Annotated in this window: 52 protein-coding genes (2 of these 52 only partly in view); 30 read left to right on the top strand and 22 right to left on the bottom strand. The window is 70.0% G+C overall.

Going from position 1 to position 56,301, the window contains the following annotated elements:
• Window positions 1–629, bottom strand: partial view of a sigma-54-dependent Fis family transcriptional regulator gene (locus ACZ562_RS20020; protein WP_471180651.1) — the 5' portion only. It extends 1,042 nt beyond the left edge of the window; only the first 629 of its 1,671 coding nucleotides appear in the window; its start codon is at window positions 627–629; its stop codon lies beyond the left edge, outside the window.
• A 294-nt stretch (window positions 630–923) separates the two neighbouring features.
• On the opposite strand from ACZ562_RS20020, the gene ACZ562_RS20015 reads away from it, so the two are divergent.
• The 11 genes from ACZ562_RS20015 (at window position 924) to ACZ562_RS19965 (ending at window position 15,021) form a co-directional block, all read left to right on the top strand.
• Window positions 924–1,949 carry an NAD(P)-dependent alcohol dehydrogenase gene (locus tag ACZ562_RS20015; RefSeq protein ID WP_471180648.1) on the top strand — a complete coding sequence of 342 codons (1,026 nt, stop codon included), beginning with the start codon at window positions 924–926 and terminating at the stop codon, window positions 1,947–1,949.
• Between the two features lie 20 nt (window positions 1,950–1,969).
• On the top strand, window positions 1,970–3,571 hold the full coding sequence (locus ACZ562_RS20010) for an extracellular solute-binding protein (protein ID WP_471180646.1): 1,602 nt from the start codon (window positions 1,970–1,972) through the stop codon (window positions 3,569–3,571).
• 82 nt (window positions 3,572–3,653) lie between these two features.
• On the top strand, window positions 3,654–4,532 hold the full coding sequence (locus ACZ562_RS20005; RefSeq protein ID WP_471180644.1) for a carbohydrate ABC transporter permease: 879 nt from the start codon (window positions 3,654–3,656) through the stop codon (window positions 4,530–4,532).
• Window positions 4,529–5,374 carry a carbohydrate ABC transporter permease gene (locus ACZ562_RS20000; RefSeq protein WP_471180641.1) on the top strand — a complete coding sequence of 282 codons (846 nt, stop codon included), beginning with the start codon at window positions 4,529–4,531 and terminating at the stop codon, window positions 5,372–5,374. The genes ACZ562_RS20005 and ACZ562_RS20000 overlap by 4 nt, the downstream gene beginning before the upstream one ends.
• A complete protein-coding gene (locus tag ACZ562_RS19995) occupies window positions 5,371–6,459 on the top strand; it encodes an ABC transporter ATP-binding protein (protein ID WP_471180639.1) in 1,089 nt (362 codons plus the stop codon). The genes ACZ562_RS20000 and ACZ562_RS19995 overlap by 4 nt, the downstream gene beginning before the upstream one ends.
• Window position 6,460: 1 nt before the next feature.
• Window positions 6,461–7,540: an ABC transporter ATP-binding protein gene (locus ACZ562_RS19990; RefSeq protein ID WP_471180636.1), complete on the top strand. Its 1,080-nt coding sequence runs from the start codon at window positions 6,461–6,463 to the stop codon at window positions 7,538–7,540.
• An 86-nt stretch (window positions 7,541–7,626) separates the two neighbouring features.
• Window positions 7,627–7,959 carry a putative quinol monooxygenase gene (locus ACZ562_RS19985; protein WP_471180633.1) on the top strand — a complete coding sequence of 111 codons (333 nt, stop codon included), beginning with the start codon at window positions 7,627–7,629 and terminating at the stop codon, window positions 7,957–7,959.
• 156 nt (window positions 7,960–8,115) lie between these two features.
• Window positions 8,116–11,346 carry a fused isobutyryl-CoA mutase/GTPase IcmF gene (gene icmF / locus ACZ562_RS19980; protein WP_471180630.1) on the top strand — a complete coding sequence of 1,077 codons (3,231 nt, stop codon included), beginning with the start codon at window positions 8,116–8,118 and terminating at the stop codon, window positions 11,344–11,346.
• A 187-nt stretch (window positions 11,347–11,533) separates the two neighbouring features.
• Window positions 11,534–12,373, top strand: a complete 840-nt coding sequence (locus ACZ562_RS19975; protein ID WP_471180627.1) for an SDR family oxidoreductase — start codon at window positions 11,534–11,536, stop codon at window positions 12,371–12,373.
• Between the two features lie 123 nt (window positions 12,374–12,496).
• Entirely contained in the window at window positions 12,497–13,981 is a 1,485-nt protein-coding gene (locus ACZ562_RS19970; RefSeq protein WP_471180624.1) for a cytochrome ubiquinol oxidase subunit I, read from the top strand.
• Window positions 13,981–15,021: a cytochrome d ubiquinol oxidase subunit II gene (locus tag ACZ562_RS19965; RefSeq protein WP_471180621.1), complete on the top strand. Its 1,041-nt coding sequence runs from the start codon at window positions 13,981–13,983 to the stop codon at window positions 15,019–15,021. Before ACZ562_RS19970 ends, ACZ562_RS19965 begins: the two co-directional genes overlap by 1 nt.
• 64 nt (window positions 15,022–15,085) lie before the next feature.
• On the opposite strand, the gene ACZ562_RS19960 is transcribed toward ACZ562_RS19965, so the two are convergent.
• Window positions 15,086–16,666 carry a GMC oxidoreductase gene (locus ACZ562_RS19960; protein WP_471180619.1) on the bottom strand — a complete coding sequence of 527 codons (1,581 nt, stop codon included), beginning with the start codon at window positions 16,664–16,666 and terminating at the stop codon, window positions 15,086–15,088.
• Between the two features lie 13 nt (window positions 16,667–16,679).
• Window positions 16,680–17,174 carry a gluconokinase gene (locus ACZ562_RS19955; RefSeq protein WP_471180992.1) on the bottom strand — a complete coding sequence of 165 codons (495 nt, stop codon included), beginning with the start codon at window positions 17,172–17,174 and terminating at the stop codon, window positions 16,680–16,682.
• Window positions 17,175–17,318: 144 nt separating this feature from the next.
• Between ACZ562_RS19955 and ACZ562_RS19950 the strand changes: the two genes are divergently transcribed.
• Complete coding sequence (locus tag ACZ562_RS19950; RefSeq protein WP_471180616.1) at window positions 17,319–18,290, top strand: 2-hydroxyacid dehydrogenase; 972 nt, start codon at window positions 17,319–17,321, stop codon at window positions 18,288–18,290.
• 51 nt (window positions 18,291–18,341) lie between these two features.
• Here the strand turns inward: ACZ562_RS19950 and ACZ562_RS19945 are convergent, their stop codons facing one another.
• A complete protein-coding gene (locus ACZ562_RS19945) occupies window positions 18,342–19,286 on the bottom strand; it encodes a cyclase family protein (RefSeq protein WP_471180614.1) in 945 nt (314 codons plus the stop codon).
• An 8-nt stretch (window positions 19,287–19,294) separates the two neighbouring features.
• Complete coding sequence (locus ACZ562_RS19940) at window positions 19,295–21,109, bottom strand: glycoside hydrolase family 15 protein (RefSeq protein WP_471180611.1); 1,815 nt, start codon at window positions 21,107–21,109, stop codon at window positions 19,295–19,297.
• Between the two features lie 268 nt (window positions 21,110–21,377).
• Here ACZ562_RS19940 and ACZ562_RS19935 point away from each other — a divergent pair, with 268 nt between their 5' ends.
• Window positions 21,378–22,331: a DUF389 domain-containing protein gene (locus ACZ562_RS19935; protein WP_471180608.1), complete on the top strand. Its 954-nt coding sequence runs from the start codon at window positions 21,378–21,380 to the stop codon at window positions 22,329–22,331.
• Window positions 22,332–22,651: 320 nt separating this feature from the next.
• On the opposite strand, the gene ACZ562_RS19930 is transcribed toward ACZ562_RS19935, so the two are convergent.
• Window positions 22,652–23,419 carry a YhjD/YihY/BrkB family envelope integrity protein gene (locus ACZ562_RS19930; RefSeq protein ID WP_471180990.1) on the bottom strand — a complete coding sequence of 256 codons (768 nt, stop codon included), beginning with the start codon at window positions 23,417–23,419 and terminating at the stop codon, window positions 22,652–22,654.
• 435 nt (window positions 23,420–23,854) lie between these two features.
• Here ACZ562_RS19930 and ACZ562_RS19925 point away from each other — a divergent pair, with 435 nt between their 5' ends.
• From ACZ562_RS19925 to ACZ562_RS19915, 3 genes are all read left to right on the top strand, one after another.
• Window positions 23,855–24,586, top strand: a complete 732-nt coding sequence (locus ACZ562_RS19925; protein ID WP_471180987.1) for a GAP family protein — start codon at window positions 23,855–23,857, stop codon at window positions 24,584–24,586.
• Window positions 24,587–24,775: 189 nt separating this feature from the next.
• The gene (locus ACZ562_RS19920) at window positions 24,776–25,066 is read left to right on the top strand and encodes a zinc-ribbon domain-containing protein (RefSeq protein WP_471180605.1); all 291 of its coding nucleotides are present in this window, start codon (window positions 24,776–24,778) and stop codon (window positions 25,064–25,066) included.
• Window positions 25,067–25,640: 574 nt separating this feature from the next.
• A complete protein-coding gene (locus ACZ562_RS19915) occupies window positions 25,641–25,895 on the top strand; it encodes an EF-hand domain-containing protein (RefSeq protein WP_471180602.1) in 255 nt (84 codons plus the stop codon).
• A 91-nt stretch (window positions 25,896–25,986) separates the two neighbouring features.
• On the opposite strand, the gene ACZ562_RS19910 is transcribed toward ACZ562_RS19915, so the two are convergent.
• The 7 genes from ACZ562_RS19910 to ACZ562_RS19880 all read right to left on the bottom strand — a co-directional run bounded on the left by ACZ562_RS19910 (window position 25,987) and on the right by ACZ562_RS19880 (window position 33,043).
• Window positions 25,987–26,586 (bottom strand): DUF998 domain-containing protein, encoded by a 600-nt coding sequence (locus ACZ562_RS19910; protein ID WP_471180599.1) that lies wholly within the window; start codon window positions 26,584–26,586, stop codon window positions 25,987–25,989.
• A 269-nt stretch (window positions 26,587–26,855) separates the two neighbouring features.
• Window positions 26,856–27,737: an STM4011 family radical SAM protein gene (locus tag ACZ562_RS19905; RefSeq protein WP_471180596.1), complete on the bottom strand. Its 882-nt coding sequence runs from the start codon at window positions 27,735–27,737 to the stop codon at window positions 26,856–26,858.
• Window positions 27,738–27,747: 10 nt separating this feature from the next.
• Complete coding sequence (locus tag ACZ562_RS19900) at window positions 27,748–29,097, bottom strand: STM4012 family radical SAM protein (RefSeq protein ID WP_471180593.1); 1,350 nt, start codon at window positions 29,095–29,097, stop codon at window positions 27,748–27,750.
• Entirely contained in the window at window positions 29,094–29,921 is an 828-nt protein-coding gene (locus ACZ562_RS19895; protein ID WP_471180984.1) for an STM4013/SEN3800 family hydrolase, read from the bottom strand. The genes ACZ562_RS19900 and ACZ562_RS19895 overlap by 4 nt, the downstream gene beginning before the upstream one ends.
• Before the next feature lie 58 nt (window positions 29,922–29,979).
• Window positions 29,980–31,146: an STM4014 family protein gene (locus ACZ562_RS19890; RefSeq protein ID WP_471180590.1), complete on the bottom strand. Its 1,167-nt coding sequence runs from the start codon at window positions 31,144–31,146 to the stop codon at window positions 29,980–29,982.
• Complete coding sequence (locus tag ACZ562_RS19885) at window positions 31,127–32,077, bottom strand: STM4015 family protein (RefSeq protein ID WP_471180587.1); 951 nt, start codon at window positions 32,075–32,077, stop codon at window positions 31,127–31,129. Before ACZ562_RS19885 ends, ACZ562_RS19890 begins: the two co-directional genes overlap by 20 nt.
• A gap of 9 nt (window positions 32,078–32,086) precedes the next feature.
• On the bottom strand, window positions 32,087–33,043 hold the full coding sequence (locus ACZ562_RS19880) for an STM4015 family protein (RefSeq protein WP_471180585.1): 957 nt from the start codon (window positions 33,041–33,043) through the stop codon (window positions 32,087–32,089).
• A 183-nt stretch (window positions 33,044–33,226) separates the two neighbouring features.
• On the opposite strand from ACZ562_RS19880, the gene ACZ562_RS19875 reads away from it, so the two are divergent.
• The 3 genes from ACZ562_RS19875 (at window position 33,227) to ACZ562_RS19865 (ending at window position 36,866) form a co-directional block, all read left to right on the top strand.
• Window positions 33,227–33,553 (top strand): hypothetical protein, encoded by a 327-nt coding sequence (locus ACZ562_RS19875; RefSeq protein ID WP_471180582.1) that lies wholly within the window; start codon window positions 33,227–33,229, stop codon window positions 33,551–33,553.
• A gap of 73 nt (window positions 33,554–33,626) precedes the next feature.
• On the top strand, window positions 33,627–34,637 hold the full coding sequence (locus ACZ562_RS19870; protein ID WP_471180579.1) for a DUF6745 domain-containing protein: 1,011 nt from the start codon (window positions 33,627–33,629) through the stop codon (window positions 34,635–34,637).
• A gap of 426 nt (window positions 34,638–35,063) precedes the next feature.
• Window positions 35,064–36,866, top strand: a complete 1,803-nt coding sequence (locus ACZ562_RS19865) for a GNAT family N-acetyltransferase (RefSeq protein ID WP_471180576.1) — start codon at window positions 35,064–35,066, stop codon at window positions 36,864–36,866.
• Here ACZ562_RS19865 and ACZ562_RS19860 read toward each other — a convergent pair.
• On the bottom strand, window positions 36,856–38,745 hold the full coding sequence (locus ACZ562_RS19860) for an AMP-binding protein (RefSeq protein ID WP_471180574.1): 1,890 nt from the start codon (window positions 38,743–38,745) through the stop codon (window positions 36,856–36,858). The two genes, ACZ562_RS19865 and ACZ562_RS19860, sit on opposite strands and share 11 nt — an antisense overlap.
• Before the next feature lie 299 nt (window positions 38,746–39,044).
• Here ACZ562_RS19860 and ACZ562_RS19855 point away from each other — a divergent pair, with 299 nt between their 5' ends.
• The 5 genes from ACZ562_RS19855 to ACZ562_RS19835 all read left to right on the top strand — a co-directional run bounded on the left by ACZ562_RS19855 (window position 39,045) and on the right by ACZ562_RS19835 (window position 44,504).
• Complete coding sequence (locus tag ACZ562_RS19855; protein ID WP_471180571.1) at window positions 39,045–39,824, top strand: SDR family NAD(P)-dependent oxidoreductase; 780 nt, start codon at window positions 39,045–39,047, stop codon at window positions 39,822–39,824.
• Between the two features lie 376 nt (window positions 39,825–40,200).
• Window positions 40,201–41,133 (top strand): hypothetical protein, encoded by a 933-nt coding sequence (locus ACZ562_RS19850; RefSeq protein WP_471180568.1) that lies wholly within the window; start codon window positions 40,201–40,203, stop codon window positions 41,131–41,133.
• A gap of 316 nt (window positions 41,134–41,449) precedes the next feature.
• Window positions 41,450–42,007 (top strand): MTB12 C-terminal domain-containing protein, encoded by a 558-nt coding sequence (locus tag ACZ562_RS19845; protein WP_471180565.1) that lies wholly within the window; start codon window positions 41,450–41,452, stop codon window positions 42,005–42,007.
• A gap of 542 nt (window positions 42,008–42,549) precedes the next feature.
• A complete protein-coding gene (locus ACZ562_RS19840) occupies window positions 42,550–43,008 on the top strand; it encodes an SRPBCC family protein (protein WP_471180562.1) in 459 nt (152 codons plus the stop codon).
• A gap of 305 nt (window positions 43,009–43,313) precedes the next feature.
• A complete protein-coding gene (locus ACZ562_RS19835; protein ID WP_471180560.1) occupies window positions 43,314–44,504 on the top strand; it encodes an amidohydrolase in 1,191 nt (396 codons plus the stop codon).
• Between the two features lie 341 nt (window positions 44,505–44,845).
• On the opposite strand, the gene ACZ562_RS19830 is transcribed toward ACZ562_RS19835, so the two are convergent.
• The 4 genes from ACZ562_RS19830 to ACZ562_RS19815 all read right to left on the bottom strand — a co-directional run bounded on the left by ACZ562_RS19830 (window position 44,846) and on the right by ACZ562_RS19815 (window position 47,487).
• The gene (locus tag ACZ562_RS19830; RefSeq protein WP_471180557.1) at window positions 44,846–45,307 is read right to left on the bottom strand and encodes a DUF3618 domain-containing protein; all 462 of its coding nucleotides are present in this window, start codon (window positions 45,305–45,307) and stop codon (window positions 44,846–44,848) included.
• Window positions 45,304–45,732, bottom strand: coding sequence for a phage holin family protein (locus tag ACZ562_RS19825; protein ID WP_471180555.1), 429 nt, complete (start codon window positions 45,730–45,732; stop codon window positions 45,304–45,306). Before ACZ562_RS19825 ends, ACZ562_RS19830 begins: the two co-directional genes overlap by 4 nt.
• A gap of 107 nt (window positions 45,733–45,839) precedes the next feature.
• Window positions 45,840–46,304 (bottom strand): phosphatase PAP2 family protein, encoded by a 465-nt coding sequence (locus ACZ562_RS19820; RefSeq protein ID WP_471180553.1) that lies wholly within the window; start codon window positions 46,302–46,304, stop codon window positions 45,840–45,842.
• Between the two features lie 142 nt (window positions 46,305–46,446).
• Complete coding sequence (locus tag ACZ562_RS19815) at window positions 46,447–47,487, bottom strand: YihY/virulence factor BrkB family protein (protein ID WP_471180550.1); 1,041 nt, start codon at window positions 47,485–47,487, stop codon at window positions 46,447–46,449.
• Between the two features lie 251 nt (window positions 47,488–47,738).
• Between ACZ562_RS19815 and ACZ562_RS19810 the strand changes: the two genes are divergently transcribed.
• Window positions 47,739–48,122, top strand: a complete 384-nt coding sequence (locus tag ACZ562_RS19810) for a hypothetical protein (protein ID WP_471180547.1) — start codon at window positions 47,739–47,741, stop codon at window positions 48,120–48,122.
• The gene (locus tag ACZ562_RS19805; protein WP_471180545.1) at window positions 48,119–48,685 is read left to right on the top strand and encodes a hypothetical protein; all 567 of its coding nucleotides are present in this window, start codon (window positions 48,119–48,121) and stop codon (window positions 48,683–48,685) included. The genes ACZ562_RS19810 and ACZ562_RS19805 overlap by 4 nt, the downstream gene beginning before the upstream one ends.
• A 15-nt stretch (window positions 48,686–48,700) precedes the next feature.
• On the opposite strand, the gene ACZ562_RS19800 is transcribed toward ACZ562_RS19805, so the two are convergent.
• From ACZ562_RS19800 to ACZ562_RS19790, 3 genes are all read right to left on the bottom strand, one after another.
• Entirely contained in the window at window positions 48,701–49,345 is a 645-nt protein-coding gene (locus ACZ562_RS19800; protein ID WP_471180543.1) for a hypothetical protein, read from the bottom strand.
• Window positions 49,342–50,055, bottom strand: a complete 714-nt coding sequence (locus ACZ562_RS19795) for a YqjF family protein (RefSeq protein ID WP_471180981.1) — start codon at window positions 50,053–50,055, stop codon at window positions 49,342–49,344. Before ACZ562_RS19795 ends, ACZ562_RS19800 begins: the two co-directional genes overlap by 4 nt.
• A 243-nt stretch (window positions 50,056–50,298) precedes the next feature.
• A complete protein-coding gene (locus tag ACZ562_RS19790; RefSeq protein ID WP_471180541.1) occupies window positions 50,299–51,549 on the bottom strand; it encodes a carboxylate-amine ligase in 1,251 nt (416 codons plus the stop codon).
• Window positions 51,550–51,860: 311 nt separating this feature from the next.
• Between ACZ562_RS19790 and ACZ562_RS19785 the strand changes: the two genes are divergently transcribed.
• Window positions 51,861–52,517, top strand: coding sequence for a TetR/AcrR family transcriptional regulator (locus tag ACZ562_RS19785; protein ID WP_471180538.1), 657 nt, complete (start codon window positions 51,861–51,863; stop codon window positions 52,515–52,517).
• 46 nt (window positions 52,518–52,563) lie between these two features.
• Window positions 52,564–53,235: an enoyl-CoA hydratase-related protein gene (locus ACZ562_RS19780; protein ID WP_471180536.1), complete on the top strand. Its 672-nt coding sequence runs from the start codon at window positions 52,564–52,566 to the stop codon at window positions 53,233–53,235.
• A 252-nt stretch (window positions 53,236–53,487) separates the two neighbouring features.
• Here ACZ562_RS19780 and ACZ562_RS19775 read toward each other — a convergent pair whose 3' ends face one another.
• Window positions 53,488–54,390 (bottom strand): NAD(P)-dependent oxidoreductase, encoded by a 903-nt coding sequence (locus tag ACZ562_RS19775; RefSeq protein WP_471180533.1) that lies wholly within the window; start codon window positions 54,388–54,390, stop codon window positions 53,488–53,490.
• A 136-nt stretch (window positions 54,391–54,526) separates the two neighbouring features.
• Here ACZ562_RS19775 and ACZ562_RS19770 point away from each other — a divergent pair, with 136 nt between their 5' ends.
• Both ACZ562_RS19770 and argG read left to right on the top strand, forming a co-directional pair.
• Entirely contained in the window at window positions 54,527–55,174 is a 648-nt protein-coding gene (locus ACZ562_RS19770) for a TetR/AcrR family transcriptional regulator (RefSeq protein WP_471180531.1), read from the top strand.
• Between the two features lie 327 nt (window positions 55,175–55,501).
• Window positions 55,502–56,301, top strand: partial view of an argininosuccinate synthase gene (gene argG / locus ACZ562_RS19765; RefSeq protein ID WP_471180529.1) — the 5' portion only. It continues 655 nt past the right edge of the window; 800 of the gene's 1,455 nt are visible here — the first part of the coding sequence; it begins with the start codon at window positions 55,502–55,504; its stop codon lies beyond the right edge, outside the window.

The raw sequence follows: 56,301 nt of genomic DNA, 5'->3' as shown, positions 1-56,301 counted from the left end.
GACCCCGTCACGGCCGCCCTGAACTGCTCGTTCATCATGACGACATCGCGGTTGAGGGCCAGCACGGGCCCTGGGCGCACCGAGGCGCACGCCTCCATGTAGTCCTGGAACAGGGCCCGCTCGCGCCGCGAGGTGATCGCCGCGATCTCGGCCTCGATCTGGGCGGCCACCGATCGGGCGAAGGCCATCAGCATGCCGTCCGAGCCAGGCTGGATGGTGGTGAGGTTGAAGGCTCCCAGCAGAGTGCGCCGGGTGGGATGCAGGATCGGTACGGCCGCGCAGCGGAAGTCCCGCAGTGCCTCGACGTAGTGCTCCCTGCCGGCGATCATGACGGTGCGGCCGCTGGCCAGGGCGGTCCCGATGCCGTTGGTGCCCACGTAGCGCTCGGCGAACACATGGCCCGGCGCCAGATGCACACGGTTGAGGTTCGTCGTCAGACCGTCGTGGGACACCTTCCGGGACAGCACCACACCGCTGCGGTCCGTGATCATCGTGGACACCGGGTCGTCGGCGAGCTGCTCGTGCAGTCTTTCCAGGATCGGCAGCGCCGCCCTGGCGAGGGGAGTGTCCAGATTGGGGTTGTCCAGGTAGGGAGCGTCAAGGCTGCCCGCCTTCACCCGGTATTCCATCGAGCGGTGCCACGAGGCCACCACGAGCGGCCGGGCGCTTGGATCCTTGGTGACTTCAAGGTAGAGCTCTCTGGCTGCTCTCAGTGAGCTCCCAGATGGATGTCGGGGCATTTAACACTCCCGTACGGCGCGCTTCACAGTCCCTCGGTGCAGTGATTGGACCAGCTCCACGGCGCCGCGCCTACGGCCTGTATCACATTGAGACATACGCGGACGGTTTCTGAGACATCGCCCTGCGAGCGGCGGCCGGTGTAATCGGCGCACCACCCACCCGCCGACTCGCAGGGAGCCGCGATGAAAGCCGTGCAGGTCATCGAGTACGACGAGCCACCCGTGCTCGTGGAAGTTCCGGACCCGAAGATCACCGGTCCGCTGGATGTGATCGTGAAGATCGGTGGCGCCGGAGTCTGCCGGACCGATCTGCACATCCTCGAAGGACAGTGGAAGGACAAGAGCGGGGTCGCTCTGCCGTACACGATCGGCCACGAGAACGCCGGCTGGGTCGTGGAGGTCGGGCAGGCCGTCACCCACGTCAAGGTCGGCGACCCGGTGATCCTGCACCCGCTGGCGACCTGCGGTCTGTGCCGCGCCTGCCGGGCCGGCGACGACGTGCACTGCATGAACTCGGCCTTCCCCGGCATCGACGCCGACGGGGGCTACGCCGAGTACCTGAAGACCACGGCCCGCTCGGTCGTGCCCCTCGACCCGTCCCTGGAGCCGGCCTCGGTGGCCGCCCTGGCCGACGCCGGGCTCACCGCGTACCACGCCGTGGCCAAGGCGGCCCGGGCGCTGCGGCCCGGCGACAAGGCCGTGGTCATCGGTGCCGGCGGACTCGGGCACATCGGCGTTCAGGTGCTGCGGGCCCTGTCGCCGGTGGAGATGATCGTCATCGACCGCAGCCCGGAGGCGCTCGCCCTGGCGAAGGAACTGGGCGCGGACCACACGCTCGTCGCGGACGGAAGCGAAGCCGAACGCGTACGGGAGCTCACCGCGGGGCACGGGGCGGAGGCCGTCCTCGACTTCGTCGGTGAGGGGGGCGCCGTCGAGACCGGTGTGTCCTGCCTGCGCCGCAACGGCAACTACCACGTCATCGGCTACGGCGGTCACCTGAACGTTCCGACGATCGACGTCATCTCCACGGAGATCAACTTCATCGGCAACCTCGTGGGGTCCTACAACGACCTGTCCGAGCTGATGGTCCTGGCTGCCCGCGGCAAGGTCACCCTGCACACCCAGCGATACCCCCTCACCTCCTTCCAGCAGGCGCTCGACGACCTGCACGCCGGCGCCGTACGCGGCCGAGCGATCTTGATCCCCTGATGCGTCCAAGGAGCAGTTCCATGCGTACGAGACCCTACAAGCGGTTCGCCGCCGTCGCGGCCCTTGCGGCCCTGACCGCTACCGCCTGCACCGCCCCGAACCAGGCACAGGACAAGCCGGACGAGAAGGCTCCGCTCTTCAAGATCGGCTCGGAGATCAGCTACAAGAAGTACGGCAAGGACTACCCGGACACCAAGGTCAAGGATGTCCCGGGGCCGTGCAGCTACAGGGAGATCAGCCGGAAGGACTACTCCGGGCAGACGCTGAAGATCATCAGCCATGCCGTCCCGGTCATCGGTGAGCCGACTCAGCTGCACGCCAAGCAGTTCGAGGAGATCACCGGCGGGAAGGTGGAGGTGGTCAACGTCCCCTTCGGTGAACTGCACCAGAAGATCCTCACGCCTCTGCAGGCGGGCCAGCCCGCCTATGACGTGATGTTCTACCCCTCGCTGTGGATCGGCGACATGGCCCCGTACCTCGCGCCGGTACCGAAGAAGTATCTGGAAACTCCCGCCATGAAGGACGTCACGGGTACCTACATGGACGTGGCGACCTGGGACAGGAAGGTCGTGCAGTACCCCATGGACGGGGACCGCCACTATCTCAAGGTCCGCGCCGACGTGCTGAGCGACCCCAAGCAGCTGGCGGCCTACAAGGCGGCCACGGGCAAGGAGCTGAGAGTTCCGAAGACCTGGGCCGAATACCAGAACGTCGCCAAGTTCTTCAGCGGCAAGGACTTCGATGGCGACGGCAAGCGCAACTACGGCAGTGCCGAGGTGACCAAGCGCGACGACCTGACCTTCTCCGCGTTCATCAGCCGGGCGGCGCCGTACGTGAAGAACCCGGACGTCAAGGGCGGTGTGTTCTTCGATGTCGAGACCATGCAGCCGCTGATCAACACGCCCGGGTTCGTCCGTGCCCTGGACGACATGGTCAGCGCCAAGTCCACCTGGGCACCCGGCGGCGCCAACTTCGGCCTGGGAGACGAGATCTTCTCCTTCGGCGGCGGCCAGACGCTGATGTCCTACTCCTGGGACGACGCCTTCATCCAGGCCCAGCAGCCGGACAGCAGGATCCGTAACAAGGTGCAGGCGGCGCCGTTGCCGGGCTCCTCGGAGGTCTACAACCGCACCACGAAGTCGTGGGACAAGAAGGCGAACCAGGCCCCCTACTTCACCTGGGGCTGGACCTCCGCCGTGGCCAAGGCCTCCAGCCACCAGCAGATGGCCTTCGACTACCTGTGCTTCTTCAGCAACGAGGCCAACGCCGCCCTCGACCTGACCATCGGCCGGTTCGGCGTGAACCCCTACCGCTACTCCCACTTCGACCCGAACTTCTGGGAGACGCTGGGCTGGGACCCCAAGGCCGCCAAGTCTTACGTGAAGACGCTCTCCGGCATGGAGAAGAGCCGTAACCGCGTCTTCGACCTGCGCGTTCCCGGTGTCAACCAGTACATGTCCGCGCTGGCCAACGGCGTCGCCGCGGCCCTGGCGGGCCAGGAGTCCCCGCAGGGCGCGCTGGACGGCGTGGCCGAGGAATGGTCCAAGATCACCGACCAGATCGGCAAGGACAAGGTCCAGAGCGCCTACCGCAACGTGGTCGCGCTCGAGGACAACTCCTGATCCGACCGCAGGACGCCCCCGTGTGGCCGGACCGGGCAAACCGGCCACAGGGGGGCTCCCGCCCCCTTCCGCAAGGAGAACCATGGACGGCCTGCGCCGGCACAAGAGCATGTTCCTGCTGCCGGGACTGCTCACCCTCTTTCTGATCATCATCTTTCCGCTTCTGTTCACCATCCGCGTGAGCTTCTCCGGCTGGAACGTCAGCCACCCTCAGTTGGACTTCATCGGAGGGGCCAACTACACCGCCGCGCTGCACGACAGCCGCTTCTGGGCCTCCATCACCCGGCTGATCCTGCTGGCGGGCGGCACGGTCCTGATCCAGTACGTCATCGGGTTCGGCATGGCCCTGCTGGTCTGGCGCGACGTACGCGGCCGCAGATTCTGGCGGGTGCTGTTCCTCGTCCCCATGATGACCACGCCCGTGGTGATGGCCGCCATCTGGCAGACGATCTTCCATGAGTCACTGGGGCCGGTGAACGATCTGCTGGAGATGCTGGGCCTGACCGGGATTCCCTGGCTCACCGAGTCAGGGCCGGCGCTGGCCGCGCTGATGACCGTCGAGGTCTGGCAGTGGACGCCCTTCATGTTCCTGCTGCTGCTGGCCGGCCTGCTGAGCCTGCCGAAGGAGCCGTTCATGGCGGCGGCGATCGACGGCGCCGGCACCTGGCGCACGTTCTGGAAGGTGACCTTCCCGCTGATGGCGCCGGTGTCGGTCGCGGCGGTCGTCATCCGGCTGATCGAGGCGTCCAAGCTCTCCGACAGCGTCTACGTGCTGACCTCCGGCGGACCGGGCTCCTCCACGGAGACCCCGGGCTACTACCTCTACATCCAGGGGCTCAGGGACCAGCAGACCGGATACAGCGGCGCGATGTCACTGATCTACCTCGTCCTGATGATCGTCACGCTCACGGTCGTCGCCGCCCTGCTCACCAGGGCCTTCAAGCTGAAGGGGGACTCATGAGGTCACGCCTTTACCCCGTATTCAAATACACCGTGATCGCACTGTGGGCCTGCTTCGTCGCGGGACCCTTCTTCTGGGCGATGACGACCAGTTTCAAGGACGCCAACGCGGTCCAGGGCGGCCCCACCTACCTTCCCTGGGCCCAGTACCAGCCCACCCTCACCGGCTGGCGCAACATCTTCGGCGGAGCCGGCGGTATCGATGTCATCGACCCCTTCGTCAACAGCGCGATCATCACCATCGCAGCGTCGGCCATCAGCCTGGCCCTGGGGTCCCTGGCCGCCTACGCACTGTCCCGCTACCGGTTCAGGCTGGGCTTCATCAAGAACAGCGACATCGTCTTCTTCTTCGTCTCCCAACGGATCATGCCGCCGGTCGTCCTGGTGATCCCCTTCTTCTACCTGCTGCAGTGGGGCGGCCTTCTGGACAGCATCCCCGGCCTGGTCATCGTGACGGTCGCCCTGCTGCTGCCGATCGCGGTCTGGGTGATGGTGGACTTCTTCAACGGCATACCGCGGGAGATCGACGAGATGGCGATGCTGGACGGCTGCGGCCCGTTCCAGACCTTCGTGCGGGCGATCCTGCCGAACTCCCTGCCCGGGCTGACCGTGGCCGCGATGTTCTGCGCCGTGTTCGGCTGGAACGACTTCTTCTTCGCCTTCCGGCTGACCTTCACCGAGGTCCAGACCCTGCCCCAGGCGGTGGTCGCCCTCAACTCCTCCATCCCACCGTGGTGGACGCTGTCCGCCGCCGCGCTCTTCGGCGTGGCACCGCTGATCCTGCTCGCCCTCTGGGTGGAGCGCCTACTGTCCAAGGGGAACCTGTCGGGAGCCGTCCGATGAATCTGAGTGCCACCGATCTGTGCCTGACTGTCGACGGGGTCGACCACCTCAGGAACGTGACCGCGAGCTTCCAGCCGGGACGGCTCCATACCGTCATCGGCCGGACGATGGCCGGAAAGACGACGCTGCTGCGGGTCCTGGCCGGACTGCAGAAGGTGGATTCCGGCTCCCTGACCCGGGCGGGAACGGACTTCCTGAAGACGCCGGTGTGGCGGCGCGACACGGCCATGGTCTATCAGCAGTTCATCAACTACCCGCATCTCAGTGTCTTCCACAACGTGGCGTTCCCACTGAAGCGGGCCGGGCTGTCACGGGAGGAGATCGAGCGCCGGGTCAGGCAGAGCCTGGCGAGTGTGGGACTCACGGATTTCGAGAAGCGCAAGCCGTCCCAGCTCTCCGGCGGCCAGCAGCAGCGCGTCGCCATGGCCCGTGCCCTGGCGCGCGGCACCGGCATCCTCCTGCTCGACGAGCCGCTGGCGAACCTGGACTACAAGTTGCGCGAACAACTGCGGGACGAGTTCAAGACCCTCTTCTCGGACCAGGGTGAAACGATCGTCATCTACACGACCACGGAACCCGCCGAGGCGATGATGCTCGGGGATGTGGTGCTCGTCATGCACGAGGGGCGCATCCTGCAGACCGGCACCCCGCAGGACGTCTACGAACGCCCGGCGACCACCACGGTGGCGTCCATCATCAACGACCCGCCCATGAACATCTTCGCGGGCCGGCTCGAAGGCGGCCAGGTCACGGTGGCCGGCTTCCAGGCCACGCACGTCTCCGCGCACCTGGCCGACCTGCCCGACGGCGCCTACCAGTTCGGCCTGCGCGCCACGGACGTCAGCCTGGCCGCCGGCGGGGTCGAAGGGGCGGTCACCTTCGTGGAGATCTCCGGTTCCGAGACCTTCGTCCACGTGGCCGTCGGCGAGAGCCCTTTCGTCGTACAGATCGAGGGTATCCACGACGTCGCCCTCGGCGACCTGGTCAGACTGCGGCTCCGTCCCGACCGGCTGTTCGCATTCGACGAAAAGGGGACGCTCGTGCGGACACCTTCATACGATCTCGCTTCAGTGGAAGGGCGTTGACATGGCGCAGTTGGACATCGTCGACGTCGCGCACGCCTACGGGCCGGGTGCCGAGGAGGAGCGGTGGGCCCTCAAACCGCTGAACCTGACCTTCGAGTCCGGCAAGACCTACGCTCTGGTCGGGCCCTCTGGATGCGGCAAGACAACGCTGCTTAACATCCTGTCCGGCCTGGTGACACCGTCCAGGGGACAGGTGCTGTTCGACGGCGCCGACGTCACCGCCCTGCCCACGAAGGCTCGTAACATCGCCCAGGTCTTCCAGTTCCCCGTCATCTACAAGTCGATGACGGTCTACGACAACCTCGCCTTCCCGCTGCAGTGCCGACGCTGGGACAGGACGAGAATCGACGCCAAGGTCCGGCAGGTCGCCGAGGCCCTGGACCTGCACGACCGGTTGGGACAGCCCGCCCGCGGGCTCACCGCAGACGACAAGCAGCTGATCTCACTCGGCCGCGGCCTGGTCCGTGACGACGTGGCGGCCGTGTTGATGGACGAGCCGCTCACCGTCATCGATCCGCAGCTGAAGCACATGCTGCGGCGCAAGATCCGTGAGATCACCGAGCAGTTCAGGCCGACGGTGATCTACGTGACGCACGACCAGTACGAGGCGATGAGCTTCGCGCAGGAATTGCTCGTGATGAAGGACGGCCGCGCCGTACAGCAAGGCACCCCGGAGCAGCTCTTCGAGGCGCCCTCGTCCACCTACGTCGGCTACTTCATCGGCTCACCGGCGATGAACTTCCTGACCGTGGACCACAACGACGGGCCCTTCGTACTGGGGGGCAGGACGTTGTCCGCCGCCTGGGACATCCCGCACAGCACGGCCGAGGTCCAGGTGGGCGTCCGGCCCGAGTACGTCAAGGTCGTCACGGACCCCGGCCCCAACACCTTCCCCGGCATGCTGCGAGGCGTCAGGGACCACGGGGCGCAGCGCGTACTCGAGGTCGAGGTCGCCGGGCAGCTCGTCAGGGCGAAGGCGCCGCGGGAGGAGGGGGTACCCGCGGGCGAGTCGGTCCTGGTACATCTGCCGCGTGCCAAGGTCCTTCCGTACGCGGACGGGCGGCTGGTACTCCGGTCGTAGGAGACGCTACGCCGACGGGGGCGGCGTTCCCGTTCCGCCGCCCCCACGCGACAGAGACGACGCACAGACATCAGCGAGGGAATCCCATGATCTTCATCACCGCAAAGTTCCGAGTCCGCCCCGAACACGCCGACCGCTGGCCCGAGATCACTGCCGACTTCACCCGGGCGACGCGCGCCGAGCCCGGCTGCCTGTGGTTCGACTGGTCGCGCAGTGTTGCGGACCCGACGCAGTACGTCCTGGTCGAAGCCTTCCGCGACGACGAGGCCGGAGTCACGCATGTGCAGTCCGCGCACTTCAAGGCCGCGCAGCAGACGCTGCCACCCCATCTGGTCGAGACGCCGCGCATCGTGAACGTGACCGTTCCCCAGGACGACTGGGGGCTCCTGGGCGAGATGGCCGTCCCCGGGCAGGAGTGATCCCCCGCTCACAGCAGCGGTCGGTCGGGGATCGGTGGGGTTCGATCGCCGGAGTCGCTGTGCTTCTGGTCACACCCCCATCACTTCCAGTAATTTACTAGGACGTCCTACTATCTTCTCAGTCAGCGTTACCCTGACCTGTCTGGGAAGGCCCCCATGAGCGATCTGCACCGTCCCGTGCACCCCGTCCGTCTGGTCACCGCCTCGGCCCTGTTCGACGGGCACGACGCGTCGATCAACATCATGCGGCGCATCTTCCAGTCCCAGGGCGCCGAGGTGATCCACCTCGGGCACAACCGGTCGGTTCAGGAGGTCGTGGACGCGGCGCTCGAGGAGGACGCGCACGGCGTGGCGGTCTCGTCCTACCAGGGCGGGCACGTGGAGTACTTCGAGTACCTCGTCGAGTCGCTGCGCCGGCAGGGCGCGGAGCACATTCGGGTCGTGGGCGGCGGAGGCGGCGTCATCGTGCCCGAGGAGATTTCCCGGCTGCGCCGCAGCGGAGTCACCATCTTCTCCCCCGAGGACGGCCAGCGGATGGGCCTCGCCGGGATGGTCAACTCGGTGGTGAAGGACTGCGACTTCGACCTCTGGGACAGCAGGCAGGCCGGCGCGGCAGCCGTACTCGCCGGCGACCGGTTCGCCGTCGCCCGCGCCATCACCGGTGCGGAGGCCGGCAAGCTGTCCCCGGAGCTCCTGGAACAGCTGCGTGCCGCCGCGGCCGTACGGCCCAGGCCGGTGCTCGGCATCACCGGCACCGGCGGCTCGGGCAAGTCCTCACTGACCGACGAACTGGTGCGCCGCTTCCGTACCGACCAGCAGGACAAACTGCGGATCGCGGTGATCGCGGTCGACCCGACACGGCGCCGTGGCGGCGGTGCGCTGCTCGGTGACCGGATCCGTATGAACTCCCTTGACGGCAGCCGGGTCTTCTTCCGGAGCCTGGCCACCCGCGGCGGCCATGAACTGCCCGAGCACCTGTCCGACGTGATCGACGTGGTCAAGGCCGCCGGCTTCGACCTGGTCATCGTGGAGACGCCGGGCATCGGCCAGGGCGACGCGGCGATCGTGCCGTTCGTCGACACGTCGATGTACGTGATGACGCCGGAGTTCGGCGCCGCCTCGCAGTTGGAGAAGATCGACATGCTCGACTTCGCCGACGTCGTGGCGATCAACAAGTTCGAGCGGCGCGGCGCCAAGGACGCGCTGCGCGACGTAGGCCGCCAACTGGTCCGCAACCGCGAGGCGTTCGGCATGAAACCCGAGGACATGCCGGTGTTCGGCTCCTCGGCGGCGACGTTCAACGACGACGGTGTCACCGCGCTCTACCAGTACGTGAGGTCTGCCCTTGCCGAGCGGGGACTGCCGCTGTCCGAGGGCACGCTGCCGCCGGTCGACGTACGTCACTCCTCCGGCATCCGGCAGGTGGTTCCGGCGGACAGGGTGCGCTACCTCGCCGAGATCACCGAGATGATCCGCAGGTACCACACCGAGACCGATCAGCTGGCCGAGGCGGCCCGGCGGGTGCAGCGACTGGACATGGTCAGGGGCGAGCTCGCCGCGGCCGGCTCCGACGCCGCGAACGTGGAGTCGCTGCTCGACAGCGCCCGCAGGCAGCTCCCGCGCGACGTGGCGGAGCAGATCGCGGACTGGCCCGCCGTCGTCGCCTCCTACTCCGGCGACGAGCAGGTCGTGAAGGTCCGGGACAGGGAGATCCGCACCAAACTGACCCGTGAGTCCCTGTCCGGCAACAGGATCCCCCGCGTCGCACTGCCCAGGTTCACCGACCACGGGGAGTTGGTGCGGTTCTGGCGTCGGGAGAACCTGCCCGGCTGCTTCCCCTTCACCGCCGGCGTGTTTCCCTTCAAACGCGACGGCGAGGACCCCGCGCGGATGTTCGCCGGCGAGGGCGATCCGTTCCGCACGAACCGCCGCTTCAAGCTGCTGTCCGAGGGCCAGCCGGCCACCCGTCTGTCCACCGCCTTCGACTCGGTCACCCTCTACGGCCGTGACCCGGCCGAGCGACCCGACATCTACGGCAAGGTCGGCACCTCCGGAGTGTCGGTGGCCACGCTCGGGGACATGAAGGCCCTTTACGACGGCTTCGACCTGGTCGCGCCGACGACCTCGGTCTCCATGACGATCAACGGACCCGCGCCGACCATCCTGGCGTTCTTCCTCAACACCGTCATCGACCAGCAGGTCGAAGGGTTCCGCGCCACCGAGGGCCGCGACCCGTCGCCCGAGGAGGCGGCCGAGCTGCGGGCGCAGGCACTGGCGAACGTACGCGGCACGGTGCAGGCCGACATCCTCAAGGAGGACCAGGGCCAGAACACCTGCCTGTTCTCCACCGAGTTCTCCCTGCGGATGATGGCCGACATCCAGGAGTGGTTCATCGCGAACAAGGTCCGCAACTTCTACTCGGTGTCCATCTCCGGCTACCACATCGCCGAAGCCGGGGCCAACCCCATCAGCCAGCTGGCCTTCACCCTGGCCAACGGCTTCACCTACGTCGAGGCCTACCTCGCCCGGGGCATGCGCATCGACGACTTCGCCCCGAACCTGTCGTTCTTCTTCTCCAACGGCATGGACCCCGAGTATTCCGTCCTCGGCCGGGTCGCGCGTCGCATCTGGGCCGTCGCGATGAAGGAGAAGTACGGGGCGGGCGAGCGAAGCCAGAAACTCAAGTACCACGTCCAGACCTCCGGCCGGTCCCTGCACGCCCAGGAGATGGACTTCAACGACATCCGTACGACGCTCCAGGCGCTCATCGCGATCTACGACAACTGCAACAGCCTGCACACCAACGCCTACGACGAAGCGGTCACCACTCCCACCGCGGAATCCGTCCGCCGGGCCCTGGCCATCCAGCTGATCATCAACCGGGAGTGGGGCCTGGCCATGAACGAGAACCCGCTCCAGGGCTCGTTCATCATCGACGAACTCACCGACCTGGTCGAAGAGGCGGTACTCCAGGAGTTCGAGCGGATCAGCGAGCGCGGCGGAGTCCTGGGCGCCATGGAGACCGGCTACCAGCGCGGTCGCATCCAGGACGAGTCGATGCTCTACGAGCAGCGCAAGCACGACGGCACCCTGCCCGTCATCGGCGTCAACACCTTCCGCAACCCCGGCGCGGACACCGCCCAGCCCGGGGTCATCGAGCTGGCGCGCGCCACCGAGGAGGAGAAGGAGTCCCAGCTGGAGCGTGTGCGGGACTTCCACGCCGGCCACCGCGACCAGGCCCACGCCGCCCTCGCCGCTCTCAAGGACGCGGCGGTCAGCGGCCGCAACGTCTTCGCCGTCCTCATGGACGCCGCCCGGGTCTGCTCGCTTCAGCAGATCACCGAGGCCTTCTTCGAGGTCGGCGGCCAGTACCGGCGCAACGTCTGACCCGGCACCGGAAACAGCACGCGTATCCCTCCTGACGACGCGTCACGGGAGACCCTAGCCCGACCGTATGACATGGCCGGACGAAACGGGGCCGCGTGGCGCGTCGGCAAGTCCCGCCACTGCACGGGGTGCTTTCGTCTGTGCCCAGGCTGGCGAGCGCTCCCGCAGAAGGGCAGAAGGAGAGATCGTGGCAACCAATGTCGACACGCGCCGCGGGGCTGGGCCCCTGCAGTTGCTCGGGGGACAGAAGGCGCTTGTGACCGGTGCCAACTCCGGCATCGGCCTGGCGACCGCCGTGGCACTGGGCCGGGCCGGGGCGGACGTGGTGGTGAACTACGTCGTCGGCGCGGACGAGGCGGAGAAGGTGGTGGCACAGATCCAGGACTTCGGGGTCCGGGCCTACGCCCACGAGGCCGACGTGTCCGACGAGGACCAAGTGGTCGACATGGTGGCCCGGATGGTCAAGGAGTTCGGCACCATCGACATCATGGTGGCGAATGCCGGCCTGCAGCGGGACTCGCCCGTGACCGAGATGACGCTCGCCGAGTGGCAGAAGGTCATCGATGTCAATCTGACCGGCCAGTTCCTCTGCGCACGTGAGGCCGTCAAGGAGTTCGTGCGGCGCGGTGTGGTGGAAGAGGTGTCCCGTTCGGCCGGGAAGATCATCTGTATGAGCTCGGTCCATCAGATCATCCCGTGGGCAGGGCATGTGAACTACGCCTCCTCCAAGGGCGGTATCGGCATGCTCATGCAGACGCTTGCCCAGGAGCTGGCGCCCCAGAGAATCAGGGTCAACGCCGTAGCGCCCGGCGCGATCCGCACGCCGATCAACCGCGACGCCTGGTCCACCCCGGAGGCGGAGGCCGACCTCCTGCAGCTGATCCCGTACGGCCGTGTGGGCGACCCGGAGGACATCGCCAACGCCGTCGTCGCCATGGCCTCCGACCTCCTCGACTACGTCGTGGGTACCACGCTCTACGTCGACGGTGGAATGACGCTCTTCCCCGGCTTTGCCACCGGGGGCTGAGCCCCTGGGACAACGCGCCGCGCAGCATGCCGGGCTCGTCCGTTCGCGTCGCCCCGCGGGCGGACGCCCGCGTCACGTCCTCCCTCAGCCCCGCCGTCCGCAGGGCAGACCCATGAGGTCCACATGCTCAGTACCGTGAACCACCTGGCGGACGTGCCGCCCCAACTCCTGCCGGCCCGTGAGCTGATGGCCTTCACTCTGGGCTCGCACATTCTGCTGGTTCCCTTCGGGGTGGCGCTCCCGTTCATCACGCTGTTGATGCACTACCGGGGGCTGCGCCGCAACGACGCCGTCGCCCTCAAGCTGGCCCGGCGCTGGTCTGCGGTGATGGCTGTCCAGTTCGCCATCGGCGTCGTCACCGGCACGGTGCTGTCGTTCGAGCTGGGACTGTTGTGGCCCGGCATGATGGGGCGCTGGGGTGACGTCTTCGGACTCGGTTTCGGCGTCGAGGCGTGGGCGTTCTTCCTGGAAGCCGTCCTGATCGCGATTTACCTCTACGGTTGGCGCCGTTTGAAGCCGTGGACCCATTTCTGGCTGGGTGCCCCGCTGCCGCTGGCGGCGCTGATGGGGGCGTTCGGCATCATCGCGGCCAACGCGTGGATGAACACCCCGCAGGGCTTCCGCCTTGACGCGCAGGGCGAGCCCGGTGATGTCGACGTGCGGCAGGCGATCTTCACGCCCATGTTCGGCCCGGAGTACTGGCACTTCGCGGTCGCGATGTTCATGACCGCCGGGTACGTGGTCGCCGGGGTGTATGCCGTGGGATGGCTGCGCGGGCGCCGCGACCGATACCACCGGCTCGGGTTCACGCTTCCGTTCACGGTGGCCGCGATCCTCACTCCGGTCCAGTTCATGATCGGCGACTCCACTGCCCGTGCCGTCTTCCACAAGCAGCCGGTCAAGTTCGCCGCCACGGAGCTCGTCTGGAAGACCGACACCCACGTTCCGGAGTATCTGTTCGGGCGGTTGAACAGTGACGGGACCATTGCCGGTGGAATCAAGATCCCTCAGCTGGACTCGATCCTCGCCGGCTTCAAGCCGAGTACCAAGGTGACCGGACTGACCTCGGTGCCCGCATCCGACCGGCCCACCGCCGTCCAGGCCACCATCGCCCACTGGGCCTTCGACATCATGGTCTGCGTCGGCAGTCTGCTGATCCTGCTCGCTCTGTGGTACGGCTGGTGCCGGCTGAGGCGCCGGGACCTGCCTCGCAGCCGCTGGTTCTTCCGCTGTGCCGCCGTCGCGGGGGCCGCCTGTCTGCTGACGGTCGAATGCGGCTGGATCACCACGGAGGTGGGGCGCCAGCCGTGGATCGTCTACAACCAGATGAGGGTCTCCGACGCCGTGACCGACACCCGCGCCGGGCCGCTGTGGGCGATGCTCGGTCTCGTCATGGCCGTGTACGTGCTGGTGTTCGGTGCGTTCATCGCGATCGTCCTCAAGATGCGCACCCGGTGGCGCATCGCCGACGAGAGCCCGGCCGCCGTGGGTGGCACAGGGGACCCGGAGGCGGACACCCCCTATGGCCCGAGAGGTGGCCACCGGCCGGCGGCCCCCGCTGCCCCTTCCGCCGGTGACTCCGACCGGCACGGGGGTGGTGCACCGTGATGGCGGATTTCATCGCCTGGGTGCTGGTCGTCGTCATCGCCGCATATGCCTGTGGTGGGGGCACCGACTACGGCGCGGGTTTCTGGGACCTTCTGGCAGGCGGTGCCGAGCGCGGCAAGCGGCCCCGCTGGCTGATCGATCACGCGATGGCGCCGGTCTGGGAGGTCAACAACGTCTGGTTGATCTTCGTCTTCGTCATCATGTGGACCGGGTTCCCGAGGATGTTCCAGGCCGTTTTCGAGGCCATGTGGCTGCCGCTCGCGCTCGCGGCCGTCGGTCTGGTGCTGCGGGGGGCAGGATTCGCGCTGCGCAAGCCGTCCCGCCGACTGGCCCAACGTCGGCTCTACGGTGCGGCGTTCGCCATCTCGTCGCTCGTGACGCCCTTCTTCCTCGGGTCGGTGCTCGGCGGCATCGCCTCGGGGCGGGTCGCCGTAGGGACCACCGCCTCCGCGCACGCCTGGGCCAACTCGACCTCGGTCATCACCGGACTGCTCGTCATCGCTGCCAGCGCGTTCCTCGGGGCGGTGTATCTGTGTTCGGACGCCCGGAGGTTCGGCGAGGACCTCCTCGTCGGCTACTTCCGCCGCAGGGCTCTGCTCGCGTTCGCGGCCGTCGTCGTCCTCGCGCTCATCGCTCTGCCCGTCACTCATGACGACGCCCGCTACGTCTGGGACGGCCTCACCCGGGGCCTGGGACTGCTCCTGGTCCTCCTGGCCGCGGTCTGCGGGCTGGCCACGGTACTGCTTCTGTGGCGCCGGTCATTCGGCTGGACCCGCTACACCTCGGCGGCGAGCGTGGCCCTGACCGTCTGCGCCTGGGGCTTCGCACAGCGGCCCTACCTGCTGCCCACCTCGCTGACGGTGGCCGACGCTGCGGGCGCCTCCCACACGCTGCGCTGGCTGGCGATCGTCACGGCCGTCGCAGTCGTACTGGTCGGCCCCGCCCTGGTGGTGCTCTACCGGCTCGACACGCTGGGCCGGCTGGAGCCGCTCACGGACGCCGACACCCAGGCGGCAGGGCCGTCCGAGGCAGACGCGTAGGGGCGTTGTCCGGTTCGGCCGGACGGAGCCGGCGGCAGAGGGCCACCCGCCGCCGGGTGCCTCGTCAGCTCATCCGCTGGATGAGGTGATCGCCCACCCTGAGGGCGTTGGCGATGGCCGTGAGCGACGGGTTCACCGCGCCGATGCTGGGGAAGAAGCTCGTGTCCACCACGTAGAGGTTGTCGAGGTCGTGGGCCTTGCAGTCGACGTCCAGGGCGGAGCTGCGGGGATCGGTGCCGAAGCGGACCGTCCCGGCCTGGTGTGCGGTGGCCCCGATGGGCATCCCCTTGTGAAGGTAGATGCTGTGCGGCAGCAGATGGTGTTCGTGCATGCCCAGGTGCCCGAGCATCCCTTTGAGCTTGTGCTGGAGGCGCTTGAGCCCCGCGATGTTGTTCTTCTCGTCGAGGGCGAGGTGGATGTCCCCGTTCTGGTCGAGGGTGACGCGGCTTTCGGGCAGCGGGAGGTCCTCCCCGCACAGCCAGAAGTCGACGGCGTGGTGGGCGAGCATCTCGAACGGCATGTCCGGTGCGACCGCGCCGGCCCAGCGCGGTGCCTCGCCGTGGATCTGCTCGGCGTCCGACTTGCCGAGCATCTGGATGCCGCCGAGCGGGAAGTCCCAGTCGTCCGCCCCCAGGTACCAGTCGTTCAGGGCCAGTGTCTTCTGGAACCTGGTGGGGTTCGGTTCCTTCGACACGGCCATCAACGCCAGGTTGTTGTGCCGCATGTAGTGGCGCCCCACCACGTCCGAGCTGTTGGCCAGGCCGTTCGGGTGCTTGTCGCTCGCCGAACGCAGCAGCAGCGCGGCCGAGTTGACCGCGCCGCAGGCGACGACGACGATGTCGGCGCTGAATCCCTCCGTGGCACCGCCGGCCAGTTCGGCCACGACTCGGGTGACCGTGCGTCCCGTCGGGTCGGTCTCCAGACGCCGGACATTGGCGCCCGTCACCATCGTGACGTTGTCGTGCTCCAGCGCCGGATCGACGCAGATCACCTGGGAGTCGGACTTCGCACCGAGCAGGCAGGGGAAGCCGTCCACCCGGTCGCAGCGGATGCACACGCTGTCATGGGTCGCCCTGCCGTTCTCGTCCTGGGTCAGGTTCACCCCCATGGGCAGGTGGAAGGGGTGGAGCCCCTGCTTCTCCAGGTCGTCGCTGAGCTGCTGGATACGCGGCTCGTGTTCCACCGGGGGGTGAGGGTACTCGCCGCCCGCGAAGCCCTCCGTGGGATCCTCGCCGTGCCGACCGTGGACGAGGTAGAGCTGCTCCGCCTGCGTGTAGTACGGCTCCAGGGCTTCGTAGCCGATCGGCCATGCGGGCGACAGGCCGTCGTGGTGGCGCAGTTCGCCGAAGTCCTCGGGGCGGAGGCGGAAGAGCGCGGCGCCGTAGAACTTGGTGTTGCCTCCGACGTAGTAGTTGACTTCCGGCGGAAACGCGTTGCCGTCCTTGTCGTACCAGAACTCGGGGGCCCGGTACCTGCCCTTGACGAATACGGCGGTGGAGTCCCAGTTGTCCCGCTCCCGGGGCAGGTAGTCGCCGCGCTCCAGGATGAGGATCTGCTTGCCTGCGGGAGCCAGCCGGTGGGCGAGTGTGCCGCCGCCCGCTCCCGTACCGATGATGATGACGTCGTAGTGCTGATCGTCGGCCATGCGGGATCCCGTTCTAGGAGTCGTTGGCTGCATTCGCACACGCGCTCGACGCCTCGTCGACAATGCTCTGAGGATCGGCCGTGGCATCCACGCTCACGCCAGGCTCGTCCTGTCGCAGCGGTTCGAGGGCGGCGTACTGGGACTCCACCAGCCGGGCGGGCATGAAGTGCCCGCCGCGTCCTTCGACACGTCGCCGGGCGGAGGTGCGATCGAGCGACAGCTGCAGGAACAGCACACCGGGGCCGGCGCGGCGGAACTTGTCCCGGTACTCGCGTTTGAGGGCCGAGCACGCGATCACGCCGCCCCGGCCGGAGGCGGTCGCCTGCCGGATCCAGTCGGCGACCGACAGCAGCCACGGCTCGCGATCCTCATCGCCGAGCGGTCGGCCGGCGGCCATCTTGGCGCGGTTCGCGGCCGAATGGAGGTCGTCCGACTCCACGAAGGGAACCGCGAGCCGCTCCGCGAGCAGCCGTCCCACCGTGGACTTCCCCGATCCCGACACACCCATGACCACCACGACCGGCGGCGCAGAGAACACTGCTCCCACGGCCTTCCTCCCGGGTTCACCCGTCCGGCTCCATCGGGTCCGGCTCCGGGACAGGGCGCCGCCCGGTGAACCGCCCGACGGTCCGGCAGCCTCTACATTCGGCCCATGAACCCCACGAGCCCGAGAGACCGTCCCACCCGACGGAACGCCGCGAGGTTCCTGCTCCCCTACCCGGCCTCGCAGGTCGGGGGCCTTCCCCGGGATCTGCCCGTCGCGGTCTGGGACGGTGCCGGCGCTCGCCCCGGCATCGAGAGCCTGGCGGCAGTGGAGTTCTTCGTCATTCCCTACACCTTCACGCACGCGGCCGTGCCGCTGCTTCCCCACCTGCCGGGGCTTCGGGTCGTCCAGTCGTTGTCCGCCGGCGTCGAGGACCTCCACCGGCACATCCCCGACGGCGTGATGCTGTGCAACGCCGCCGGAGTGCATGACGCCAGCACTGCCGAGCTGGCGGTGACACTCGCGCTCGCGGCGCTGCGCGGTGTCCCGGACTTCGTCCGCCATCAGGACACGGCACAGTGGCTGACGGGCTTTCGGCCGGCGCTCGCCGACCGCACCGTCCTGCTCGTGGGCTACGGCTCCATCGGCTCCGCGGTCGAGGCACGGCTCGTCCCTTTCGAGTGCGACGTGCTGAGGGTCGCCCGGAGCGCCCGCGAGAGTGCCCGCGGTCCCGTGCACGCCAGCGCCGGGCTGCCTGAGCTGTTGCCCCGTGCCGACGTCGTGGTACTCACCGTCCCGCTGACCGACCACACCCGTGGCATGGTGGACGCGGACTTCCTGGCCCAGATGCGGGAAGGGGCGCTGCTGGTGAACGTGTCCAGGGGACCGGTGGTCGACACCGGCGCGCTGCTCGCCGAACTCGGCACCGGACGGCTCAGCGCGGCCCTGGACGTCACCGACCCCGAGCCGCTGCCGTCCGGACATCCGTTGTGGCACGCCCCCAACACCCTGATCACCCCGCACGCCGGCGGCACCACCTCGGCCTTCCAGCCGCGTGCTCTGCGCCTGATCCGGGCTCAGCTGCTGCGCTATCTCAAGGGGGAGCCACTGCGGAACAGGGTCCTGCCGCACGCCCCTTGACGCGGGCCGGGGGCCCCTCGCCGCCTCTCCGATCGAGGAGTTCATGAGTCCTCAGAACACAGCGATCGGGTTGACCGGCGAGCCGGTGGCCCCCGGCAGTCTCAGTGGGGCGATCACGCAGAGGAACGACCAGCGTTCTTCCGCCTCGCAGACCGACGCAAGGTCCTCGAACTGCAGGTAGTCCAGCAGATGGAGACCCATCGCATGGATGCCCAGCACATGCACCGGGAAAGCGACGCCCTCCGCGCAACTCGGTGCGGTGTCGTTGTTCCCGTCGCCACCGAGCACCGCGATCCGCCGGTCCGCCAGAAACTCCAGCGCGGAGGGGTGAAGGCCGGCGCGCTCGTCCGCCGTGCGCCACGCCCCCAGCTCGGCCCGGCGTCGACGATGGCCGACCCGGACGAAGAGCAGGTCGCCCTCGGTCACCTGGACGTGCTGGGCGCGCTCGGCTGCGGCGAGGTCGTCGACCGTCACATGCTCCCCTGGTTCGAGCCACGGCACTCCGCGCAGCCGCGGAATGTCCAGAAGCACGCCGCGTCCGACGATTCCGTCGCGGGCCACCTCGACGGACAGGGCCGTGGCCCCTGCCGGCGTGATGCTGTCCGCGTCGACGCCACCGTGGAGCGTGCCGTCGTAGATCACGTGGCACAGCGCGTCGAGATGGCTGTCGGCGTCCCCGTGAACGTTCATCGTGAACCGGTCCCTGGCGAACTGGAGCCCACTCGGTTCGATGTCACCGCGCACGACGCCCGTCATGACGTGTACGCAGGGCTCGGGATCGTCAGGAGCGGGCTGCGTTTCCACCTGCGCCGCCATCGTCACCGTACGGCCCGACCTCACCTCGGCCGCGGCCGCCAGCACTTGACGCGGCGAGATGTCGTCGAGGGCACCGCGCGACACACTGTTCGCGCCGTCGGCCCTGCGGCGGACGCGTGCGTAGAGTGCGGCGAAGTCGTCGGCGCTCAGCCACAGCGATGCCGGCGCCGGGGTGGGCATGACCGCGCTCACCTTCCGTCCCGATCGAGCGCTTCGTCCAGGGTGACGGCAGCCATGATCAGCGACAGATGGGTGAACGCCTGGGGGAAATTGCCCAGTTGCTCGCCGCTCGGACCCACCTCTTCGGCGAAGAGACCGACGTGGTTGGCGTAGGTCTGCATCTTCTCGAAGGTGTACCGGGCCAGCGGCAGCCGCCCCGCACGGGCCAACGCGTCCACGTAGAGGAAGGTGCACAGACTGAAGGTGCCCTCCGAGCCGCGCAGGCCGTCCGGTGACGCCGCCGGGTCGTAGCGGTAGACGAGACTGTCGGAGACGAGCTTGCGGTCCATCGCGTCGAGCGTGGACAGCCAGGCGGGGTCCTTCGGGGCGAGGAACTTGACCCTGGGCATGACCAGGAGGGAGGCGTCGAGGACGTCGCCGTCGTAGTGCTGGACGAAGGCGCGCTCCTGGTCACTCCATCCGCGTCGCATCACCTGGTCGAAGACAGCGTCCCTCGCTGTGCGCCATCTCTCCAGGTCGGCGGGCCTCCGGAAGCGGTCCGCGAGCTGCAGCCCCTGGTCGAAGGCCACCCAGGACATCACCCGGCTGTAGGTGAAGTCCTTCCGGCCCCCGCGGGTCTCCCAGATACCCTCGTCCGGCCGGTCCCACGCGTCGGCCAGCCAGTCCAGCGTCCTGGCCAGCGTCCTCCACCCCTCGTAACTGGCCTGCTGGGCAAGCTCAAGGCCCTGGGACACCGCGTAGAGCGCCTCGCCGTAGATGTCGAGCTGGAGCTGGTCCGCGGCACCGTTGCCGATACGGACGGGGAACGAGCCACGGTAGCCCTCGAAGTGAGCGAGGGTCTCCTCCGGCAGATCGGGATTGCCGTCGATCCGGTACATCGTCTGGAGCGGCTCACCCTCCTTGCCCTCGCGCTCACGCAGCCGGTCCACCAGCCAGTGGACGAAGGCGGTGGCTTCCTCGGCGAAGCCGAGGTCCAGCAGGGCCCGAACGGACAGAGCGCCGTCGCGTACCCAGGTGAACCGGTAGTCCCAGTTGCGCTCTCCGCCGACCTGCTCGGGCAGCCCCATGGTGGCCGCGGCGACCAGGGCGCCGGTGGGGGCGTAGGTGAGGAGCTTCAGGGTGATCACCGAGCGGTGCACCAGCTCCGGCCAGCGGCCCCGGTAGCGGGACTGGCGCAGCCAGGTGTGCCAGAAGTCGACGACGTCCCAGAACTGTTCGGTGACCCCCTCGATCGTGGGAGGTTCCGGCGCGTCGCCGGGGGCGCACACCGTGAAGACGGCGCCGCCGAACTCTCCGGCACGCAGGGTCACCCTGCCGCGCACGTCCTGGCCGTTCCTCTCCAGCGGAAAGGTGCCCTGCAGGTGCGCATCGATTCCCGGACCCCGGAACACGGCCGCGTTGCCGTCGACTTCGAGCCGGTGCTCGGCACGCCCGTAGTCGAAGCGCGGCCGGCAGTCCAGCATGAAGTCGACGCTCCCCCGCACGACGCGCACCGCCCGGACCAAGGTGTGCCGGTCGGTGGCGACACCGGTCCGGTCGGGAGGCATGAAGTCGATCACCTCGCCCACGCCGTCGGGCGACATGAAGCGTGTCACCAGGACGGCGGTGTCGGGGTAGTAGAGCTGTTTGCAGGTCCCGTCCGGGTGCTCGGGAGACAGCTGGAAGTACCCGCCGCGGTCGTGGTCGAGCAGGGCCGCGAAGATGCTGGGGGAATCGAACCGGGGAGCGGCGAACCAGTCGACGACACCCTGCGACGAGACGAGGGCAGCGGTCTGCAGGTCGCCCACCAGACCGTGCTCGGCGATGGGAGGGTAGCGGTCCATGGCCACTCCGGGGGTTCGCAGATGCTCCTGAGATCCACCATCCCTCACCCCGGTGGTCCTCGCCATGCCGGAGCGATCGACGATCGGTCGCCCCTGGTCACCGGTGATGGCGGCCCCGCGGTGCGCGCCGGTCGTCCAGGCGCCGGTTGCCGACCGTCCGCCCGTCGAGCGTTACTGACTGGTGTCGGCCCGGCGCACCGGGCCCCGACCCGGCACGATCGCACCGTCCCCTTCCGTGCGGCAGGCAGCCGAACGATGGAGGTTGTCCATGCAGATGATCCACGTCCGGCTGGTGAGCCCTCCCGACCTCACTTCCCGTGCCGTGGGACTGCTGACCGACGACCGCTATGTCTTCAACCTCGTCGTTCACCCCGGACTGGCGCGCCATCCCGACGGCGACACGATCGAATGCGACATCTTGGCCGGGGCGGCCAACGCCGTGCTGCGCGGCCTGCGCGATCTGGAACTCGACCGCCGCGGATCCATCGTCATCGAGCCGGTCGAGATGGCCTTCTCCGCCACTGCCGCCGAGGCGGAGCAGCGGCACCTGGGCACGCTCGCGCACGCGCCGGTCTGGGAGGAGTTCGAGGCGCGCATTCGTGCCGAGGGCACCTACCTGCCGAGCTTCTACCTCTATCTGACCGTCGCGGGAGTCATCGGCTCGGTGGGGATTCTGACGAACTCTCAGATCCTGATCGTCGCGGCGATGGTCGTCGGACCTGAGTACGGAGCCATCACCAGCATCGTGCTGGGCGTCCACCACGGCGACGGAGTCAGGATCCGTCACGGCCTCACCGCCCTGACGCTGGGATTCTCGCTGGCCGTCGTGGTGACCTTCTTCTTCTCCTGGGCGATCCGGGGCCTCGGCCTGCAACCCAGAGCGTTCGACCTGGGCATCAGGCCGGTCTCCACGCTCATCGACGCCCCCAATGTCTTCTCCGTCGTCGTCGCGGTTCTTGCGGGAATCGTCGGGATCGTGTCGCTGACCCAGGCCAGAACGAGCGCGCTCCTCGGCGTCTTCATCTCCGTCACCACCATCCCCGCCGCCGCCGACATCGGCGTTTCCTGCGCGTTCTCCAGCTGGAGCGAGGCGCGGGGGTCCCTGATCCAGCTCCTGCTGAACATCGTGCTGCTGATCGTGGTGGGCGTGCTGACGCTCCGATGTCAGCGCGCCTTCTGGCAACGCCTCGGCCGACGCTCCGTGCACTCGCGCGGCGGATGACACCAGCGTGCCCGGCCATCCTGCTCCCGCGCACGTGCCGCGCTTGACCTCGCGGGCCTCGGACTGAAGCCGGCGGAACTGAGGGGGCGCACACACGCTGATCGGCACGATCCTCGTGGTCTCGGAGCCGACGGTCCTCGGGACGGTCGTCTCGAGGGGGTCACGAAGGGCAGCACGCCGTGGCCCGAACGGGGTGACACTGCTCGTTCTGCTGACACCCGGCAGGCCATCGAAGCGTCCGCTGTAGGGGCCCGCGGACGGGGTGGGACGGTGAGGTGCGCCGGCACTGCTGGGCGGAATTCCGCGGTCGGATACCTGAATCACTCGGACACGGCTTCGCCGGGCGGCGGGGTGCCGAGGCGGCGCGCCAGGAAGGGCTCCTGGGCCAGGACGGCACCCACGCTGATCCCGATGGCAACGGCCACACACACCACGATCAGCCAGGAGAGCAGGACGAACACCGACCCGGCGGAGCCGTATTCGGACAGCGCGCGGTCGAGAGCCCGCGGCATGTAGAAATGCGCCGTGATCGACAGGCCGGTCGCCGCGATCGCCGTGATGACGGCACCCGGCAGGAGAGGCCTCCAGCCGACGAGACCGCCCAGCAGGAGGTGCTGGGTCCACCACCACAGAGCCGTCAGGGTCATCAAGGTGACCGGAACCCCCAGCCATGCCCCCAGGCCGAACCCGTTGCGCAGCGGCTCCTGCATGACCAGCACACCGAGCCAGAGGGCGATCCACGCCAGCCACCGCCAGGGAGCAGTCTTCGTCCCTGCCCGGGGTATCTCCCAGGCCCGTTTGCACAGCCGCTGCATCGCACGGCTGACCGCGGTGGCCGACAGCAGCACCATCAGGCCGCCGATCAGGCCGGTGGCCTGTCGCAGTTCGTCGCTCGTGGGACTGAACGCCTGCTTGAGCTGGGCTTTCGAGTCCCCGGACAGGCCGAACACGGCACTCACCGATGCGACGAGCTGATTCCGCACCGCCGTCGGAGCGTAAGCGGCGATCACGAAGAGCAACGGGATCGCGGTCAGGAAGCACTGTGCTGCGAGGCGGGTGGCGGAATCGAAGATGTTCACCGCCACCATGCGGTCCACCAGACGTGTGATGACCGGAAACCGGGTCTCGAGCCGTGCGTGGAACGCTCTCGCCCACACAGCCAGCGCACCGGCCCGCCCACGCCACCACGACGCACGCGTCACCGAAAGTCCGCGACGGCGCGCGCCGACCTCTGGGCCTGCCTTGCCGGGCTCACTGTGCGGCTGTCTTCGGCCGTTCCCGGTACCTCCGGGCGGCATCAGCCGGCGGTGGAGGCGATGCCTGGGCACGGCAACCCGTTCCCACCCGCCGGCAGCACGCGTTCGGAGGCGTTCATGAGCTGCTCCTTCCTATGTCCAGAGTGCGCGAGGGTGCGTGCCGTGGCACGCCGGAAGGCCGCCCCGTGCGAGGGCTTCTGCGAAGAGATGCGGTGGGTGGCCTCCGTGCATAGGCTCGACCTGTTCCGTGCACGATGGGATCACCACATGGTCCTCGACCTGCTGCTCATCGCCCTGGCCATCACTCTCGACCCTCTTCCCCTCATGGCCTTCGTCCTGGTGGTGGCTTCGGCGAGGGGGGTGTGGAAGGGGCTGGCCTTCATCCTGGGATGGCTGGCGTGCTTCGTCGGAGTGATCGCCCTGGTCCTGGCACTTACCGGCGGACAGCCCCCATCGCCCAAGTCACCGCCTTCCACGGCGGCTCTCGCGGCCAAGCTCGCCATCGGCGTGTCGCTGGTGCTCTACGGTGCACACCGACGCCGGCGGCTGGTCAAGGACCGGGCGCGGAACGGGGCCACTGCAGCGCAGTCCGACCGATCCACGGAACCTCCTGGGACGTCCGATTCGGTCACTTCGTCCCGCTCGGGGCCATCCGGGTCCCTCAATTCCCACATGGATGGCCGCTCGGTCTGGCCGGCGGCAGGCCTCGCGGTGCTCCTTCAGCCCTGGGGTCTGGTGGCCGCGGGCGCGGTCACCGTCGTGGAAGCCAACACCTCTCATCTCTCGACGTGGGTGGCGCTGTTCTCCTTCTGTGTGCTCGCCACCGCGAGTTTGCTGGCTGCCGAGCTGTACGTGGTTTTCGCCCCGGAACGGGCCCAGCCCCGGCTGCTCGGACTGCGCGCCTGGATGGAGGGCCACGAGCAGCAGGCGATCGTGGCCGGCAGTCTGTTGATCGGGCTGTGGCTGACAGGCAGGAGCATCTATCAGCTGACCAGTTGACGGGCCGGGCACCTGGCCAGTTGACTTTCCCGGCACCTGATCACGGCGAAGGCTCCCGGGTCTGTGACGAAGACGGCACCGCGCCACGTCACCGCCGGGCACTTCGACATGCACGAGACTGTGCTTCGTGACCGTACCTTGCCGCCGGCCGGCAGGGTGGCGGCAGGCACTGACCGGGGAAGGACCCACATGATCATCTTTGGCACCAAGGGATACCTGTACCAGCTCGCGATACTGACGCTGGTGTGCGGCCACTGCGGCAATCCCTCCGCGCACACGCTCCGGAAGCGCGTCACGAAGTTCACTCTGTTCTTCGTGCCGCTGTTCCCGTTCTCGACGAAGTACGCGACGCAATGCACCTTCTGCGGCGCGGAGCAGAAGGTCACCAAGGAACAGGCCGAGCAGCTGGAGGCGCAGGCCGCGAGCGGCCACAGCGGTCAGACGTTCGGGCAGCCGCAGCAGCAGCCGTACCAGTCCTGAGCGGTGGCGGTGAAGCTGCCCCCGGGCTCACAGCCGACCGGCTCGGCAGGAGTCCCGGTGGGCGGGCGAGGGCAAGGATGCCGCTGGCCAGGCGTTCAGCGGCCGTCCCTGTCGGATTACGGCGCGAGCACCTGCCCCGTCGGGCCTCTCCATGCTTCGATGAGCTGGACCAAAGGCCGGGCCGGGCGTCTCGCCGGGCACGAACGACGGTTCGTGGTGGGCGACGTCGGGAGGGCCTCCTCGGTGGCGGCACGGTTGCCGCCCGAGTCAAGAACCTGCCGGTGCCGTACTCGCTGAAGCAGCTGGGCTTCTTCCGACCACGGAGAAGGGCGCCTGACCGGGGCAGATGCCGGCAGGCACCTTTACGGTGCGCAACGGGGCGGCGAGTCGACATGCAGACGCTGTCTACTACCGGTACCCCTGCTCTGACCAGCCGTTCCGGCACATTTCCGGGGAGGTGTGCCGAGGCTGCGGCAGAAAAGCCGAGGGTGGGGAACCCGGACCAGAGCGGAGGCGTTTACGTGTGGGGGCGGGGTGAGTCGACCCGCCCGGCGGAAGGAACGAGGACGACGAGATGAGCGACAAGGCCCGGAAGCTGTTCGAGGCGCTCGACCTCGACCATAACGGGACCCTGACCCGCGAAGAGGTGATCATCGCCTTGCGGACGAAGGGACCGACTCTGGCCGCGTCGGGGGACCTGCCGTTCTGGGCGGTGGGAGACGCTGATGCCTCCTCCGCCCTCTTCGACGCGGCCGACCAGAACGGGGACGCGCTACTGACCCTGGAGGAGTTCGCGGCGATGGTGGACCGCCGTTTCGGCTGGCACTGACACCGGGCCGGCCGCCGCGGCACGACCGCACGGCGGTCGGCCCGGTGTCCGCTCAACGAAGCTCCTCGGCCGTGCCCGCTGTCGGCACCGGTCAAATCGGGAGTTCATGGTTGTCAGGAGGGCGCATGCAGGAGACCACGACCACAAAGGGCCACAGGGACTGAACGGACGTCACAACGCGTTCAGCGACACCCGCGTCACCATGACGGTTCGTTTCGATCAAGAACCATACTGCGCCGACGCCTATTAGAGCGGTCACCACGATGGAGGGTGCGGGCCGTAACCCCCACGGTGCGGCTCTGCTGCGATCGACGGCCAGGACCGGCCACACCGCCAGGAGCGCGAATCCGACCGCAGCCACTGAACCATGGCGCAAGGAGCCCCCACTGCTCGGTACCGGGAACAGTGCGACAACGAACGCCGTCATTCCTCCGGCGCCGAGCACCACGCGTCCGGCGGGCGCGGCAGGGCGCAGCCCCCAGGCGGTAAGCAGGTGGCAGGTACCCAGGGCGACCAGCGCTCCAGTCATCACCCACGCCCCCGAAGCGCCGTCTGCCGCCAATACGCTGATCGTTTGAGTGGCAGGGTCGTAGGCGGGCCCTTCGAGCAACCCCGCAACCGCCCAGCCTCCGGCGAACAGGACAGGCGCACACCCCGACGACAGCAACGCCCATCCAGGCACAAGTCGCATCAGGCCACCGTAAAACACCCACGCCTTCCTCCGGCGCGCACACGCAGGCAGTGGGATCCGAGCGGGTTCCCGCCCAGGCGGTGGACGCCGGGATCGTCTGTCCACGTGGCGCCCACCCCTTCACGCCCGACCAGCGACGCCGACCTGGTGGCGGGATCTCGGCCCTCACATGTGGTCGGGGCATGTCCGTGCGGCTTCTTCCCCGTGCGACCGGAACGGCTGTGGTGTAGGCCCATCGGGCCCACCTCCCGGCCGTCCCGTCCGTGGATCTACGTAACCAGGGGCAGGAGCCGCGCGTCCCTCACGGCGGGCGCCGCGGGGATGCGTTCCAGGACGCCGCCCGCGAAGACGTCGTAGAGCGGCAGCGTCTCGAGGTGGACGTAGCCGATGTGGCAGTCGCACACGGTCAGGGGGCAGGGGCGCGGGCGAAGTGCCGAGCGGTACGAGCCGTCGTAGAGGTTGCCCAGGTCGGTGCGGACGAAATGGCAGCGGCGGACCGCGCCGTCGCCGTCTACCGAGATCACGGACTCGCCGGTCCGGCAGGGCAGACCGGCGCTCGCGTGCGGGTGGCGGCTGTACGGGAACAGCGGGTCCAGGGCGGTCCAGAGGCCGGCCTCCGTGTCGTCGTAGGTGTGGTCCTCCGCGGCGTTGACCCACAGGTACACGTGCTCGGGCAGCTCGGCGCGCAGGCGCCGGGCGGATTCCAGGTGGTCGGGCAGGCCGACGATGCCGACGCTGAAGCGGACGCCGAGGCGGTCCAGTTCGCGGCACTTGGCGAGGAAGCGGTCGTACGGTGTCTGGCCCGGGTGGTACGTGCACCACAGGGCCAGGGTGCCGAGGTCGGCGTCGGCCAGCCAGTCGGTACGGCAGCTGAGGTTCGTCTGGATGGCGACGCGGCGGATGTGGGGCTGGTGGGACAGGGCGGTCAGGGCGCGCCGGTACCAGGAGCGCACCAGGCCCTCTCCCCACGGGGTGAAGAGGATCGAGAGGCGGTCGGCGGTCTGGCCGGTGGCCCAGGCGGCGAATCGGTCCAGGCTCGCACGGTCCGCGCGCAGTTGCTCCCGGCTGTCGCGGCGCTTGGCGAACGGGCAGTACGGGCAGTCGTAGTCGCAGGACGCGAGGGGGCCGCGGTAGAGGAGGGTCAGGTCCATCGCAGCAGGCTCACTTCCTCTCGTAGGCGGCCATCGCGGCCCGTACGGCCGGGGAGAAGAGCTCCGGGCCGATGGCGTCGGAGTGGGCCAGTCCCTCCGGGGTCAGGCGGAGGACGGCGGCGTGCGGGTCACCGGATTCCAGCCAGCCCCGGTCGGCGAACCGCCGCAGTTCGGCAGCGAAGTCGTCCGCGGGCGCACGGCCGCCGAACCGGGCCCGGTAGTCGGCGATGTGCAGTCCCTCGGCCTGGAGCAGCGACTGCAGCAGGTGACGGCGGGGGGCCTCGTCGGAGTCCATGCGGCGGCCGTACTCGGCGTGGGCGAAGTCCGTGGCGGGGCGGGAGACGTAGTCGTCGATGATCGATCGGATCTCGTGCATGCCGACGGCGTAGTCGAAGGAGTAGTGCAGTTCCGCGGTGTAGGAGCGGGCTCCGCAACCCAGGCCGATCATGCCGTCGGTCTGGCAGGCGTAGTCGTCGGCGCCCTGCGCCGGTGCGTCGGCGCGGCGGAACATGCGCATGGACTGCTGTTCGTAGCCGTGGGCGAGGAGGTGGTCGCGGCCCGTGCGGTAGAGGCGCAGGCGCTGCTCGTCCCAGGCCGGGTCGGATGCGTCGGCCTGCCGGCCGAGGCCGGTGAGGGGGCGGATGTAGAGGGGGTAGAGGTAGAGCTCCTCGGGCCGCCAGGCGAGGGCCGCGTCCAGGGAGCGCAGCCAGGTGGTCGGTGTCTGGCCGTCGATGCCGTAGATCAGGTCGATGTTGAGCACCGGTATGCGGGCGTCGCGGACGCGTCCGAGTGCCGCCTCCACGTCGGCGCGGCGCTGCGGTCGTACGGCTGCCCGGGCCTCGGTGTCGTCGAAGCTCTGCACGCCGAGGCTGAGGCGGGTGGTGCCTCGTTCGGCCAGGACGGCCAGCCGGTCGGCGGTGGCCGTGGCGGGCGAGGCCTCCACGGAGAGGGGTACGGCCCGGAGGTCGGCGCCCATGCGGTGTTCGGCGATGTCGCACAGCCGTTCCAGTTCGGCGGCTGTGAGGAAGGTGGGGGTGCCGCCGCCGAAGGCCGCGGTGGCGAACCGGACCGGTGCCCCCAGCGCCTCGCGTACGGCGGTCGCCTGGCGCTCCAGGGCGTCGAGGTAGGCGGTGGTGAGGCCGTCCGGGGCGCCGATGCGGGTGAACAGGTTGCAGAACCCGCAGCGGATCTCGCAGAACGGGATGTGGAGGTAGAGGGAGAGGGCGTCCTTGGGCTCGGCAGCCCACAGGGTGCTCAGCAGCGGGCGGTCGTCGAGTTTCCGGTACGCGGTCTTGTGCGGGTAGGCGTACACGTAACTCTGGTACGGGGCCACGCGGGGAGGGCTGGTCAGGGTCGTCATCGGGCGGCCTCGGCGGGGGCGGGCGTGTGGTCGAGGAGGAAGTGGGCGTAGGGCACGGTCCACACGGACTCGTGGCCGATGCGGTGACCCGTGTAGCCGTCGTCGCCGTACGCCGTGCCGTGGTCGGAGCAGACGATCGCGAAGCAGCGGCGCCTGTCGCTCACGGCGGCGAACAGGCGGCCGATGTGCCGGTCCACGTATTCCAGCGCGGCGGCGTGCGTCTCCCGGGTGTCACCGGCTTCTTCGGTGGCACCCGGCAGGTGGAACCAGTTGGGCTGATGCAGGGCGGAGACGTTGACGAAGAGGAACAGGCGCTGCTCCGGGGGCAGTCGGCCGATCACCTGTTCCGCCCGGGTCACCTGTGACTCGAACGAGGTCGGTGAGGTCACCCCGAACTCCGGCTCCCAGTGGGACTCCTGGAACAGCCCGGGCAGCACCGAGCCCAGCGGACCCCGCTTGTTGAAGAAGCCGACTCCCCCGACGCACACCGTGTGGTAGCCCGCCTTCGCGAGGCCGGAGACCAGGTCCGGGGTGTCGTAGACGAAGGTGCGGTCCGCCGTCGTCTCGCTGCCCGCGAAGTCGGCCGCGAACAGGCGGGGGTGGCGGCCGGGCGCGGCGGGGGTGGGCAGGAAGCCGGCGAAGATGGCCTGGTGGGAGGCGTAGGTGAAGCTGCCCGGGGCGTGCCGCTTCTCCCAGCGGCCGTCGGGCAAATGCTGGGCCAGGTTGGGGATGCGGCCGGACGCGGCCAGTTCGGCGGCGACGTCGTGGCGCAGGGTGTCGAGCGTGATCAGCAGGATGTCGTGGCTGCCGACGATCTCGTTCATGTCCAGCGCGCCGGAGGGGGGTGGGGGCAGGCCGGGGCCGGGCTCCGGGCGGGTCGGTTCAGGCGCTGACATGGCTGGTTCCTGTTCTGTGCGGGTGGCGCGAGGCGGCCTGCCCGGTGGACGGAGAGCGGCGCAGGACGGCGGCCACCTGGGCCGCGTACGTGTCGAGGCCCTCCGCTCCGCTGCCGGGCAGTCCGGTCAGCCGGGGCAGCAGATCGCCGAAGGCGTTGACCTCGCCGACGGCGGCCCTGCGCCAGCCGACGGCCGGCAGGAGGTCGACGCCCACGCGCAGGGTGCGTGGGAAGCAGGCGGCGGCCCGTTCACAGACGGCGAGGACGTCACTCCAGCGGGCGCCCGCGGCCTCGACGGCCTGCCGGGCCTCGTCGAGGTCGCCCCGGCTGCCGCCGAGGTGGAGGTTCGTCAGGGGGGAGGGGCTGGTGCGGACCACCGCGTGGGTGGCGCGGCCGTCCACGACGACGACCCTCAGATCGGCTGCGCGGCCCCGCTGGGAGGCCTTGGGCAGCCAGCGCTCCAGGTGCAGGCCGTCGGGGGCAAGCGCGTCCACGATGGCCGCGATGTCCTGCTCCCGTTCGTAGCGACGTACCTTGAGGGAGTTGAACAGCCTGCCGTCCGGGGCGAGTTCGACGGAGGTCGTGGCCCTGATCCGTCCGGCGCCCGCCGACTCGACAGCGAGGACACCGGACGCCGACGAGCCGTGCGCGGGCTTGACGAACAGCCGGGGCATCCGGTGCTCACGCATCAGGGTCCGTACGTCGTCCCAGCCACGCACGGCCACGGCGTCCGGGCCCGAGGTGGGCGAGGCCGGGACGGGGACGCCCGCCGCGGTGAGGACCGCGTGGCAGCGTCGTTTGTCGAACATCACCGCCAACTCGTCCGGGTCGTCGAGGCGGATGCCGCCGCGCAGGCTGCGCAGGGCCGTCACGAAGTGCGTGTACCAGCGGGCCGAGCCCTCGACGCGGGTGGGGTCCGGGGTGCCGCGCAGAAGCAGGTCGACTTCGGGGTTCTCCCCGGGTGAGTCGACCCGGACGGTCTCCTCGGCGGCGAAGTCGGCTCCGCCCGCGCGCAGCACCTCCCGCCACGACACGATGCGCGGGCCGGGCAGGCCGGCCGCGCGCACCGCCTCGGCGAACAGCGTGACCCGGCGGTTCTCGGGGTTGCCGACCACCGCGAACCGCGGTCGCGTGTCATTCGCCCACGGCGACATACCGCGCCTCCGAGCGGTGTGAGCGGCGCCGGGCGGGGGTGAGGGCGAGACTCACTCCGTGCGGCTCCAGTGCCTCGCGGATGCGCTCGACCAGTTTCCCGTCCATGAAGTGGTGGCGGAGGTCCAGTGAACGGAGGTGGGTCAGCGGCTGGCCCGCGAGGAGTGCCGCGCCGCCCTCGTCGCCCAGCGCGCCCATGCTCAGGTCGAGGGACTCCAGGCCCGCGACGACGGGAGCCCCGGCCAGGGCGGCGGCGATGTCGTCCTGAATGTCGCTGTTGCGCAGGCCCAGGTGACGCAGGTCGGGGCAGCCGGCCAGCGCGGTCAGGAGCGGGGCGATGTCCTGCGGGGTGCAGTCGCCGCCGTACCAGTTGGTGCCCAGCCACAGATCCAGGTGCCGCAGCGCAGGGAACTCGCAGGCCGCCAGCGCGTGGACGGGGTCCGGGGGCAGGCCGCCGGACTCGATCCGCAGGCTGCGCAGCCCGTCGTGGCGCAGTGGTTCGATCACCAGGCCGTCGGCTCCGCGCACGCCCAGTTCTTGCAGGCCGGGCCAGGCGCGCAGGACGCGGGTGACGTCTCCCTGCTTGATCCAGGAGATCTCCGACTCCTCGGACTCCACGTCCGCCAGGAACAGCGCGCGCAGGTGCGGGAAGCGGGGTGCCTCGGCGGTGAGCAGGTCCAGGGCGGGGTCGATGCCGTGCTCGTCCCACTCCTCCCACCAGGCGCCGAGGACGAGCGCGGTGACCTGGTCGGTGGGGACCTCGTCGAGGAAGCGCCGCCACAGGGGCTCGAAGGGGAACTCCCCGGCGGTGGAGAGCTTCCATGCGACCGACGCGGGGGCCGGCAGCGGGGTGGGCACCTCCTCCTCGACCACGGGAAAGACGTGAACGGGCAGACCGCCGAGGCGGATCAGGTGAGTGGGGTAGTAGCCCATGATGTGCGTTCACTCCCCCACTGCGACGTACCGGTAGAGGGTGCCGTCGTCACTCTGGTACTCGTCCGCGTCGTCCGAGTCGAGGTCCACGGCGACGCCCGCAGGTTCGAACGTCTGCCGTATGCGCTGCTGGAGCGCCTCGCTGATGTAGTGGTGGTGCAGGTCGAGCTTCTTCAGGTGGGTGAGCGGCTGGCCGGCGAGCAGTGCGGCGGCGCCTTCGTCGGTCAGGATGCCCATGGACAGGTCCAGCACCTCCAGGCGGGCGACCACCGGGGCGGACGCGACAGCGGCGGCGACCTCGTCCTGGATCTCGCTGTTGCGCAGCGCCAGGTGGCGCAGGTTCGGCAGACGTGCGCCGGACAGGATCGGTTCGAGGTCGGCGGCCTCGCTGTCCCCGCCGTAGTTGGGGGTGCCCAGCCACAGGTCGAGGTGCTCCAGCATGGGCAGTTCGCTGGCGCCGATGCCGCGCACGACCTCGGCGGGCAGGCCCCCGGTCTCCACCACCAGCTTGCGCAGGGCCGGGTGGCGCAGAGCGGTGAACCCCAGCTCCGATCCGCCACGCACGCCGAACTCCTCCAATTCGGGGAAGCCGGCGAGCAGCCCGGTGACGTCCGTCTGGTTGATCCAGGAGATCTCGCACTCCTCCATCACGAGATCGCCGAAGAACAGGGAGCGCAGGGCGGGCAGCCGGTCCCGGGCGGCCAGCAGCGCCTCGACGACGGAGGACGGGTCCGTGTCGTACGCCTCCTGCCAGGCGCCGACGATCAGCGCACGCACCCGGGTCGTGTCCACCGCGGAGCAGAAGCGGGCGAAGGCCGCCTCCCACTCCTCGTCGGCGTCGTACACGTCACTGGTGATCCGCCACGCGACGGCGTCGGCGTCGGGAAGCTCCGTCTGCTCGCCGGGCCCGGGAAAGGTGAAGGCGGGGAGACCGTACAGCTCCTGCAGGTGGTCACCGATGGTCATGCGGGCTGCTCCTGACGTGCGACGGATGAGGTGTGAGTGCGCTGTGCGGCGCGTGCAGCAGTTCTACCAACAGGCACTGACAGCGGGCCGCGGCGGGGCGGCGTCCGCAGGCCGTTGTCAGTGGCGGCTCGTAGTGTCGGTCTCGACGCCGGGGCAGTCGCGCACCGGGCGGAGGGGAGAGCCATGTACCGGCAGGGAGATGTACTGATCGTGTCCGTCGCGGAGGAGGCCGTGCCGGCACATGCGGCGCACGCCCCGAAGGAACCGCGTGACGCGCGGGGGCGGATGGTGCTCGCGCTGGGTGAAGTCACCGGGCACGCCCATGCGGTGGTCGGTCCGGGCCAACTGGTGCGTGAGCCGGGACCGTTCGGTCCGTTGCTGCTGCATCTGCCCCAGGGCGGACGGGTGGTGCACGAGGAGCACGCGTCGATCACGCTGCCCAAGGGGTGGTTCCGGGTGATCCGGCAGCGGGAGTACGTCCCGGGGTCCGTGCGGATCGTGGCGGACTGAGGCGAGTGCGGGCAGACGGACACACGGACAGACAGACGGAGAGACGGGCGGACGCAGGGTGAGTGAGACGAAGGTGACGACTGACGAGGTCCAGCGGTGGCGTGCGTGTGCCGCCGCGGCCGTTCCGGCGGACCGGGCCGCGGCGGAGGCGGGAGTCCGGCTGGCGTACCGGCGGGCCGGGCTTGCGGAGCCGGAACGCGTGGTGTGGGCCGCTTCCCCACGCAACGCCGTGACACTGATACGTGCCTCGCCGGACCTGGGCCAAAGCGTGCGCGAGAGTGTGCGCAGCGACTCCTGGGCGGCAGAACGCCTGCGGCTGCACAAGGAGTTGGGCGCCGCGGGCTGGTCGGCACGTTGGGCGGCGACCGGCGGGCGCCTGTGGGACACGACGCGGGCGCTGGTCGACCGGATCCACCGAGGAGTGCTCGACGAGCTCGCGGACGGCGACCGGCGCGCCGAGACGGAGATCCGGCTGATCCTGCTGGACGCCGTGCTGGGACAGCACGACGCGCCGTGGCTCGCCGCCCTCGACACGGACCGGCCCCCGCTCGACGGGCTGGCCCAGGTCTGCCGCACCGCGGGCTGGTGGTGGCCGTTCGAGAAGGTCGCGGTGGTGTGCGAACGCCCTGTCGCCCTGCACCGCGACGAGGCGGGCCGGCTCGACTGCGGGGACGGCCCGGCGCTCGCCTTCCCCGACGGTTTCGCCCTGTACGCCTGGCGTGGCATGCCGGTGCCGGCCGCCTTCCTGGAGGAGCTGCGCACGCTGACGCCGGAGCGGATCCGCGCCGAGGAGAACGCCGAGCTGCGGCGCGTCATGCTCGAGCACTACGGCTACGACCGCTACCTCGCCGACTCCGCGGCCCGGCCGATCCACCGGGACGAGACGGGCACGCTCTGGCGCATCGACCTCGACGGGGACGAGCCGGTCGTGATGGTGGAGGTCCTCAACTCCACACCGGAGCCGGACGGCACGATCCGCACGTACTGGCTGCGGGTGCCGCCGACCACACGGGAGGCCAAGGAGGGGGTGGCCTGGACGTTCGGGCTGGGGCCGGAGATGTACGCACCGCTGCGGGAGACGTGAACCAGTCGACGCCCACGTGGTGCCGCGACCTCACAAGGGTATGCGGGTGGGTCCCACCAGGCCCACGCCCCGGCGATGGATCCCCGAGAAGCCGATGACCACGCTGGCCCGTCTCTTCGAGGAGTGCCTCTCCACGGCGTACGGCCCCGGAGCACGCCATGACCGCCACTCCCCCGCCCACGAGGCCGCTCGTGCACGCACCGACCGGCAGACCCACCGGACTGCGGGCCTTCGTGAGTCCCGGCCTCCCCGCCATCCGAAGCGGCAGGCCGAGGGGAGCGAGCCTGGGCGAACCCCAGTGCTCGCCCTCGCCCCGGATGTCGCCGACCGGGTGACGCCCGCTGCCGGTCGACGCCGCCTTCTCCTGGAGCCGCGTTCGACGAAACCCTAGTCTGATCACACGATCCGGGGATCAAGGAGGTACGGGTGGGGGTGCGGATCCGGCCCGCGCGCGCCGAGGAGGCGACCGCGCTGACCGAACTCGTCCTGCGATCGAAGGCACACTGGGGGTACGACGCGGATTTCCTTGAGGCCTGCCGCGAGGAACTCACCATTCGGCCGGACGAGGTCGCCGGCCGCCGGATCGTCGTCGCCGAGGACGCACACCACGGGGTCGTCGGAGTCGCCTCCCTGGAGGGCACGGCTCCTCGGGGCCGTCTGGGCCTGTGCTTCGTCGAGCCGCGCGCCGTGGGCAGCGGGGTGGGCCGTGCTCTGTACGCCCATGTGCTGGGAGCCGCCCGCGAGTTCGGGTTCACCCGGATCACCATCGACTCGGACCCGAACGCGGAGCCCTTCTACCGCCGGATGGGTGCCCGACCCGTCGGAACTGCCCCCTCCGGCTCGATCGCGGGGCGTGAGCTGCCCCTCCTCGAAGTGGTTCTCGTGACCCCGCGCGACGGCTGGGCCCACGCCTGGACGGGGGGCCGTCGCGCGATCCACCTCGGCAATGTGGCCGAGTTCCAGTCCCAGTTCGGCCCGGCCGCCGCCGCCGAGGCCGACCACTATTCCTGCCTGGCCGCCTTCGTCTCTCCGCACCCGGCCGTGCTCCTCCTGCCCCGGGCGGTTCCGTCCGACTGGATCGACCTGGTCGGCGGCACCCTGGGCTGGGGGCCCGTGGAAGTGTACGACGGCCTGACGGAGCCCGGCGGGGCCCTGGACGGGGATGGGGGCCGGACCGGCCCGGTCCGCAGGCTGCTCCCCGCACCGGACCCCGCCCTCCCGGTGCCGGCGGGTGGCGTCAGCCGGGCCGTCCTGTCCCGCCCCGCACTCGCCGAGCGGCTGACGTCCCTCGGCCTGCCCCTCGTACCGTGGGGCCGCACTCCCGCCTTCGCCGAACTCGCCGGCGAGCCACTGGGCCCGGACGCTCTGCGGTACGAGTCCAAGCGAGCCGCGCACGAGCTGTTCACCCGGCTCTCGCCCGCCCATCCGGGGATCAGGGTGCCGGAGCAGTGGCAGGCGGCCACCCGGCGTGCGGCGGCGCGACTGCTCAGGGCGCGGAGGCGCGCGGGGCTGGCGACCGTCGTGAAGACCGTGCACGGTGCGGGAGGTTCCGGCACCTGGGTGATTCGGGATCATGGATTCCGTTCCCCGTTGCCGCGCGGGCCCCTGCTTCTGGAGGAGTTCGTCGCCGGGGGGACCGAACCCAGGGACCTGACCTTCGACGGACTGGTGGACGCGGAAGGACGGGTCCACGAGGTGGGTGTCGCCGTGATGGACGTCCAGGGCACCGCCTATCAGGGCGCCACCGTCGGCCCCGGTGTCGTGCCGCAACCGCTCACCGAGACCCTGGTGTGCTTCGGCAGGGCCGTGGGAGAGCGGATCGCCGCGAGTGGCTACCGAGGGTGGTTCGACGTGGACTTCGTGACCGGCTCCGACGGTCGCCCGGCACCCACCGAGATCAACCTGCGGATGACGGGGCCCTCCGTCGCCTTCATGGTCAAGGCACGGCTCGACGGGATCCGAGGGGGCGACCACCTGGTCCGCACCGTCGACCACGTCCCGCTGGGCGCCCGGCTGCCCGGCCCGGAACTGTCCGCCTTCCTGCGCGAGACGGCGAAGCGGTGCGGTGGGATCGACGCCGTCCTGGTGCCCTCGATCCCGACCGCCGCCTTCGAGCCGGCCCCCCGTCTGGGCGTCGTGCTGGCCGCGCACACCCTTGAACGCCTGGACGCCGCCGAGGCGCTGGTGCGTGCCGCCGCCCGGGACACCGGGCGGATGTTCACTCCGTAGCCGCGGGGTCGGGGCGCCGCGTCACGTACACCGCCACCACCACCGCCGCGATCATCAGCGGCACATTGAAGACGTAGACGAGCGCCGCCTGCCGTTCCCAGTCGTTCTTCGCCGCGAGCCGGTAGAAGTTGTCCTGCGGCCACCAGGAGACCAGCAGCCAGACGATGGCCAGATGGGCCGCCGTCGTCAGGCCGCGCGAGCGACCCTGGCGACGCATCGGCGGACGCCCGGCGAACAGGAAGGCGAGGCCCACGCAGAAGGCCAGCAACTCGGCGGCGTACAGACCGCGGAAGAACCACGACCACGGCGCGGGAACATAGGTGAGGTCGGTGGATCCCGGCCAGAGCAGGTTGGTGAGGATCGCGGCCAACGGCAGGGCCACGACCAGCATCGCGCACCCCATGCCGTAGAGGAATCCCTCCGGGCTGAGGGGCGCTCCACCGCCCTTGCCGCTCACCCTGCCGTTCGCCGCGCGCTGCGCGGGCAGCGGCAGCGCCCGCCGGTCGATCTTCCCGGCCCGGTTGCGCGGCAGCGCCCGCAGGGTCACCACCGACGCCGGGATCTCCTGGTCGGGCACCACGCTGGTCAGATGGCTGCGTATCGCCTCGGCGCCCGGAGAGGCGCCGAGTGCCTTCGGTACGACGTAGGCGACCAGCCGCTCCTCGTCCACGGCGGTGATCACGGACTCCCGGATCTGGGGGTGGGTGGCCAGGGCGGCTTCGGCCCGGTGCGGATCGACGGTACGGCCGCGGACGGTGACCCGGTGCGCCAGCCGGCCGCCGAACTCCAGCAGCCCGTCCGCGCGCAGCGTTCCCGCGTCGCCGGTGGGCAGGGCGTCGCCGCCCTCGGGGGCCCCTGGGGGCGTCAGCCAGATCTCGCCCTTGCGGACCTCGGCCCGGCAGCCGGGGAACGGGCGGCCGAGCAGGCGGACCCGTCCGGGTTCGGCCACCGGACCGGAGAGCTGGTCCGTCTCGAACCAGGTGCCGCAGCCGGCGACCTCCACGGGCCCGTAGACATTGAGCAGCCGCGCCCCAGGTGCCAGCCGCCCCTGGAGGCGTACCTGCTCGTCGAGAGCGAGCCGCTCCCCGCCGACCGCCACGAGTCGCAGCCCGCCGGGCACGGAGTCCTCGAGCAGTGAACCGGCAGTCCCGGGGTCGGTGTCGAGCACGGTGACGTCCTGGGCGAAAGGCTGACCCCACAGCGCCGGCCCGGTCTCGTCATCGGGCAGCACCAGTGTGCCCCCGGAGCACAGCGCCCTTATCCAGCCGTAGGTGAAGGCGGCGGTGTCGGTCGGCGCGGTCACCAGATGGACGTCGGAGGGCCTCAGCCCGAACACCTCGGCCCAGGACCCGTACGCCGCGTGCAACTGCTGATGTCCCGCGTCCACGCGCCGCCGCCGGCCCGTGGTGCCCGCCGTGAACAGCACCGCGGCGGTGGCCCCGCAGGGCGCGGCCGGGGGCTCTGGGGATCGGGCATCGATGAGGCCGGCGTCGGTGTCCAGACAGACGATGAGACGGCCGGTGCCGTCGTCGACGCGCGGCCGGAACTGCTCGTGCGTCAGGACGGTGTTCGCCTCCGCCCGCTCCAGCAACCGCCCGATGTCCCCGGTCGGCTGCTGCGGGCCGATCACGGTGTAGGCCCCGCCCGCCTTGAGCACGCCGACCACGGCGACCAGCAGATCCGGCAGCCGGGAGGTGCACACGGCCACGGTCCCGCCGGGGCCGAGTCCCGTGTGCAGCAGATGGCCGGCCAGCCGGTTGGCCCGGTCCTCCAGTGCACCGTACGTGAGTCGTGCCCGCTCGGTGACCACCGCGGACCGGTCCGGAGTCTCCCTCGCCCGTGCCTCGAACAACCGGTGAAGTTCATTTGCCCCGTTCATGACGGTTGATCATCGCAGAGAAGGCGCGGCGCGGGAAGAAGATCTGACAGAACGCCGACCGGGATGGTGTTGGTGGCCTGGCGAAGTCCACCAAGTGTTTCGTCTGCCGGGGGAAGTTCAGACAGCCCCGCGACGAACCCCGTCACCCCACGTCGCACTCGACCCGATCCCCCCGGAGCAGGAGTGCCGCCACCACTCCCGCAGCGGTGTGTGGGGCGGCGGCTTCTCCGCACTTCAAGCGAACGCAGGGTGAAGGGTATTCGGTTTGGCAGCCTGAACGCACCGTCTAGGGTGCGGGGATGACCTCGCACGACTACCTCTCCGAACTGTTCTCGCTGGACGGCCGCGTCGCCGTGGTGACGGGCGGCAGTTCCGGCATCGGCCGGGCCATCACCGGGGCTCTCGCGCGAGCGGGAGCGAGCGTGGTGATCGTGGCGCGCACGGAGTCGGAACTGGCCGCCACGGTCGACGAACTGGCGGCGGACGGCTGCCGGGCGGCCTGGGTGAGCGCCGACCTGAGCACCCGCTACGGCGTGCGCACGGCGGCGGAGCAGGCAGCGGAGGTGTTCGGCGAGCCCGACATTCTCGTCAACAGCGCCGGGATCAACCTGCGGCCGCCGATGGGCGAGTTGGGCGAGGACGTGTGGGACGCCACGATGGCGGTGAACCTGGAGGCACCCTACTTGCTGGGTATGCGGTTCGGGCCCGGCATGGCCGAGCGGGGCTTCGGGCGGATCATCCACATCACCTCCCAGCAGGCGCACCGCGCGTTCGTCCACAGTGGCGCCTACGGGGTCTCCAAGGGGGCGCTGGAATCGCTGGCCCGCTCGCAGGCCGAGGCGTGGTCGCCGTACGGCGTCACCTGCAACACGCTGGTACCCGGCTTCGTCCCGACCCCGCTCAATGCGCACCTGTCCTCCGACCCGGAAAAGGCGGCGGCGCTGGCCGCGCGCACTATGGTCGGCCGCAACGGCCTGGCCGAGGACTTCGCAGGAGCGGCGGTGTTCCTGGCCGGCCGCGCCTCCGGCTACGTCACCGGGCAGTCGATCTTCGTCGACGGCGGGTTCTCCGTTCACTGAGCCATGGGGCTCCGCGCGCCGGGGTTCCGTGAGGCCGCTCGTCAGTGGCGCCGTCTGCGACGACGTTGTTGTCCTCATCGGAGGGCGACGCCATTGATCAAGGCTGTCCCGTCGCCGGTCCTGCCGATTTCGGCGCGGCACCAGACGGTCTCGGCTCCGTCGGAGTATCTGGCGGCCGGCCGTGCCCTCCGGCCAATGAGCCCCGACGGGATGCCACTTGGGCGGGATCGATGCTTCCTCTGATGGTGCCGCGGACGTTCTCGGCCGTGTCTGCCGGAGAGGCATCGTCTCAGCCGCCTTCATCAGGCCCTGTGCGGGACTGCTGACCGGCTGATCCGATGTGCGCGATCGCCCGGCCCGGTGGAGGCTGAGGCTTATGCAGCGTAAGGGCGAACGCCGCCGGAGCAGCGGCCGTGACCAGGTGGAGTCGGTCCTTGACGAGCTCTACACCACGCCACCGTCCGACTTCGTCTCCCACCGCGAGGAGCTGGCCTCGGCTGCCAGGGAGGCCGGCCGCGCGGAGGATGCCCGCCGGATTCATACCGCCCGCCGCCCCACATTGGCCGCCTGGGCGGCGAACTTGCTGCTGCGCTCCCGGCCGGAGGAGAGCCGGCAGTTCCTGGACCTGGGGCGGGCTCTGCGCGAGGCGTACGGCACCCTGGACACGCCCGGGATCAAGGAACTGTCCGCGCAGCGCCGAAGTATCGTCTCCGCCCTGTCCCGGCAGGCTGCCGAGCTTGCTCGCGAGGCCGGGCACCGGCTGTCGGACACGGTGCTGCAGGACGTCGAATCCACCCTGCGCGCCGTACTCGCCGATCAAGAGGCGGCCGACCAGTGGGCCGCCGGCCGCCTGCACAACGCCCTTACCCCGCCGTCGGCGTTCCCCTCCGGCGCCGGCCCAACGGCTGCCTCACCCCGTAAGCCGTCCCGGCGGACGGCTCAGCCGCCGACGGGAGGGCAGCAGAAGGACGATCTCGCCGAGCGACGCCGCGAAAGGCAGGAACAACTCGCCAGGGCCAGAAGGACAGTCGAAGAGACGGAACAGCGGCTTCGCGCCCAGCGCGCGGAACAAGCGGACGCTGACGCGCTGCTGAGGCGAGCGCGCGACCGACACGACCACGCCCGGCAGCAGGTCGACGCCGCCGAGCAACAACTGCAGCGGGCACGCGAGGACCTCCAGCGCGCCGAGCAGGAACAGCAGGAAGCCGAGAAGCGGCGCCGGGCAGCCGCCGACGCGCTCGCCCGGGCCGAGCGGGAAGCGCGCGCGGCCGCACGGGAAGTAGACCGCCTGGCCGCACGCGTCAGGTAGCTACCGGCCCGCCTTCGGATGACCCGCCGCTCCCCCTGAGAGCCTCCGGAACCGCGGGCGTGAGGGCGGGGGGAGGAATACTGAGGGATGCCCGTGGGTGCCAGACGGCGGCCATGGCGTTGTCGACGGCCCTGAGGTGCTCGGCGACTTGCTGTTCAACTGGCGCAATTGCAGACCACTGTCTCGTGGGCGCGACTCCGCATGCACGACTGCCCGGATGAATCCGCCCGCTCCGGGTAGTCCAGCCACACGGCGAACCCGGAGGTGTAGTCCCATGTCCCCTGCGACCCCTATGCCACGACGCGGAGCGTGGGCGGTGGCAGCCGCCGCTGTCCTCACCCTCACCGGTGGCTGCGACGGCGACAGCGGGGACAGCGGCACGACTCGGACTGCGGCGCCGTCCGCCGCCGAATCACCCGGCACCACGGCGGTGAGCAGGTCACCGTCGGGTCCCCGGTCTCCCACGCCGACCGGTACGGCGCCGGACGATCCGGAGGAGGCCGAGCAGGACATCAGGGAAGCCTGGCGGGTCTTCTTCGATCCGGAGTCGTCCTCCGGCGACAGAAGCGACGTGGTCGAGAACGGAGGGGAGAACGAGCTGATGATCACCAATCTCTTCGACGACCCGTTGGGCGGCAAGTTGCGTGCCGACGTGACCTCCGTGTCGTACACCAACCCTCTGCACGCCGACGTCGACTACACCCTCACCCGCGACGGCCGGCGGCTGGACACGGGCGGCCCAGGGGCAGCCGTCCTCCAGGCCGGCACCTGGAAGATCGCGCTGCGCACGGTCTGCGAGCTGACGCGGCACGCGAAGGACGCTCCGGGGGCGCCGAGCTGCGAGGGACCGGCCGCCGAGTCAGGGTACGGATGACCCCGACTCGGCTTCCCGGCACGGGTGTCCGCCCTCGCGGCAACACCTCGAGTCGGGCCGGACCTGCGCACAACGAAGGCGGTTGCCCCGGGTCGGTTGTCACGTAGGCAGGCGTGGGACCGATGCCTGTCCGGACCACGCTGCCGTGGGGGCGGAGTGGCGGCGGGCGTTGGGCCTCGCGTCCAGGGCTGGAGTCGGTCAGCCCGCGCCCTCTCGCGTACCCGACCGGTTCCAGCCGGGACCTGTCCAGGGCTTTGCGGCCGCGGTCAGGACAGCGAGGGCCCACGTTGGCACGTGGTCTCGGACCGGCGCGGGGCGAGAGTGGCGGTCGATACGGCTTCCCGAGGGCGGTGAGGCTCCGCCGGGCAGGACACCGCCCACCGGGCGTGTTCAAGCCCTGCGATGAAGCCCGCCGAAGCCCGCCGGGCACACGGGACCACGTCCCGGCTGTAGCGGCGAGGATGGTGGGTACTCGGCCTCCGTCCCAGATCCGCGGGACGGGCCCGCTGTCCGTGCGGATGACACCCGAGGAAGGCACAGCCATGAGCAGAGTGAGGGAAACGGTCGAGGTCGCCGTGCCGGTCCACACCGCGTACAACCAATGGACCCAGTTCGAGGAGTTCCCGAAGTTCATGGACGGCGTCGAGAACGTGACACAGCTCGACGAAACCCATAATCACTGGACCACCAAGTTCGCCGGCGTACGTCGGGAGTTTGACACCGAGATCGTGGACCAGCTCCCGGACGAAAGGATCACCTGGCGCACTACCAGCGGCGACACCAAGCAGATGGGCATGGTCCGCTTCCAGAGTCTGGACAACACCCACACGCGCGTCGAGCTCGTCATGGAGGTCGAGTCGAGCGGACCGGCGGAGAAGGCGGCCGACATGCTCGGAATGATCGATCGGCGCGTCAAGGGAGACATGCGGCGCTTCAAGGAGTTCATCGAGGAGCGCGGCGGTGAAAGCGGCTCGTGGCGCGGCCGTGTCACGCCTGGATGAGAGCTGAATTACGTCCTGTCAAGCCGCGCAGTGGCGTATCCACGCACCGTACGGCCTCTCCCTCCTTGTCGCCGTCGAGCGCAGGCGCGTCCAAGACCGGGCTTGCCGAGGTGAGCAGGTCCTGTCCAACGAACTGCAACAGGCTGTTCAGAGGCGTCGGTCAAGGGCTGAGGGGGCGGGCCCGCACCAAGCGGACCCCGCCCGGTCGCACCCGCCGCGGCCCTCCCCCGGCGAGGCGGTGTCGGCGGGCTGCCTGGTGGAACTCGGTCAGTCAGACGGAAGGCTCGCCGACGCCGGGAGGACGCGTGTCCCGTACGCCCGACGGCACGTACCGTCGTATCCACGAGGAGGTCACGGACCGCGCCGACGCGCTCTGGGAGGTCGCGTCGGCGCTGCACGCCCATCCTGAGTACGCCTTCGAAGAACGACGGGCTGCCGCGCTCCTGACGGGTGAGCTGGGCCGGGCCGGTTTCGACGTGCGGCTGGGCGTGGCGGGAATGCCGACCGCCTTCACCGCGCGACGGGGCGAAAGGCGGCCCACCGTAGCACTGCTGCTGGAGTACGACGCCTTGCCCGGGCTGGGGCACGCGTGCGGGCACAACCTGATCGCCGCCGCCGGCCTGGGGGCCGCGCTCGCCGCCCACGCCGTGCTGGACGCGGGTGTCGGAACGGTGCTGGCGGTGGGCACCCCTGCCGAGGAGGAAGGCGGAGGCAAGGCCCTCGAGGTGGAGGCAGGTGTCTTCGACGACGTCGACGCCGCGCTCATGTTCCACCCGGGAGTGTACGACTGGGCCTGGGCGCCGCTGACGGCGCAGGAGCAGTACCGGGTCGGCTTCCGCGGGCGTGCCGCCCACCCGACCGGCAACCCCACGGAGGGCATCGACGCGCTCGCGGCCCTCGTCGAGTTGTTCAACGTGCTGGCCGCGCTCGGCCGACGGCTGCCGGAGGGTTCCCACATCCAGGGCATCGTCACCCATGGGGGTACGGCCACGAACATCGTCCCCGAGTACGCGGCGGGCCTGTTCGGTCTGCGCGCGGCGACGACGGGCGCTCTCGACAACCTGGCAGGGCACCTGCGTTCCTGCGCCGCGGGCGTGGCTCAGGCCACCGGCACCACGGTCGTCGTCGAGCGTGCCGGGGTCCGGTACGAGCACTTTCGCAACAGTGCGGCTCTGTCCGGTCGCTTCGCCGCGCATCTGGCCCGCGCGGGGATCACTGTCACGCCGCCCGTTCCCGGCGTGTATCTGGGCTCGTCGGACATCGGCAATGTCAGTGCCCGCGTACCGGCCATCCACCCCTTCGTCGCGATCATGGGCGAGGACGGCTCCGACCACACGCCCGGGTTCGCCGCAGCGGCGGCCGCCGAACGAGCCCGCCGGGTCCTGGTGTCCGCCACCGAAGCCCTCGCGTGCACGACGGTGGACGTCCTGTACGACGCGGACCTGCTGGCCGAGGCATGGAAAGGGCACCACGGCATCTCCACGGCAACCCGCTGAACACATCAGGCGTCAGCCATCGAACGCCTGTGGCGGTTCCAGAAAACCGCAGCACCCAGGTACCCGGGACCAGCTGATCGGGGCCTTAAGCCGCCGCAACTGCTGTTCGCTGCGAACGGCCACGCCGGTGATCGACTGAACCACCCGTGGCAGCAGAAGAAGTGCATCCGGGACCATGGGACCTGGCCCGCCCCGCCGGACCACGCAGTGCGGTTCGGCGGAGCGGGCTGAGATTCCGCACCAGATGCCGGACAGCGGACGAGGACGCCGCCGGCTGAGTACGCCGAGCGCCGAGCGCCCTGCCGACCGGCTTGTGGGCGGACTTCGCCGCCCCCACGTGGTCACCTCCTGCGGCGGCGCAGCAGCAGCCAGGCGGTCAGTGCCACGCCGCCGACCACGATGAGCGCGGTGCGGTTGTCACGGGCTGCCTGAGCGCCGCGTTCGGCCGTGTGACGGACCGGTTCGGGTGCGTGGTCCTGCATCAGGTGTGTGGCCTTGTCCGTGGTGGACTTGACCTGCTGCGCGGCTGCGGCGGCCCTGTCCTTCACCGGCTCGGGCAGCTTGTCCTGGGCAAGGTGCGCAACCTCGGCGGCCTTGGCCCTGGCCTGTCCGGTCAGTTCGGCCGTCTTGGCCCCCGCCTGCTCCTTCAGGGCGGTCGTCTTCTGCTGCGCGCGGGTTTTGACGTCTGTCCTGGCGGCCAGTTCCCCGACCGTTTCGCTCAGCTCGTGACGCGTCTGCTCGACCTGCTCCCGCAGCTGTTCGGGGTCGGAGGCGCCGGACTTGTCCTGAGGTGACCGGGTCATCGCTGTGCACTCTCCTTGATCTCGGTGACGTCTGCCCTGACGCTTTCGATGGTCTGCTCCGGTGTGGGCGGGGCGGCCTCGCCGACCTCCTTCTTGCCACGCAGGGCCAGGACGGCGGTGAGCAGACCCAGGACGGCGGTGATGATCACCGCCGCGGCCCAGACGGGGAGCGGCACGGCGAGTGCGGCGATCGCCGTGGCGACCAGGGCCTGCAAGGTCAGGAACCCGGTCAGGCCGGCACCTCCGAACAACCCGCCACCTTTGCCGTACCGCTTGCCCTTCGCCTTCATCTCCGCCTGCGCCAGGCGCATCTCTCCCCGCACCAGCTCCGACAGTTGCTGGGAGGCCCGCTGTACGAGGTCACTGACCGGCTCCGGCGAAGCGCCTGGACCGCGGTGGGGGGCTGAGGACTGTGGGGTCGTCATGAGGGGTTACCGCCTTTCGCTTGCTGACGCCGGTGTTCGGTCGCTCCCGGGTATCCGGTGCGGGCGTACCCGGCCCATGTGCCGGGGTGGGGGGTCGGTCGTCCTCGTCACAGCAGCAGGTGCCGTATCAGACGCGGTGCCCGGTGGACCAGAGCTGACGCGCCAAGGCCGACAACGGCCCCGGCGGCGACGTCGGAGGGGTAGTGCGCGCCGGAGTGGACACGTTCACCGGCCACCAGAACCGCCGGTACGGCGCACAGAGCGCCTGCCCGTGGCCACACCGTGCCCACCGCGGCGCTGAAGGCCACGGCTGCCGAGGTGTGCCCGGAGGGAAAGGACGACGAGGCGGGCCGCTCGTCGACGTGCTCGTGGGGGAACCATTCCTTGGGCGGACGTCGTCTGCGCCAAACCTGTTTGACCACGCAGTTGGACACCGTCTCCGCCAGGGCCATGCTCGCCATCCCTGTGGCCGCGGCCATGCGCCCCCGCCGGCCCCCGACCGCGGCCATGAGGGTGGCGGCGCCCCACCACAGCTTGGTGTGCTCGGCCGCTTCCTGTACGGCCGGCGACACCCGTCGTGCGATGTCCGGCCGCCACGACGCCGCTCGTCGGGACAGCCGGCGATCGCCATCGTGAAGAGACGTCAACGACCTCATGACCTGTGACTTCCTGAGTGGATGGGCCCCTTTGCGCAGCGGTCCGCGAGGGGCGGTTTCATGCCATACGGCGCCGGTCCTCCTCGGTCCACGTGCGGGTGTCGCGGGGCGGGACATAGGGCTCCTCGCCGTCGGGCAGTCCGCCGGCGACGGCGCGCTGGCGTGCCAGCTCCGCGTCGAATTCCAGGCCGAGGAGAATCGCGATGTTGCTGATCCACACCCACACCAGGAAGACGATCACGCCCGCGAGCGTGCCGTAGGTCTTGTTGTAGGAGGCGAAGTTCGCCACGTAGAGCGCGAACCCGGCCGACGCGATCATCCAGATCACCAGGGCCAGGAGACTCCCCGGTGTGATCCACTTGAAGCCGCGCCCCTTCACGTTCGGCGTAGCCCAGTACAAGATCGCGATCATGATCGTGACCAGCACCACCAGCACCGGCCACTTCGCGATCGACCACACGGTCAGCGCGGTGTCCCCGATACCGAGCGCCGTCCCGGCCTGACGGGCCAGGCTGCCGGTGAAGACCACGATCAGCGCGCTGATCACCGCCAGTACCAGCAGGACGACGGTCACGCCCACCCGGACCGGCATGATCCTCCATACCGGACGGCCCTCCGGCATGTCGTACACGGCGTTCGCACTGCGGATGAAGGCCGCGACGTATCCGGACGCCGACCACACGGCCAGCACGAGACCCACGATGGCCATGAGGGACCCGATGCCGCCCCGGCCTTGCAGCTGCTGTACCGCGTTGCTGATGACGTCCCGAGCTGATCCGGGGGCGAACTTCTGGATGTTGTCCAGGACCTGCTGGGTCGCCGACCGCCCGGTGATGCCGAGCAGCGAGACCAGGACCAGCAGGGCGGGGAACAGGGACAGGACTCCGTAGTACGTCAGCGCTGCAGCCCGGTCGGTGAGCTCGTCGTCCTTGAACTCTTTGAGCGTGCCTGTCAGCACCGCCGACCAGGACTTTTTCGGCAGTTGCGTGGGCTCGTCCGGCGCCCGCCGGGCGACCTGTTCGTCAGGTCCCGGTTCCGGGCGCCGGCCAGGCGCCGACACCGCACCGCTGCCGTGATCGGTTTTCGATGTCCGTGCCATACGACCGGGGTAACCAGTCCCATCCACCCCATGCGCTGACGAGGGCATCGTTCTGTTCGCGGGCCGGCCACTGCGGTGAGCGAAGGCCTGTCCGCCCGGTGCCCGAACGGACCGGGCCTGCGACAGAGTGGCGCCAACTTGTCGGGCTGGGCAGTCTGATCTTGCTGCCTGAGCCTGTAGGGCGGTGAATCCTGCTGCCCGGGTACCCGGGAGGGGTGACCGCGCGCGACCCGCGCAGGAAGGAGGCTCGCATGCTTGCCGCGCCTCGCCGGGAAATCAGCGACATCGTTGCTCTGGCTCAAGGAATCTTCAACGTCGTCGGCGGCCTGTGGCCGATCGCCCGCCTGCAGAGCTTCGAGTGGGTTTTCGGGCCGAAGTCCGACCGCCGGTTGCAGAAGACCATGGGCGGAATGCTCGTCTGTGCCGGCGTGTCCCGGCTCATGTCCGCGGCGACGCCGGAGGACCGCGCCCACGCCCGTCTCGCGGGTCCCGGCGCGGCTTGCACGCTTCTCGCCGCCGATCTCGTGTACGTGCCCGCGGGGCGCATCCGCCCGACCTACCTCCTCGACGCGGCCATGCAGGCGGCCTGGATACGGGCCTGGCTGGGCGCGGGCCGCGAAGGAGAATCGCCATGACTCATCGAACGCTATCCGGTACGGGCCGGTCCGCACCCGGCAACAGCGCGAACAGGGACCTTCTCGGCATCTACCTCAACGACCACCTCGCCGGTGCCACCGCGGGCGCCGGGCGCGCGCGCTACGTGACGCGGTCCTGCCGCGGCACGGCTCTCGCCTCGGAGATGGATCCGATCGCCACCGAGATCGCCGAGGACCGGCAAGACCTGCTGGACATCATGAGGCGGCTGGACATCCCGGCGCGTCGCTACAAGATCTGCGCGGGATGGGCAGCCGAGAAGGTGGGGCGGCTGAAGGGAAACGGCAGGCTGGTGCGTCGCTCTCCGCTCAGCACGTTGGTCGAGCTCGAAATGTTGCGGCTGGGAGTGACCGGCAAGATCTCGGCGTGGCAGGTGCTGCAGCGCATCAGCGACAGCGAGGAACGTCTCGACCAGCGGCGGCTCGACGTCCTCCTCCAGCGGGCCGAGCGACAGCTTCGGACCCTGGAGGAGCTTCACCTGGAGCAGGCCAGGGCCGCCTTCCAGCCAGAGGACCGGGCAAGCTCGGGAGCGGGGCGCAGATGAGTGAACCCGCATCCCTCACCGGCACCCCGGACCCGGCTCGACGGTCGTCGTCACCCGCGTGAGGGCGGGTGTGCGGGGCACCGAGCCGAAGCCGAAGCCCACGGGCGGTTCGACCGGGGCCATCCCGCCGAGGTCGTCACCCTCGAAGACGGCCGACACCGCGCGGAGCGGACGCAGATCCCGCGCGGCGTACCACTCGCGTCGGCAGTGACCGGCACTGCCACGGGTCCGCACGCCGGGCAGCAGCATACGTGCCGGCCAGTCCGTCAGCGCGGCCCATGCTGGTCGGCCGGCGAGCGCACCGGGGACGGCACGGAGAAGCAGCCCCAGCGCTCCGCGGCGGCTGGTGGTGACGCGCAGGCGGAGCGGTCCGGCGGTGACGGTCCAGATGCCCCCGCGCACGCTCACCTCGACCGGCACCACAAGCACTTCGTCGAAGGAGTAGGTGCTGCGTATGAATTCCGCGATCCCGTGTGTGGGAGCCAGCAGAAGCCGTTCGCCGTCCGCCCGTTCGAGCATCACATCGCTGAACGGGCCGAACGGCGACCGTCGCCAGTGCCCCAGGACGATGCGTGTACCGGAGGCGGTGCCGGTGCCGGCGATCCAGCCGTCGAAGCGCCGTCGTGGGGTCCGCACCGTTCGGCCGTGTTTCCGGCTCATCTTCTCGCACAGGGCCGGGGGGCACCGAGCCGCACGTACCTGACTCCGGTGGAGAAGTGCACCACTGGCTCGCCGAGGGGTGCGGGGAGGCCCGCCGCAGCGAACAGGGTCTGGTGGCGCACGTCGACGGTGGCACCGGCCAGCGGCCAGGGCTCGTGCTCCACCGGTGTCTCCCAGAGCACGCCGAGGCGGCGGGTGTACGCCCGCCAGCGCGACGTGAGCCATACGTCCCGCTCCGTCGGCACGAACGGGTCGCCGGGGCGGACGACCACCCGGTAGGAGGCCCCGCTCCCCCACCTTGAACCCGCATATGTCAGGGCGCCCCCGTTCGCGGAGACGCTCAGGGTGGCGAGGCTGTACGGCGCGCCGACGGCGCGGGCCGCAAGCATCAGCGGGCAGGTCACGTCGAGCGACAGGAACCAGAGTCCGTCCCGTCCGTTCCGGTGCCGGGCATAGGTCCGCAGGTTGGTTTCAGCGAACGTCGGAAGCCCGGGGATGGCGGCGTTGACGCCGGGAGGGCGGACGTCCGCCATGACGAAGGGCGTCAGACTGACCCACGCCGCACCGTCGTACTGGTCGGCGACCAGTTCGGCCGGGAGCAGCGACTGGACCTGGTCCGGCTGGAAAGGCCAGTGGACGAAGGCCTGAGTCAGCCAGGCCGCCCTGAGGGCAGGAACGCGGACCCTCTGCTCCGCTCCGAAGGCCACCACACACGGCGAGTCCCCGGCCCGGGTCGGCCGAAACGCCCAGGCCTGCGGCGGACCATGTCGTCGGCGGTCCATGTCGTCGGCGGTACGCTCCTCGCCGCACGTCCATCCGCAGCTTGGTGGCACGGAGCGCCCGTCATCCCGTTGTTTCGCTCCGCTTCACGGAAGATGAGCCATCGCCGTCGTCGGGGAGGGCCCGGCACAGTCGTCGGGGCGCCGGGACGGGGGCCGCGTCGGGCCTGCCGGTTACGAGGCGGCCGGACGGCGCGTCGTCGAGCCCATGGGATTCGTGCGGTGGGCGGGCGGGCGTCCGATGACCTCCTGTGCCCCGGGGCCGAGAGAGGGGTGCGCCGCGCAGTCCGTGCCTGCGGACGGGACGTCCCTGCGGCCGGCCGCCGGCGAGTTGCGGTGTCTGCGTTCGCCGCGGGTCTCGGCGATCAGCATGTCGACACAGGCCAGCAGATCCTCTTCCTGCGCCGCACGGCGCATGCGCTGGGCGGCGCTCCCGTCCGCGAGCACTGCCTCTGTCAGGGCCTGGACGGTCTGCCAGTCTCCGTGGGCCTCGAGCGCGGGGCGCAGCAAGGCGAGCAGCTTGCGGACGGTGCCGGACGCCGGCGCATCCATGTGGGTCTCGGGGTCCACGAGGGTGCCCTCGAGGCCGGACCGGGCAGCCCTCCAGGAGGCGCCGCGCAGCCACTCGTGCCGGCCGTCGCACGGTGCGGCGCCCGTCCGTAGCCGCTCGCGGGCCTCGGTCACCAGGGCCCGGAACAACCCGGCGATGAGCACGACGGTCTCCACGCGCGGGCAGGCGTCACAGATGCGCAGCTCCAGCGTCTGCAGATGCGCGGAGGGGCGGACGTCGTAGTAGATCATTCCGGCATCGCTGATGATTCCGGCTCGGACGAGGTCGCGCACGGCGGCGTCGTACTGGGCCGCACTGGAGAAGCAGCCGACCGGGCCCGCGGTGGGCCAGCGCTGCCACAGCATGGTGCGCCAGCTCGCGTAGCCGGTGTCGAACCCCTGCCAGAACGGTGAGCTGGCGGAGATCGCCAGGAGCACGTGCAGCCAGGGGGAGACCGCGCACATGATGCGGACCGCAGTGTCGCGGTCGGGTACGTCCACGTGGATCTGCGCGCCGCAGATCAGTTGCTCGTCGGCCACCCTGCGGTATTCCTCGACCATGTGGCGGTAGCGCGCGTCGGCGGTGGGGTGCGCGGCGGCCGCCGATGCAAGCGGCGCCGTCCCCGCGGCCGCGACAGCGAGCCCGAGCGAGGAGGCGGCTCTGTCGAGCCGCCGTCTGATCCCGGCGAGGTCCCTGTACACGTCGTGCAAGGACGTGTGCACGCCGCTGTTCGCCTCGACGATGGACTGGTGCAGTTCGGTCGTGAAGGCCCGCCGGGGGAGCCGCCGCAGAATCGCATCGGCGCGCGGCACGAGCAAGCCGGTTTCCAGCTCCAGGACGTGGAACTCTTCCTCCACACCGATGCGAATGCTCACGGCCACTCCTCGGGGTGTCGCCTCAATGCCTGCACGGTGACCTCCAAGTGCCCAGGACACCGATCCGTAAGCGCAGGGATGCGCCCTCGACGCAGCCGCCTCACAGATGAGCGCCCCTGCGACGTGATCAGAAGGGGCAGGTGATCAGGGCCAGGCCTCGTCGTCGGCGCGTGACCACGCCGGAGGAGCTCGCCACGGCCCGCCGCATGCGGCGCGACCCTTGCATGTTCTATGTCATGGAGCATAAGTTACCGAACGGTAGACCTCTTGGCGGCCCACCCGCACCCGACGTGTCAGAAAGGCACACCCGCATGTCCGAGAACCCGACCGTCGACACCGCGGACGCCGAGGCCGCCGGGCGCGTGAGCCCGCGCAGGAGCAGCAGCCGGGAGCGGATGATCCTCAGCGCCGCGGAGCTGCTGTGCGAGTACGGTGCGAGCGCCACCAGCATCGACCGGGTACTCGCGCACAGCGGCGCCCCGCGCGGTTCGGTGTACCACCACTTTCCCGGCGGGCGGGCGCAGCTGATCGACGAGGCGGTATCGCTTGCCGGCGACTTCATCGCCCGGCTGATCACCACCGCCATGGAGGCCGATGATCCGGTGCGGGCCATCGACGGCGTCTTCGCACTGTGGCGTGGCCGGCTCGTCGACAGCGGCTTCAGGGCGGGCTGCCCCATCGTGGCGGTGGCGGTGGAGACCAATGACGACGCACCGCAGTTGGTCCGCTCGGCCGCCGCGGTCTTCGCCCGCTGGCGGGAGGCTCTCACGGGCCTGTTCCTCAAGCACGGCCTGACCGAGGAGCGGTCCCGGAGGCTTGCCGCCTTCATCATCGCCGCGATCGAAGGCGCGGCGATCATGTGCAGGGCCGAGCAGAGCACCGCACCCATCGAGGCTGCCGCCACCGAAATCCACGACCTGCTGACCACCGCCCTGCGCGACAGGCCCGACCCGGCTCAGGAGCCCTGACCAGCCGGTACTTCATCCCCTCTCCCCCAGCTTCCAAGGAGCCACCGTGCCCACGCTCGACCGCCAGGACAACGTCTTCGTCCTCGACCTCGGAGACGGCGAGAACCGTTTCCACCCGGACTGGATCGCGTCCGTCGACGCCGCGCTGGACGAAGTGGAGAAGGCAGAGGGGCCACGCGCCCTGGTGACCGCCGCGACGGGGAAGATCTACTCCAACGGCCTGGACCTGGACTGGCTGTTCGCCCACGCCGACCAGTACCAGGAATACGTCGTCTCCGTCCACGAACTCTTCGCAAGGGTGCTGAGCCTGCCGGTGATCACCGTGGCCGCGCTCCAGGGCCACACCTTCGCCGCCGGCGCGATGCTCTCGCTGGCGCACGACTTCCGTGTGATGCGCGCCGACCGCGGATACTGGTGCCTGCCGGAGGCGGACATCAACATCCCCTTCACTCCGGGCATGTCCGCACTGATCCAGGCCCGCCTGGCCCCGCGGACCGCGCACGAAGCCATGGTCACCGCGCGGCGCTTCGGCGGCCACGACGCGCTCGCGGCGGGCATCGTCGACCGCGCGGTGGACGAGGAGACGGTGCGCAGCACCGCCGTCGAGATCGCAACGGCCATGCTGTCGAAGGCCGGTGACACCCTCGGCACCATCAAGACCCGTATGTACGCGCCCGCCCTGGCCGTCCTGCGCGACACGACCAGTCCCCTCGGCTGACGTGCCCGCAACGGGCCGTGCACGACGGTCTGTTCCGGCCAAGCACCGACACGGCCCAGGAGAACGACGGTACCCACCGCCCCCGTCCCGGGGCCTCGGATGCGTACGCGTCCGTGCTCAGCAGCCCCGATGGCGGGGCATCATCCGGTGCTGAGGCGAAAGCGTGATCATGGCGCCGATGCGCCGGCGGCGAGCATGTACATTTCCGGTCCCGTGCGACGGCCAGTCTCACTCGCCGCTCGATCGTCCGGCTCACGGGTTTACCTCCGGGTTGTCGAGGCGTGGGCCGTCGGTGCGCGCCTCCAGGGCGTGGAGCACGGCCACCATGTCCTCGCCGCCGTGGCCCCGCGCCACGGTCTCTTCGTAGAGGGCGTGGCAGACGTCGAGGAGAGGAGAGGCCAGGTCGGCCTTGCGGGCGGCTTCCGCGATCAGCCGGTTGTTCTTCAGGACGTCCTTGGCAGCCGCCTGGACGGCGAAGTCGCGGGCCAGCAGCTTGGGCCCCTTCACTCGGGAGACGGAGCTGGCCATCGGGCCCGCGTCCAGGACGGCCCGGAGCAGGCGCTGGTCGAGCCCGTGCCGGTCGGCGAAGTGGAACGCCTCGGTCAGACCGGTGACCAGAGTGATCAGAAACAGGTTCACCGAGAACTTCATCAGCAGGGCGCCCGGGACTCCGCCGCAGCCGAACGTCTCGCGGCACATGGGTGCGAGCAGGGGCCGTACGGATTCCACGGCGTCGTCGTCACCCGCCAGCATCGCCACCAGCTCCCCCTGCTCCGCCGGGACGCGGGAGCCGGAGACCGGGGCCTCGACATACCTCCCGCCCGCCGCCCGGACGGCGTCCTGCAGGCCGGCCGAGTACTCGGGCGAGGTCGTGCCCATGTGGACGAGGGTATGGCCGGCGGCGCGCGCGGCGAAGTCCGGGGTTCCGCGGCCCAGGACCGCGTCGACGGCGGGCTCGTCGGCCAACATGAGGATCACGGTCTCCGCCCGGTCGAAGACCTCGGCGGGGCTCGCCGCGACCTCGGCTCCGGCCGTGCGCAGGGGTTCGCACCGGGTCGGGGTGCGGTTGAAGACGACGAGGGGCGTCCCGGCGCGGGTGAGCTTGAGCGCCATGGGCTGTCCCATGACCCCCAGGCCGATGAAACCCACGGACACGATGCACCGCCGATTCCGGCCCGTGCGGACGCCGGGCCTTTCTCAGTTCGCTGCTTATGACAGCGGTCATAGTAGTGGATTCTATGACGACGGTCATAGGGTTGGTGCCGGAAAGCTCAAGGCACGGGAGGTCGGAATGGCGGTGTCCGAACGGGGGCCACGGGAGCGGATGGTCTTCAGCGCGGCCCAGCTCATCCGGCGCGAGGGGGTCGCCTCCGCGGGGATGCGCGAGGTCGCCGCTCACGCCGAGGCACCCCGCGGCTCGCTCCAGCACTACTTCCCCGGCGGCAAGGAGCAGCTGGTCAACGAGGCGGTGGCCTGGGCGGGACGGTACGCGGGCAACCGTGTCGCCCGTTTCCTCGCCGCGCTGCCCGAGCCGACGCCCAGCGGGCTGTTCGCCGAGATGGTGCGCCAGTGGACCGACGAGTACGAGGCCGGCGGCTTCGCGGGCGGCTGCCCCGTGGCCGCCGCCACGGTGGACTGCGCGGAGTCCACCGAGTCCACGCGGATGGCCGCGGCCGCCGCGTTCGCCACCTGGACCGGGCCGGTGGCCCGGGCCCTGGCGGACATGGGGGTGCCCGAGGAGCGGGCCGGTGCGCTCGCCACGCTCATGATCAGCACCGTGGAGGGGGCGATCCTCATGGCCCGGGCCGAACGGGACGTCCGGGCCCTGACGACCGTGGCCCGCGAACTCGGCCCCCTTCTCGACGCCGCGGTGAGCACGGCCGACAGGGGCGCAATCCCTTGCACAAGCAGGCGGCCCGGTAACCTGAACCGCTCGTAGACCGGGGGACTTGCGCGGGGCCATGACGACCGTTGCGACGGCCGCGCCGGCGTGCTTGGCGGGGGTGCCGCCGTGGCCGCTGCCCGGACAGCAACGGCACGCAGGAGCCTTCCGCCGAGCGGATGCTCGACAACGCGAATGACACGAACGAACGCGTCGCTCCTGGGCCGACCGGTACCCGGGATCGCCGACACGGTCGTCATCGCGCCATGTGCGGAGCGGCCCGTGGGGCTCGTCCGGAACGGCCTTGCAGTCCGTGCCGAACAACCATTGCTGGATCGACACGAGAGCGTTGCATGACCATGCGCAATGATGCATACTCTTCCTATGTCTAAGGTCCTCACCTCCCTTCCCGTCGGCGAGCGCGTCGGCATCGCCTTCTCGGGCGGGCTCGACACCTCGGTGGCGGTCGCGTGGATGCGCGACAAGGGCGCCGTCCCGTGCACCTACACCGCCGACATCGGCCAGTACGACGAGCCCGACATCGCCTCCGTGCCCGGCCGCGCCAAGACCTACGGTGCCGAGATCGCGCGCCTGGTCGACTGCCGCGCGGCGCTGGTGGAGGAGGGCCTGGCCGCTCTCACCTGCGGGGCGTTCCACATCCGCTCGGGCGGGCGCGCCTACTTCAACACCACGCCGCTCGGCCGCGCCGTCACGGGCACCCTCCTGGTCCGGGCCATGCTCGAGGACAACGTACAGATCTGGGGCGACGGCTCGACCTTCAAGGGCAACGACATCGAGCGGTTCTACCGGTACGGCCTGCTCGCCAACCCGCACCTGCGGATCTACAAGCCCTGGCTGGACGCGGACTTCGTGACCGAGCTCGGCGGCCGCAAGGAAATGTCGGAGTGGCTGCTCGCCCACGACCTGCCCTACCGGGACAGCACGGAGAAGGCGTACTCCACCGACGCCAACATCTGGGGCGCCACCCACGAGGCCAAGACCCTGGAGCACCTCGACACCGGCGTGGAGACCGTCGAGCCGATCATGGGCGTGCGGTTCTGGGACCCGTCGGTCGAGATCGCCGCCGAGGACGTGACGATCGGCTTCGAGCAGGGCCGCCCGGTGACGATCAACGGCAAGGAGTTCGCCTCCCCCGTCGACCTGGTGATGGAGGCCAACGCCAT

The sequence above is a fragment of the Streptomyces sp. NPDC040410 genome (assembly GCF_055595715.1).
This window is presented reverse-complemented; position numbering and strand designations above follow the sequence as displayed.

Bases quoted from the DNA above. Each gene is read 5' to 3' on its own strand.
- ACZ562_RS20015 (WP_471180648.1), top strand. From the start codon at position 924: ATGAAAGCCGTGCAGGTCATCGAGTACGACGAGCCACCCGTGCTCGTG.
- ACZ562_RS20010 (WP_471180646.1), top strand. From the start codon at position 1,970: ATGCGTACGAGACCCTACAAGCGGTTCGCCGCCGTCGCGGCCCTTGCG.
- ACZ562_RS20005 (WP_471180644.1), top strand. From the start codon at position 3,654: ATGGACGGCCTGCGCCGGCACAAGAGCATGTTCCTGCTGCCGGGACTG.
- ACZ562_RS20000 (WP_471180641.1), top strand. From the start codon at position 4,529: ATGAGGTCACGCCTTTACCCCGTATTCAAATACACCGTGATCGCACTG.
- ACZ562_RS19995 (WP_471180639.1), top strand. From the start codon at position 5,371: ATGAATCTGAGTGCCACCGATCTGTGCCTGACTGTCGACGGGGTCGAC.
- ACZ562_RS19990 (WP_471180636.1), top strand. From the start codon at position 6,461: ATGGCGCAGTTGGACATCGTCGACGTCGCGCACGCCTACGGGCCGGGT.
- ACZ562_RS19985 (WP_471180633.1), top strand. From the start codon at position 7,627: ATGATCTTCATCACCGCAAAGTTCCGAGTCCGCCCCGAACACGCCGAC.
- icmF (WP_471180630.1), top strand. From the start codon at position 8,116: ATGAGCGATCTGCACCGTCCCGTGCACCCCGTCCGTCTGGTCACCGCC.
- ACZ562_RS19970 (WP_471180624.1), top strand. From the start codon at position 12,497: ATGCTCAGTACCGTGAACCACCTGGCGGACGTGCCGCCCCAACTCCTG.
- ACZ562_RS19965 (WP_471180621.1), top strand. From the start codon at position 13,981: ATGGCGGATTTCATCGCCTGGGTGCTGGTCGTCGTCATCGCCGCATAT.
- ACZ562_RS19960 (WP_471180619.1), bottom strand. From the start codon at position 16,666: ATGGCCGACGATCAGCACTACGACGTCATCATCATCGGTACGGGAGCG.
- ACZ562_RS19955 (WP_471180992.1), bottom strand. From the start codon at position 17,174: ATGGGTGTGTCGGGATCGGGGAAGTCCACGGTGGGACGGCTGCTCGCG.
- ACZ562_RS19950 (WP_471180616.1), top strand. From the start codon at position 17,319: ATGAACCCCACGAGCCCGAGAGACCGTCCCACCCGACGGAACGCCGCG.
- ACZ562_RS19945 (WP_471180614.1), bottom strand. From the start codon at position 19,286: ATGCCCACCCCGGCGCCGGCATCGCTGTGGCTGAGCGCCGACGACTTC.
- ACZ562_RS19940 (WP_471180611.1), bottom strand. From the start codon at position 21,109: ATGGACCGCTACCCTCCCATCGCCGAGCACGGTCTGGTGGGCGACCTG.
- ACZ562_RS19935 (WP_471180608.1), top strand. From the start codon at position 21,378: ATGCAGATGATCCACGTCCGGCTGGTGAGCCCTCCCGACCTCACTTCC.
- ACZ562_RS19930 (WP_471180990.1), bottom strand. From the start codon at position 23,419: ATGGTGGCGGTGAACATCTTCGATTCCGCCACCCGCCTCGCAGCACAG.
- ACZ562_RS19925 (WP_471180987.1), top strand. From the start codon at position 23,855: ATGGTCCTCGACCTGCTGCTCATCGCCCTGGCCATCACTCTCGACCCT.
- ACZ562_RS19920 (WP_471180605.1), top strand. From the start codon at position 24,776: ATGATCATCTTTGGCACCAAGGGATACCTGTACCAGCTCGCGATACTG.
- ACZ562_RS19915 (WP_471180602.1), top strand. From the start codon at position 25,641: ATGAGCGACAAGGCCCGGAAGCTGTTCGAGGCGCTCGACCTCGACCAT.
- ACZ562_RS19910 (WP_471180599.1), bottom strand. From the start codon at position 26,586: ATGCGACTTGTGCCTGGATGGGCGTTGCTGTCGTCGGGGTGTGCGCCT.
- ACZ562_RS19905 (WP_471180596.1), bottom strand. From the start codon at position 27,737: ATGGACCTGACCCTCCTCTACCGCGGCCCCCTCGCGTCCTGCGACTAC.
- ACZ562_RS19900 (WP_471180593.1), bottom strand. From the start codon at position 29,097: ATGACGACCCTGACCAGCCCTCCCCGCGTGGCCCCGTACCAGAGTTAC.
- ACZ562_RS19895 (WP_471180984.1), bottom strand. From the start codon at position 29,921: ATGAACGAGATCGTCGGCAGCCACGACATCCTGCTGATCACGCTCGAC.
- ACZ562_RS19890 (WP_471180590.1), bottom strand. From the start codon at position 31,146: ATGTCGCCGTGGGCGAATGACACGCGACCGCGGTTCGCGGTGGTCGGC.
- ACZ562_RS19885 (WP_471180587.1), bottom strand. From the start codon at position 32,077: ATGGGCTACTACCCCACTCACCTGATCCGCCTCGGCGGTCTGCCCGTT.
- ACZ562_RS19880 (WP_471180585.1), bottom strand. From the start codon at position 33,043: ATGACCATCGGTGACCACCTGCAGGAGCTGTACGGTCTCCCCGCCTTC.
- ACZ562_RS19875 (WP_471180582.1), top strand. From the start codon at position 33,227: ATGTACCGGCAGGGAGATGTACTGATCGTGTCCGTCGCGGAGGAGGCC.
- ACZ562_RS19860 (WP_471180574.1), bottom strand. From the start codon at position 38,745: ATGAACGGGGCAAATGAACTTCACCGGTTGTTCGAGGCACGGGCGAGG.
- ACZ562_RS19855 (WP_471180571.1), top strand. From the start codon at position 39,045: ATGACCTCGCACGACTACCTCTCCGAACTGTTCTCGCTGGACGGCCGC.
- ACZ562_RS19850 (WP_471180568.1), top strand. From the start codon at position 40,201: ATGCAGCGTAAGGGCGAACGCCGCCGGAGCAGCGGCCGTGACCAGGTG.
- ACZ562_RS19840 (WP_471180562.1), top strand. From the start codon at position 42,550: ATGAGCAGAGTGAGGGAAACGGTCGAGGTCGCCGTGCCGGTCCACACC.
- ACZ562_RS19830 (WP_471180557.1), bottom strand. From the start codon at position 45,307: ATGACCCGGTCACCTCAGGACAAGTCCGGCGCCTCCGACCCCGAACAG.
- ACZ562_RS19825 (WP_471180555.1), bottom strand. From the start codon at position 45,732: ATGACGACCCCACAGTCCTCAGCCCCCCACCGCGGTCCAGGCGCTTCG.
- ACZ562_RS19815 (WP_471180550.1), bottom strand. From the start codon at position 47,487: ATGGCACGGACATCGAAAACCGATCACGGCAGCGGTGCGGTGTCGGCG.
- ACZ562_RS19810 (WP_471180547.1), top strand. From the start codon at position 47,739: ATGCTTGCCGCGCCTCGCCGGGAAATCAGCGACATCGTTGCTCTGGCT.
- ACZ562_RS19805 (WP_471180545.1), top strand. From the start codon at position 48,119: ATGACTCATCGAACGCTATCCGGTACGGGCCGGTCCGCACCCGGCAAC.
- ACZ562_RS19800 (WP_471180543.1), bottom strand. From the start codon at position 49,345: ATGAGCCGGAAACACGGCCGAACGGTGCGGACCCCACGACGGCGCTTC.
- ACZ562_RS19785 (WP_471180538.1), top strand. From the start codon at position 51,861: ATGTCCGAGAACCCGACCGTCGACACCGCGGACGCCGAGGCCGCCGGG.
- ACZ562_RS19770 (WP_471180531.1), top strand. From the start codon at position 54,527: ATGGCGGTGTCCGAACGGGGGCCACGGGAGCGGATGGTCTTCAGCGCG.